Origin of the sequence: Bradyrhizobium sp. 44 (assembly GCF_023073095.1) — a bacterium.
Classification (GTDB): domain Bacteria; phylum Pseudomonadota; class Alphaproteobacteria; order Rhizobiales; family Xanthobacteraceae; genus Bradyrhizobium.
In genome coordinates this window covers 1,071,952-1,129,332 of the sequence record NZ_JADPIY010000014.1, presented here as the reverse complement: position 1 = coordinate 1,129,332, position 57,381 = coordinate 1,071,952, and the positions used below count along the sequence as shown (strand labels likewise).

Below are 57,381 nucleotides of genomic sequence, written 5' to 3'. Positions count from 1 at the left end.
CGGAAACTTGCCCAGCATGCCCGGCATCTTCCCGGACTACCCAGCCCCTATCGTCCGCAATGCTTCGGGTGGACGAGAGATCGTCATGGCTCGCTGGGGCATGCCATCGTCGCAGAAGGCACTCCTGGACGCGACGAAGAAGCGCGCGGAGAAACTGGAAGCCAAGGGCAAGACGGTGGATTTCAAGGAGCTGCTCCGGATGGAGCCGGACAGCGGCACAACCAACATCCGCAATGCCAGTAGCGCACATTGGAAGCGGTGGCTGGGGCCGGACAATCGCTGCCTAGTCCCTCTGACGTCGTTTTCCGAGTACGACACGATTGAGGGCAAAAAGGTGCCGGTGTGGTTCGCCCTCGATGAGTCTCGGCCCCTCGTCGCTTTCGCGGGCATCTGGACGAACTGGACATCTGTGCGGAAGGTCAAGGAAGGCGAAGTCAACGCCGATGTTTTCGGTTTCCTGACCTGTGAGCCGAATGCCGAGGTGAAACGCGTCCACCCAAAAGCAATGCCCGTCATCCTGACGACTACTGAGGAATGCGACGTCTGGCTCCGCGCCCCTTGGGATGAGGCTAAGGCGCTGCAGCGGCCGCTTCCGGACAAAACTCTCAAGATCGTTGCCACCGGAGAGAAGGAAGACCCAGCGCCCGGCACGTAGGTTCTGCACAGGCTGGGAACAGGTGGACAAGGCCTCGCCCTGATGATTCGGAATCCCTGTTACGTGCTAACCGCACGGAATGACGGAGGGACGGAGGGATTCGTCCGGGCATGCTGATCATAAAGGAAAGACGTCCGGCGACGCGGACGCTACGCGGCTGGGCAATCTTGCTTGTACAAGAGGCCGGGCCATCCGTGAGTGCGAGGAGCATAGGTGGATGATGGTCGCTGCTATGCGTCCGCTGTCGCGGTTCGTTCTCATTGCTCTGTTTGCGCTCGTGACGCCAGCCAAGGCGGCAATCGAGCCAATGGCAGACTCCATGCATGTGGGCCGTGCGTCCGGGAACCTTGATCAGTGGCAACGGATCGATTTCCGCTCTTCGGGACTGCCTCGGCGAAACGCGGCCCAGATTAAAGTCGCCATCCGCACCAAGGGCCTTAGCATGCAGGGCCTGATCCGGATTCCGGGTGCACCAGCATCGAACTTCGACACCGGCAACGGCTTGACCGTCGTTGACCTAATTAACGTCGGCAACGCTAGCAGGGGCTACGCTGACATTGTCGCCCTCGAGATATTGTTCACCGAGACAATGCCGGGACAGTTCTACGAGGTGTTTGCCGTCGCTGATGGCGACCAAGCCAAATAGATCTGCTAGAATGCACGCTTGAGGATGCCCACCGATGGCTAACTCACTCGTCATACGCAAGGGAACGAACCTGGAGAAGCGCAGCCGAGCCCTTCGCGCGGCGCAATACCTTCGAATGTCGACCGAACTCCAGCGCTATTCCATTCAGAACCAGGCTGCTGCCATAGCCGCGTATGCCCAGCAACAAAACCTCACGATTGTTCGTACCTACCTCGACGAAGGACGTAGCGGCCTAAGAATCAAAGGCCGGGCGGGTCTTATCGAACTGATTAGGGACGTTGAATCTGGGGACGCGGATTTCGATCACGTCCTCGTTTACGACGTCAGCCGGTGGGGCCGTTTTCAGGATGTCGACGAAAGCGCGCACTACGAGTTTGTCTGTAAGCAGAAAGGTGTCCAGATCGCCTATTGCGCCGAGCAATTTGACAACAACGGGAGCCTACTGTCGAGCATTGTCAAAAACATAAAGCGGGTAATGGCGGCCGAGTACAGCCGGGAGCTATCGGTCAAGGTTCATGCCGGGCTCTGCAGGTTGGCCAGCCTTGGATATCGCGCGGGGGCTCCTGTAACCTACGGTCTTCGGAGAGAGCTGATTGACGAAAGTCATCGATCGAAAGGGCGACTGGGCAAGGGCGAATACAAATCCCTCAAAACGGACCGGGTCCGCGTTCAAGCCGGGTCCGACGAAGAGGCCGAGATTGTACGATTGATCTTTCGCCGGTTTGCGGTCGAAGGAAAGTCGGATGCGGCGATCGCGCGAGACCTCAATCGTGCCCATGTGGGCAACCAGCATGGGCGACCGTGGAGCTACCTGATGGTGCACACCATTCTTAAGAACGAGAATTATATCGGGAAAGTCGTCTATAACCGCACCTCCAATCAGCTCGGGCAGAAGCTCAAGCGAAACCCTCCCGACCAGTGGGTCCGCAGTGCCGCAGCTATAAAGCCCATCGTTGATGAGGAACAGTTTGCGCGTGCCCAGCGCATCATGGCCGATCGCTACATTACAATCTCCGAAGACGAGATGTTGAAACGTTTGCGCACGACACTTGCGCGCAAGGGACGGCTGACCACGCGGATTATCAACTCCGCACCCGGGCTTCCCTGTTCAGACTCTTACGTTGATCACTTCGGCTCGCTGCGCAAGGCCTACGCGCTCATCGGCTATTCCGCGTCCCGCGATTGCGACTGGATCGACTGCCATGATCTCTGGACCGGAGTTCTGGAGCAACACAAGGCCGAGGCGATCGAGGCACTGAGAAGCGACGAGGGAGTATGCATCAGCTCCGATGAGACCGGGGCCGGACTGAAGATAAACGGTCTCAGCCTGTCCTTTCTTGTTGCTCGACAGAGCGCAAAGCCTAAGCCGGAATACGTGGATCACTGGAGAGTCTACACTCGGCCGGTTCCTCTCGGATTGTTGGCGGTGCTGCGGTTGGATAGCGACAATCGAGCCATTCGAGACTATGTGCTGCTTCCTCTCGCTAAAAAGTGCGACGGACATTATCTCAGGGTCTCGGATATGGCTTTAGCTCGCCTTCACGCGCTGCGGTTCGAGAGGTTTGACGAGCTGATCAATGCCGTCAGAAAGAGATTGGCAGCCAGCCGCGCCGCAGCAGCCACGACAATCCGGACGAACAAACGATCGAAACCAGGCCGGCCCAAAACCAAGAACGGCCGCGCGCTGCGCTAATCGAGCGCAGATACAGAAGTGCTCCAAGCAACGTGCCGTAGTTCTTTTTGAAATCGCCGTTGAGTTTGGCAATCTTCGAGAGCTCGGAAGGGGCTTCTCGGTCATCGGCCATAGGCTGGCTCCAATTCTCTTGTTTAGGACCAGCGTCTTATGAACCACTGTTTTGCCCGACGGCGCAAGTTGCATTTATCTATTTCCGAAAATCTTCTCATTGAGGACTGCGCCGGACTTTGCGCTTGTGCGCCGCAGCAGCGCAGCATTTCTCTGCTCAGAGAGGTTGCGTCATCGCAACTCAATGGTAGGTTGCAGTTTTTGAGGGCTCGCGGTGCTCGATCAACTTGGTCATTTCGCCGTCCGCACGCTGCGGGCCAGATATCGGGATCAGAGGGCCGAGCTGCGCGCGCTCCGCCATCACATTCGCTCTGGAGACGTCGTTTGCGACATTGGCGCGAACAAAGGTAGCTATCTTTATTGGCTCGCGAGGTGGTGCGGGGACGGACGGCTCGTCGTTTTCGAACCTCAGCCATCGCTTGCAGGGCGACTTTCTGAACTTTGTGCAACGCTGAGGCTACGAAACGTGGTCGTTGAGCCGAAGGCCGTCTATTCAACCGACGGCGAGCTTGAATTGTTCGTTCCGAACGGCCATCAGCCAGGCGCTTCTCTTCTTTGCCCTACGGGCGATTTTAGCAGGGTGCGCGTGCCGACCGTTAAGCTGGACAACTATTTCGACGAGCAGATCCGCATCTCGGCGCTCAAGATCGATGTGGAAGGCGCAGAATTTGGCGTTCTTAAGGGAGCTGAGCGGATCCTGCGTCAGCATCGGCCACTAATCGTCGTCGAATGCGAGGACCGGCATCAATCACCAGATAGCGACTACCGTGTTTTTTCCTATCTGCGGTCGCTCGGCTATCGGGGAAGTTTCATCAACGGAAACCAAGTTCTGCCGATTGAGAGCTTTGACGTCTCAGTCCACCAGCGCCAGGACGGTGAATGGTTCTGGAAGCAGGCCGGATATTGCAATAACTTCATTTTCGAGCCGGCCGCACAATCAATAACGGTTACCCAGGGTAAATAAGCCATGTCGCTTGGCGACCGAGCGTACCAGAGCGTCCATACGTCCATGGCAGGGACCGTCGGACCGTTTACTCAGTTAGTGGCGCCGGCCACAGGACGTCACAATTTACAGTTGCGCTTGCCCCTAAAATAGTGATCTTTCTGCTGCGATGAGACTTGGAACAGTTTTTCCTTGGATGGTGGCCGCCGCTTGCCTGATCGCGGCCGCAGCTTCGTTTTCCGAAATCCAACGCCTCAAAGGCCGAATCGGCCAGTTGACGCGACACGAATTCCACGATCACAGCGACGTGCGAGAGTTCATAATCACAGCAGCAGTGGCGGACGTCCTCGATCCCATCTTCGTGCTCGGTGATAGCATTACGGAGATGGCCCCGCTCCCGCGGAAGATATGCGGGCGCCAAGTCATAAATGCCGGTATCGGCGGGCAGACAATCCGGGAAGCTGAACGCATCGCAAAGCGAGTGATCGGCGAGCGCGGCGCATATCTTGTAGCGCTCGCGCTGGGTGCAAATGACGTCGGATCATCGTCAGTGCGGAGCGACTTCACTGCATTGATCGATGCGGTCAAGCCGCTTGCGAAACGCCCGCCTGTGGCACTAGCCGTAACCTCAGATCCCGCGACAAGCAGGGAGATTGCCGCCGCAGCAGCAGCCCGCGGCATCGACTTCGTCACGCCGGTACTTCCCCGCGGCTCGCTTATGAGTGACTACATTCACTATCGGGCTGCAGCCTACGAAGTATGGGTTCCTGCGCTGGAGGCCGCGATCACTAAAGAGTGCTCGGAATTCTAGACATGCCAGCACACCGCGAGCGAGACGAGCGCTGCGAACGAACGCGGGGCGGTGGCGCAAGGTAGGTGCGGACCTCAGGCGGGTTTGGGGAGGTTCTATGTGGAGAGGTGTCAGGGGATGTACAGACCTGAATACCGGAGGGCGTGCCGCAATCCGCCCATTGCGCACGGCTCACGGAGAAGGTTCGAACCCAGGTGCTCTCCCTCCGCCATCGAGCCTCCCAAGCTCCTGAAACTCCAGATTAACCTTCAAAATAAGGCTTTCCGCAAAAGTCCGGTGGTACACAGGAGTGGTACACCGTGAGCTTTCGCATGATCCAGCCTTGGGAAAATCCCCGTTCTGAATTCTACTGGTTCAGACGCCGCGTTCCGAAGACGTACCGCACGTTCGGAATGCCCGCCGAGATCAAGTTCAGCCTGGGCACCAAGGACTGGGACGAGGCGGTTCTCCGCTGCCAGGAAGAGAACCTGAGGCTGGAGCGGGAATGGCGGGCCAATCTGGTCGGCACTCCGCCGACGGAGCTTTCCCATCTGCAGATCATCGCGCTCGCAGGCGAATTCTACGCTGAAACCGTGGCAGCGCACCGCGACGAGCCGGGCCGGGCGATCGAGTGGGAAAAGTCGCTGAAGAATCTGAACGATCGCAGACGCGCTCCGATAGGTCCGCTCGGACCGCACCTGTATGTGATGTTTGCTCCCGAAGTGCGGGCGTTCCTGCAGCGGAAGGGACTCCATCTCGTCGGCGAAAGGCTCGATTCCTTCCTCCGCGCCTACGTCGAAGCGAAGGAGCGAGCCTCGCGGGCTTTGATGAGCGCCGCGAAAGGCGACTACGAGCCCACCGACAAGCCCCCACACTATCCGAAATTCGAACCGCCGAATCCGAAACGCAAGTTCGCCGCGCTGTGGGCCGATTTTGCCAAGGAGCGCATGATCTCGGCATCGACCCGGAAAAAATGGGAGCCGTATTTTGCTCAACTGATCCGGAGGGTAGGCAGCGACGATATGAGTCGCGTCACCGAACAGCATTTGCTGGATTGGCGCGACGCGCTGCTCGCGACGAAGATGTCGTCGTTCACGGTCCGCTTCGGATACATCGCAGCCGCGCAAGCGTTCTTCGGATGGGCGAAGAGGACGAAGAAGCTGCCCTATAGCCCCGCGGCGGAGGTCTTCGTTGAGGTCTCCGAAAAGCACAAGACGGACATGCGCGGATTCAATCATCGGGAAGCCGCGACCATCCTCTCGGCCGCGCTCGCACCGCCGAACGAAACGATGACCGAGGAGAACGCCGCAGCGCGCCGCTGGGTGCCTTGGATCTGCGCCTACACGGGCGCGCGCGTGAACGAAATCACGCAGCTTCGCGCGTGCGACGTGATCGAGGTCGACGGAATTCCCTGCATCAAAATCACTCCGGAAGCAGGGACAGTTAAGACGCAAAAGCAGCGGACCGTGCCGCTGCATCCTCATCTCCTCGCCATGAAATTTCCGGAGTTCGCGCGGAAGAAAAAAGGCGAGACGCCGCTGTTCTATTCGATCGCACGGCAGCGCAATCCGAATCGCAAGAACCCGACCTATACGTCCGTCGGCAACAAGCTCGCCCACTGGGTGCGCAAGAAATTGGCCATCGAGGATCCGACTGTCGCCCCGAATCATGGATGGCGCCACAGGCTCAAAACCGAAGGTCGCCGCGCGGGCATGGTGTGGCTGATCCTCGACGCGATCCAAGGTCACGCGCCGCGCACGGAAGGCGAGTCCTACGGCGAGGTGCCGCCCGACGTGATGCTGCCGGAGATCCGGAAATATCCCTGGTACGAGATCGAAGCGCCGGTCGAACAACGGGACAAACGGCGTCGCGGACAGCGCAAAATCGACATGACCACCCCAGCGTAGGACTTGAAGCAGCGCGATATTCCGGATCGTCAGCTTCGTAATTTATTGCTTCGTTTGCACATCGTCGGCGGCCTGCGCCTCGACTTGCTCCGCCGGTGGCGTGCCTAGCCGCTCGGCGAGAGCAAGTCGCCCCGCCCGACGCGTGCCTCGCTCCAGGCAGGCGATCAAGTTCGTCTTGTCCAACAGCCTCCCGGTCCGGGCGCGCAACTCTTCGTCGTCGCCAATGGATTGCAGATACGTCGCGGCCCGTTCGTCGAACTGCTCCGGAAAAAAATCTCCTCGACCCAGATAGAAGAGAGCTTCGAGGTCCGCGGCTTCATGACTGGTGATCGTACCGCTCAGGGCGTCGACGCATTCGCGTCTCTTCTTGATGTTCGCGATCAGATCCGCAGACCTGAACCTGCTCCCGTGGACGACTTCGGGTTCTTGCCCTTCGCGATCGGGATGAAGAATGCGCCACTGCTCGACGACGAGGACCACTTCGTCGTCGAGCAGATAAGGAAGGTCGGTTTCGCCGCCGATGATCCCGTAGAATTCGCGGTTTGTCTTGATCGCATCGATGGCTTTGCTGAATTGCGTGTTGCTGAGTGCGAAGCGCTCCTTCACGGTGTTTTTCGCCACGGTGAAAGCTTCGCTGCTCCATTCGGCGAGCGGAGGCATCATGCCGGCGATTTCGCGGAGGTCCGCGCGCGAGCAACGGGACGTGTGCGTGCCGGCCTTTCGCTCGACGACGAAGTCGATCGTTCGGTGCATCAATCCATCGATGACAGACGACAATTCCTTCAGACTGTCGCGGATGACGACGATGTTGGCCAGGGATTCCCCCTTGAGGCTCGTCTCCCCGTCGCGATTGACGTGGTACCTTAATTCCTGTCCGTCGTCGTCTATCCGATCGAGGCTGACGACAAAGCGTTCCAGCGCCTTCAGATGGTTCCGTATCGCTTCATCGGCGAAATCGGCTGCGACCATATGGTCCCAGTGTCCCTTGATGTCGTGATTGGCAGGATGCCGCTGCGGGATGACCCCGCAATCGAACAGCTGCCCGGTGACGTACTTGAGGACGAGCTCGATAGCATGGCGAGCATTGTAGAGTATTGGAAGGACGAGTGTATCGCGTTTGGCGAGCATGTTCTTGACGATGATAGCGTTTGCGAGCTCGCTCGCGGCCTCCAGATAGCCCTCGATGTAGTGAAGTTCGTCGCCCTGCTGCCCGATGCAGGCGTTCCACGTACTGTCTTCCGAAAGGCCGAAAAACGGATCTTCGCTCATGCGACTCACTCGAAGGCTGCCTCTCGCAGGAACCCGATATATACGACGAGGTGGGAAACAGGCACGAGGGGCAGTCCGCAGCGCTCCGGGCTCTCATGATTCCGGGTCCTTGGTCGCGCATGTTCTTGACGGAACGCCGCAGAAGCGGATCGTCGGGCGCCGCCAGATTGTTGCGACTTCAATTCGACGTAGGACTCGCCGGACGGGCGGTGACGACCCCTAGACCGGCTTATGGTCGATGCACGTTCGGCGGAGTCCGCGTCTAGCGGTGACGACCAAAGCTGGTTGTGGCGAGGGGGTCCAGTGTTTTTCGATGCGACGGCGAATCCTTTGACCTCGGAATCGGCTACGCAGTTATCTGGACCCGAGCTTCACCGCACTGCACGCGATGAGCGAAACCGGGTCCGCGACCCGCGTCTTCCCGAAGACTAGCCTTAGGGCAAGATCGATCGAAGCTCGATTGGGACATCGGCAGGCTTTTCCGTATCATCTAGGGAATGATCACATTGGTGTTATCGACGTCGTAGTTTTTCGGCCACGCGGGGCCGGCGCGACTTGGACCTCAGAATCGGACGACGGAAACATGAGCAAGTCGGGGCATTACAGCGGCGGTAGTACCCTGATTGGACCGCGCAACCGGTCCTGGTTCGGCAAAAAGACCCCGTCCTGGACGAAGAAGAACGCCAACGATCTGCGGACGGAGGAGAAGCTTCGCAAACGGAAGGCTGCGGCCAAGAAGAAGCCCAAGCCGGCCCCGCCGTCGCCCAAGCTTCCCGGCATCAAGCCCGAGAAGGTTCGCGTCGACCGAAGCGTCGTCGAGGTCCGCCAAGATGCCGTGCGCGGGAAGGGTGGCAGGGGGCAGATCGCCGTCGAGTATGGCACAGTCCGCGGTCGCCCCAAGCGTTGAGACTTCGCGCCGGCGCACGCGGTGCGCAGCATCGCAGCCGACGGGGCCTCGTCCGCGCGGCCACGGAGCGGCCACGAAGCGCTGCCTACGGGACGGGTCGGAAGCCTTGAAACGCCTCGAACGGGACTCGGCGCCCGCGAAAATGTGTCGTGATTGCAATGGAGTTCTTCGTTGCGGCTTGCCGGACGGGAGGTCGGCATCGTCGGACGGGCCGTGGGGGCCTCCTTCGCCGTTCTGGTCGCCGAGGAGCTGTTTGCCAGCGGCTGTCGCCTCCTGGTCAGCTTGACGTCGGCTGGGCAGATCGTCCACGCCGGTGAACCGCCGTACTTCATCGTCATCGAGCGGGCGCTGCGCGACGAAGGAACGAGCTACCATTACGCTCCGCCTTCGGAGTACGCCAGCGCGTGTCCTCACGTGCTGGAAGTAGCGAAAGAGGCAATCAAACACGGCGCACCGCGAACTATAGTGGGCGCAAGTTGGACCACGGATGCCCCGTTCCGGGATACCAGCCAGGCCATTCAAGCAGCCGCGGACCGGGGAATACTTGCGGTCGAGATGGAAGCGGCCGCGCTGTACGCCTTCGCCGCCGCCACCGGAAGCAAGGTTCTCTGCGTCGCTCACGTGACGAACACGATGGCTCAAACGGGCGCGAACTTCGAGAAGGGTGAAGACGACGGCGCGGTGGACGCGTTGGCGATACTGGGCCCAATAGTAGCTGCTTTGGCCGAAGAATAGAGGGGTTCGTCTCCTCAATCGGCTATGCTGGGCGGGTTGCACAAAACCCCCTTCCTCACCTCACCCAGCAGGCTCCAGCAAACGCAACTAAATTCCAGGGCTACGTTCTCGAGTTCTTCCTTCGTGACTTCGATGAAGGTGTCGGTGTCGACCTTATAGCCTTTGACGATGTCCTCGTTGGGCACCTCGTCGCCGGTGTCGGCGTCGACCTTGAGGTACTTGATGCGATGGCCGGTCTGCCGGTTCAGTTGGTTGAACGAGATCTTCTCGCTCTCTGAGGTGGCCGGACAGAGCGCGACCGGACAGGTGACGAGCGAGAGGCGAAGGAAACCCTTCCAGTTGGCGCGGGGGGCCATGAACGCGGAACTCCAAATAGGGTACTTGGACTCAAGACGAACGAGGCCGAGCGGTTCCGACATGCGCCGAGCCGGTCAACAGGAAAATCGGCCAGCCGCCCGCAGCGCGCCCGAGCACGTCCGAAAACGTCGTGAATCGCTTGTTTTCCAGGTACCTCGTGGAGCTTTTGGCCGGTATTGTACACCCATGGACGCGCTGACCCAGCCCCTCAGAGACGGGCAAACTCTGGACCCGGCGGACCTGGCCGCAATGGCCGACGCGTTGGCTCAGTCGACCGATTACAGGGTCCTTCGACGCCTGATCCGACGGTCTCCCTACACGCCGGCCGCCGGGCAGGAGGTCCGGACGGGCATTCTTCTCGACACCGAGACCACCGGGCTCGATTGCGCCAAGGACGAGATCATTGAGCTTGGAATGGTCAAGTTCGACTACACGGCGGACGGCCGGATCGTCGGCGTCAGAGACTCGTTCTCCGCCTTCAACGAGCCGAGTGCGCCGATTTCCGTGGAGGTGAGGGCACTTACGGGCATCACTGATGAGATGGTGGCCGGCCATAGATTCGACGATGCGGCCATCTCAGCCTTTGCGGAAAGCGCACCTATCACAATCGCGCATAACAGCGGTTTCGACAGAAAATTCGCTGAACGCTACTGGCCCGTGTTCGAGCACAAGGCCTGGGGCTGCAGCATGAGCGAGATCGACTGGCGCAAACACGGCTTCGCGGGTGCGCAACTCGGCTACTTGCTGAACGGAGCGGGCTTCTTCCACCAGGCGCACCGCGCCGTCGATGACTGCCACGCGCTACTGGAGATCCTAGACTTCGTGCTGCCGACGACCGGCGCGCCGGCGCTCGCACTGCTCTTGGAGACCGCCCGTAAGCCGACCGTGCGTGTATGGGCAGAGCAGTCGCCGTTCGAACTCAAGGATTCGTTGAAGCGCCGAGGCTATCGATGGTCCGACGGGACCGATGGCCGGCCCAAGTCCTGGTTCATAGACGTCGACGAGACCGCTCTCGCCGACGAGATCGCATTCCTGCGGACCCAGATCTACATGCAGGACGTCGAGCCCGGCGTGCAAAGGCTAACCGCATTCACGCGGTTCTCGAACCGTGTATGAACCGCCGGAGAAGAAATCTCTGAATATGGACGCCGCCTGTTGCCGAAAGCAGGAAACGAGCTAGGACTGAGCTTGCGTCCAACCAGCGGCTCGGCAACCATTCGCCTTCCATTCGATGTCAAGCACCGCAGCCGGACGCCGACTGTGCACGGATCTTTGCATCGCCGCTTGCGCACTAAGCGAGGCAGCTTGATTTTTGCTACCTTTCCGCGCTTTACATGGTGCTTTCAACCATGTGGATTTTAGTGCATGTCAGAACCACGCCTTCTTGATTTGATCGTACGCCCGTCGAAAGTTCTAGCTCAAGCTGAGAGGTATTTGATCTCGAAGCATAACTTACTGAAGCAGTTTGATAACGTTGAAGACCTTGCTACCGATGAAGACAAGCTCGATGATAGTGACAGAGCAGGCATCTTCCACAATCTGGTCACGGTGCGCGCGGCCCTCGCGAGAACCTTGTGGAAGGCGGGCATTTTCATCGGTGTTTCGGTCCTAGACGACTTCGTGCTCGTTGCCGCGCAGACGGGCCAGCCCGACATCAGCGGCCGAGTAATTCAAGAGCTGCGACGCGCTGGGGCCGAGCGTCCCGGTTTCGTGCTTTATCCCCTGGTGGAATTCGGAATGGAAATTCCTCCGCTCCTGCGGAAATCCCAACACCTCAGGTCGATGGCCGTTTTTCCGGATGCCAACTTCGCGATAACCGCCCAAAGCAACAGCAGCGATCAGGCATATGGTCGTGTGGTGAAGATGGCCAGAGCGCTCGGCATAAGCTCGAAAATTGACCGCTCAGACATTGAACATCATGCTCGCGCCGGGAACATGAAATGGTTGACGCGGAATCCACTCATGCTAGTGCGCCTTTCCTCGCACACAGGCGACTACTACGAGAACCAGTTCGTCTACACTCTGAAGATACGGATCGCTGCGGCTCAGGTGGTGATGCTGTACGCGTTAAGTGTCGATGCCGGGTTCGACGTCAAAAAGATCCATTCCTCGGCCGACGTCAACAACTGGGAGACTCTGGATATTCGGCATTATCTGATCGGTGAAGCGACAACCGCGAAGGGACCGCTCAACCTTCGTCGAGTCCCGATGAACGTCGCCGCGCTGGACTTGACCAGACTTTCGGACTTGGCGGTAACGCTCAGCACGCGCATGTTGGCGCGGTCAAAAGCTAAGAAATGGCAGCGACAAATCACTTCAATGCTTGACACCGTCGAGCAGGGCTACCTCCAATACGTAAACTTGTCATCGAATGAGAGGGTTCACGTCCGGGTCTATCGTCGACTTCTTACGTCGCTTGACTGGTACAGGCAATCCTTCGGATCCAGAATGAAGGAAGCAGAAGCGATTGTCGGCCTGGCTGTCGCATTCGAAACACTTCTCACGGATTACTATGCACCTGGAACCGCCGCACGAATCGAGCGGCGCGTTGGGATTTGCCTCGCCGAACACTCAAACGTTGAAGGATATAAATCGAGTGTTCTCGCGGTTTATCATGCCCGTAGCGAGATCGTGCATACAGGCAATGTTCAGCGAGACATGCAAATTCATCGCGCACAAGCGGCGTTCGCCTTATGCTTTTGCGAGGTAGCGTCGCGGCTAGACCGCCTCAGTCGAAGAATGGCGGACCCGATTCGCGAATTGCTCGGGGACAGCTTGAGCCAAGAAGAACGAGACGCTAGAACCGCCAACATGGCGGCAGGAACGTAGCAGGACCACAAAGCCAGCCTTTTCGGTACGGGTCACCTTGGCCCGGCGTCGCGCAGGGCTGCTAATGTTGAAGACCGGACCCACCAGCAGCGGGGGAGCGCAGTATGGACGCCGACCGACAGTATGCCGTGGCCTCACTGATTTTCGACTACGTGAAAAGCCCTTCATTGCGGCACCTGCGCGATCCTCATAGCGTGCACAAACTTGCGCAGGACATCGTGAACGCGGTCGATCGGGCTGCCTCGGTCTGGGGCAAGTGGGAGGCCGAACGGGAGGAGGTGGCGAAGGCCGCTGCTCCATGCTGGATCCCGACCGAAGACCTACTCGTCTCACTCAATAATCTGCCGGGTCCGCAGTTGACCAAGACGGACGTGGAGCAGCGTCTGCGCGCTATCTGGGAGGAGCCCTACGCGAGCTATCCCAACGAAGACCTTAGGGTTGGTTGCCTGGCACTGTATCTCGCAGAAAAGGCGCAAGGCACTGAGATGCGTGCAATCATCGGAATGCTTCAGGAGCATCTGGAGCGGGAGGACGAGAGGCTCCGGCGAGAGCAGGAGGAGAGGTATCGCAAGCTGAAAGAAGAGGAGCGGGCAAAGCTCGAACAGCGTTTCCTCTCCGGAGCCGATTGTGGTTGGACCCCGATCCGTGGCTCCTCCGCCTTCTATTGCCGTCGCAATGGCGGGACTTTCCGCATCGTGCAGGGCAAGGATAAGCGCTGGACGCTTTTTCGCATCGAAACGATCGAGGACGAAGGCGACTTGCTGGGCCTCTACCAAGGACGAGGCGACGCGAACAAGGCATTGCAAACGATTGCCTACGCCACCTGGGTCTGATCAACCTCGGCAGAGGGGCGACGCCGCACGTGGGCAGTCGGCGGGTTGTCGAAGGCGGCGAACCGGGACATCCAATGGTCTTGGTAGGGCCCCGCGAGGAGCATGCCCGGATCCGGAGCCACCGAGAATGATGGGCCATGTTCGGTTGGCGAGCGTCTCCGAATGCGGCGCGCGAGGTCAGCTCCGGTCCATCTCGATGGGACGCCGAACAGCATAAAACCTGCAGGACCGTGTCGGAAACGGGCATGCCCGATCGTCTTGAATCCAGGTCCTCGGTCCCTGGAGTTTGCGTATGGCCCCCCCGCGCCAATCGGAAAGGCTTCCTGCGTCTGTCGCTCGTCACCTGTCCGGTGGTGCTTTGCCCGGCGACCTCTGAATCCGAGAAGATCTCGTTCAACCAGCTGAACCGACAGGGAGCCGGTCTCCAAGCTGGACCGTCATAAAACCGAATCCCGAATCGGTCGAGCAGAGGCTGTTGCTTACAACGTTAAGTTGGTCTTGAATGTAGCATTGCCAGTTTCAGCCATTCAAAGAGCAGAACCATGATCCGATGCACGATTTTTCTGATCGCGACGATACTGGGAGCGAGCGCGCTTCTCGCAGCGCCTGCAGGCGCCAAGACCGCGGAGTGGACGGTCATGGTGTTCATGAACGCGAAAAACAATCTCGAACCCGATGCCATCGAGAACTTCAATGAGATCGCGAGCCGCGGAAGCTCGTCCGACGTCAATGTGGTGGTCGAGATGGGCAGGCCGGCCACCCATTTCACCGAAGCGGCCGAGAAGTGGTCGGGCGTCATGAGATTCCTCGTGAAGAAGAATCAGGAGCCGGTTCCTTCGCAAGCCGTCATGGACCTTCGGGGAAAGCCCGAATTGTCCGATTTGGGCTCGCCCGCCGCGCTTCAGGATTTCGTCGACTGGGCAGTTCAGACCTATCCCGCGAAGCGGTACATGCTCGTCGTCTGGAACCATGGACAGGGTTGGCGCTTCCAGCTGGCGAACGACGTCGGCGTGCGTGCGGCTTCCGCGTCGAGGAATCAGACCACTCAAAAGATATCTGCCGTCGATCTGCAGAAGGCGGCGGAAAACACGGCGCCGCTGGGCGGATTCCGGGCGGTCTCCTTCGATCAGGATACGGGCAACTTCCTTTACAACAGCGACATTCAGGCCGTGACGGAAGCGCTTTCCTCGCGGCTCAAGAAGCCGATCGACGTGATCGGCTTCGATGCCTGCCTGATGTCGATGCTGGAGACGGCATACGCATTCAGGAATTCATCGACCATGCTCGTCGGGAGCGAGGAGTTGGAGCCTGGCGCGGGTTGGGACTACGACTACTTCTTAAAAAGACTGCTCGCCAAACCGTCCATGACGGCGCTGGAGCTCTCCCGGACCATCGTGGATGGCTACCGGGCCCGCTACGGCGACTCCCACTCAACCACGTTGTCCATCCTCGACACGCCCAAGGCGACCGACGCGGCTTCGGCGGTATCGAAGTTCGCCGATGTCCTGATCGCCAAATACGATGCGGAAAAGTCCAACATTGCCCAAGCGAGATCGGGGATGAAGACGTACGGGGCCAGCGCCGGCATGAAGACGTCGGTCGATTTGATCGGCTTCGCGCAGCGGTATGCGTCGACGACGAAGGATGGCGAAGCCAAAGCGGCCGCCGAAGCGGTGTCGGCGAAAGCGTCCGGGATCGTTCTCTACAACTACGCCTCGGCGCGAAGCAAGAAGGACACGATCTCCAACGGCATCGCGATATATTTTCCGGCTTCCGATCAGGATTTCAAGTCGGATCCCTACCACGAGGGCTATATCAAGACGAACACGTCCCACGTCGTGGATTTCGTGTCGAAGGAACGCTGGGCGGACTTCTTGGAGCGTAATCTTCGGTGATGGGACCGGGCGCCGCGAGGTCTATGGCGGTCGAGATCGCATGTCTTCTGGTCGTCGCTTACCTATCGACGACCGCGTTCTCTCTCGCTGCCCAGCGGCAACCGATCGAATTCAGGGGAAATCTGGATTCCTTCGCTCAACTCGTGGTCGCACGTTGGGCGCGCCCGCAGGGCTCTCGGTTCGTCCTGGCTCTCGGTTCCGGCCAAGATGTGCGCGGTCCGATCTTCGTGAACCTCGCCAATTCGCGGATCGGAGCCGCCATATACCGGGACAACTGCGTCGCCACGCCGTTCGACAACGTGATCGACTGCGATCTGAAGCTCGTCGACGATCTCATCGACGACTTCAAGCTGATGGAGATATTCGGCAGCGGCGGCAAGCGGCGAGACGTCTACAGGAAGTACATCTTCTTATGGATACTGACCCATGAGTTGGGTCACGTCGCCCTCAAGCACGGAATGAGCGACTTCGGCGAGGGTACGAGCGGCCTGCACGTATTCGATGTCAAGCAGCAGAAGAAGGAACTTGAGGCGGATGCCGCGGCGATCGGCTTCGTGGGCAATCTCGAACAGGCACCGATACCCGCCTACCAGACGATACTCGACGTCACGAATGCTCTTCTTCGCAAATCGATTTGTCCGGACACCTTTCCGAAGCTCTGTCCCAGAATTCCCTTGGGCGGAGTAGGATTGAACTACGACTACACTACCGATGGGCCCATACGCATCCCGTTGTCGGGTACCCACCCCGCGTTCGTCGCCAGATTTCTGCGGATACTCTATCTGTCGGGCGTCGGCACGTCCGCCAACTCCATCAACTACCTCGCGAAGCAGGCCATCGATCGGCTGTCCGTCGAAACGGACAGGGACGAGTGGACGACGCTGAAGAGTGCGCTCCAACACTGACGAGCCGATTCAATCGTCCATGTCCGACAGCCGGAAAGCCCGGTGCTTTTCCGGTTTCGCTTCCGTCTGCGGAGCGTGGGCTACGAGGGCTTGCAGGTCGCCGACATCGTCGTTCGTGATGCAGCGCGAGGTCTGCATCGTGCTTGCCATGATCGAGCTCGCCGAGTTCGAATGTCCGAGACCGATCCAATGTCCGACCTCGTGAAGCATTATCTGCATCAAGTCGACGGCGCGTGGTCCTGAGCCGACGCATCTGAAGGTGTCGGTGCCGAGACAGAAACGGTAATCCCGGCCGTTCAATTCGACGAGGGTCGCCTCTTCCTCGCATGCGATGATGTTCGTGCCCCGTCCGCAGGCGGTTGGTCTGTCGGTGGGCATCAAGAGGGTTATCTCCGTCAGATGTCCGGAGTCCGGCGTCGTCGTATTCATGCATTTCAGAGCGCCCTTGATCCGCAACAAATCCGGCGTCTCGCGTCCGGAATCGGACGCGCAGACCGATAGCCGCTTTTCTTCGGTTATAGGGCCTTCGCCGAAGAGCTCGACGCCCCCGACCGCGGTCGCAACGCGCGCGAGCGTGCGATTTCCCCGCATATGGTCGGGGAAGAAGCCGTTCGTTTGACCTAGCAGTAGTATGGGATTGGCGACGTCGGATCTCAGCCAGTATTGACTTCCGATCCGGATTACGGACATCGCGTCGTAATTGCAGTCGCGGCAGTTCGCGAGCCAAATACCGATAGCCGTCCGCAAGGTCCGCAGAAGGAAGGCCGAGTCTTCTCGGCTCAAGTTCGTCGGTAGGTCGATCGCGAGGCCGGTGGCGATCGCGAAGGCGATGGCAGGTGATGATTTCTGTTGGGAAGGCGAGGAGGCGGCGCCGGGAGTCCAGGCGCGGCACTGATAGCAGTCGCTGGCGATCTTCCAGGCGAATGTCGTCGAGCCTGTCGAGCCGGGGCCCGGAAGTGGCTCCGAGCCGACCTCCCTGAAGGCCGTGGCGGAGATCGAGCTGAACGCTTGCTTGCCGGCCTCGCCGAGAGGTTCGATCTCGATGCGCCAAAGCGGGTGCATGACCCGATCCCAATCCGCTTGGCCGGTGATGTACTCGCGCGCTACGGTCGTCGACAGTTCGACGATCGATTCGCAGACCCCGCGAAAAGCCTGGCCGCTCGGCTCTTTGGCATACATGCGCACGCGCGCCTTGACCGGATGGTCGGCTTTCAGTTTGACGTATAGGTAGCGTCCTGCCGTAGCGAACCAGAGCCAAGGCGTGTCGGATCGGATGTTCTCGTTGCTGGTCGTTCGCGCAGGTTCGAGAGTGCTGCCCTCCCGGATGGAAGTCGTGCTCGCGCCGCAGGCGCGGGAAGGCTCGCTCCCTTCGCCCGAGAACGGCTTGTTGGACGGCAATGGCGTTAGTGCCGTCAATCGCTGGCCGCCGGGCAAGACCGGTGCCTGCATGATGACGTTGATGACGTAGGGAGATTCGCCGGTAGGGCCGCCGCCAGCGCTGTCGAAAACCTTCAATCGCCAAATCGAGACTTCGCCGACTCCGGCGGGGTTGCGTACCTGTACGGGCTTCGTGGTGTCGATCCATCCAGTGCTGCATCGGTCCTGGAATTCGCCGGCCTCGTTCGTCTTTCTGTCGATTTCCAAGCGAACCTGGCCTTTGAAGGTCGCCAAAGTCCGGTCCAGCGTGACGTATAGCGGGCCCGGACTCTGAACCTGAACCTCTTGCGGAAGGTCGGGACGCGCCAACTTGGCGACGAACTCGAGCGACGAGCTCTTGGGTTTGGCACCCCCGGCCTCGCACGGCGCTTCTCCGGTCACCGGAGCCGCTCTGGCGGGCGCCTCCACCACTACCGCTAGAACGGCGACGACCGACAACGACATCGATTGCGATCGGAAGCTTCGCAGCAACATCGCCGCCCCAAGAATGCCCCGGCCCCATGGCCTCGTCGTCGGATGGTAGTCCATATTCTCGCACGGCGAAACCAGGTTGCAGGAAATCACGTATGCTACTTGATCGCTCGTCCCGGTTGTGGAACGGTCGAATGAGGGGGGCGCATGAAATTGGCGGGCAGAGGTATCTCCGCTGCGTTCGGCTGCTGTTTACGCACCTCATCGACCTTGTCGTTCAGTGTCTTGCAAGCGCGCTTTGTATCGAAGGCCGAAGCTTTCCTTCGTACTCCGCCGTCATGTTCATTGCCGCCTGCAACTTTTCGTCCAAGGTGACGAGCAGGGCATCGAATTCCTGCGCTGAAGGGGCAGTGCGGGCCGCTGCGGGCTCGAATGCTGCGATGGCGCGCGCCGGTTCGATCTGATGCAACAAATACCGTTCGACGTTCTTGGCATTCCAAAGCCGCTGTCGCATTTCCCGTCGCGTGCCGCCTCCGAACAGACGTAGTAACGTCCGCCCTTCGGCGGTTTGCCCCTTTCAGGAACAGCATCCGCTCTTCGCATGCGCACCAAGCCAGGCCGCGGATCAGATTGGCGACTTCCGTGCTTGAACAGCGCAGGTCCACCGGTGAGCTCGGTAGCGTCGAGCCTACGTGGCTTTCCACCGCTCGTTTCCGAAAAGTGCAGGGAATAGCTTTCCATGGACTTGTCGGTGGACTATCGTAGTTGCATTGTGCCTTCGCTGCAATTGGATTTGCCAAATGCGATATTGGAGCAGCCGAACAAGGATCGGTGAACTTTTTTCGGCCCTAGTGATCGTGCTCATTTGGGCATCGCCGGGCATCGGCCAGGAGCAGGGCTGGACCTCGGCACAGCAGAAATGGTGGTACACTGTCTCTCAGGGGTCGCGCCTGCTGCCGGCGACTTGGTTTCTCGCGCTCGAACTGCCCGACAGCCGAATGAAGGTGCTCGATGCGCAGAACATCGATGCCCTGAAGTACTTGCCAAACGACAGGTCGACGCTCAATCCTGACGGTCTCCCGGTCGGGTTCGTCCGCGATGCTGGCGACGACAATAATGCGCAGTTGATGTGCAGCACTTTCCCGACGCTTTGTGCGAACGGGGTGATGCGCCAGGATTGGATCGGATTGAATTGTTCGGCCTGTCATACGAACGAGATTTCGTACCGCACGAGACAAGCTCAGGTCAGAAGGATACGGATCGACGGCGGCGCGACGCTGGCCGATTTCCAGACGCTACTGGAACAGATACTTTCGGGCCTTAAGCAGACGCTGTCGGATCCGGAAAAGTTCGACCGGTTTGCCGGCCGTGTGTTGGTTCGGGGGGGCGACGAACCGGCACGGACGAAGCTGAAGGCGGAGCTGGGCGAAGTCGTTGCCTGGGAGCAGGCTTTGGCAGATACCAATTTCGCGCCGCTCCGGTACGGATACGGGCGCCTCGACGCTCAGGGACATATCCTCAACAAGATATCCCTTCTCGTCGGGGCGCCTTCGCAGCTCAAGGATTTCCCGGCCGACGCGCCGGCAAGCTACCCGCACATCTGGAACGCTCCGCAGCATTCGAAAGTTCAATGGAACGGCATCGCGCCGAACAATCACAACATCAACCTGTCCGGCAAGGACATTAATCTGGGCGCACTGGGAAGGAATACCGGCGAAGTCCTGGGAGTGTTCGCGCATCTGGACATCGAACGAACCTCCGTGCTCGGAGGCTTCCAATCGAGCCTGCGGTTGCCGAACATGATCCGGATCGAGCGGCAGCTCTCCACTCTCCGGTCACCGAAGTGGCCGGCCGACCTGCCGATCGACAGGCGTGTTGCGGATGCCGGAAAGGATCTTTTCGACCGCAAGTGCAAAAGTTGCCATTTGCCCATTCTGGGCGCTGAGGACACCAGGACGAAGTTTGCTCCCAAGATGGTATCGATCGCCGAGGCTGAAACTGACGTCTGGCTTGCCTGCAACACGTTTCTGCACCGCGCAAAGTCCGGCAGGCTTGAAGGTACCAGTCAGTTGTTCGGACACAGCTTCGCTGACGTCGACAGCACGAAAGACATGCTCATCCGCCTCTCGGGCGGTGCCATAATTTGGGACTTCGGGCAGATCGTCAGACAGGCTTACGACGATATCTTCACGCCAGATGCCGCAGCTACGCGGCCAGATCGATTTCCTGCATCGACGGGAGCGGTTGAGATACTGCCCGGTATTCCAGCCGGCCTGAAGAAGTCGCGGGCCGAGCAATGCTTGCGGGCCGCGAGCCGGTCGACGTTTGAAGCCGCGGGTCTCGCCTACAAGGGGCGGCCGCTGAACGGAATATGGGCAACCGCGCCGTATTTGCACAACGGATCCGTTCCGACCCTCTACGATCTTCTGTTGCCCGCGAAAGTCAGGAATACGAGGCTATCGACGGACGCGATCGACCAGGAACCGAGTCCTCGGCGTCCGGACAGGTTTTGCGTAGGGAGCCGGGAATTCGACCCAAAGAAGGTCGGGTTCCAAAGCGCCCCTGATGGCGACGGCAAATGTCCCGCAGGGACGTTCGAGTTCAATGTGCAAGGCCCGGACGGCGTGCCGATTCTGGGCAATTACAATTCCGGACACAATTATGGGACCGACTTGAGTGGTGAAAGTCGGTGGGCGCTTGTCGAATATTTGAAGGGTCTCTGATCGGCTATCGGATCGTAAACGTCGTTATAGGAGGGATTCATGAAGCAGCATCTACGTTTCCTGTCACTCGCGCTCGTTGGTCTTTCGCTCGCGGTGGCGTCGCAGGCGCGTTCCTCAAATGCACCTAGTGTTTCCAAATCACCGAAATTGGTCGAATGCTCCCCAGCGCTCCGGGACGTGGCTACCTGTTTCACGCTCGCGCAGCGGGGACCCAATTGCTGCGGTCAGTGCACCACGGGAGGTCAACAAGGGTGCTTGATGGCCAATGCCGGCGACAAGAGGTGGTCTTGCCAACCGTGCTGAGAAGGTCACTCCCGCTTGACGGCAGGTTTTCGCCTCAACTCGAGAGCTAGTTTTAAGGCACCACCGTCCGTTCTCGCGCTTGCGAAATGATCGGCGGTCTGTCCGAGCGCATTGGTGGCGCCCGGATCGGCGCCGCGATCGAGCAGTAGTTCGATCATGTCGACTCCGGATCCCCCCGTTATCGCGCGCATCAATATCGTGTTCGATTCGTCGTCGGCCTCGTTCGGATCCGCGCCGTTGTCGAGAAGCGCCGCAGCGATGGAAAGTGCAGCTGTCCGCGATTCGGATCGGGCTCGCCGACCCAACCCGGAATATTCCTTGTTCGTTACCAGGTCCAAAAGCGCCTGCTTCGAATTGTCGGTCACATAATCCTTGCCGAGAAGCTCGACGCCGCGCCGAATGAGGAATTGCGCGGCTTCGACGGCACGGTAATGCGCCGCCGTAGTCAAGGCATTCATGTTTTCGACGTCGTCGATTGGCTGCTTGAGCATCGTGCGTTGGTCGGCCTCCGAGGAGGCCTCGAGCAGCATTCTTGCCACCTCGGCATGATCGCCTGCAGCGGCATGATGAATCGCGAGGTATCCATTGTCGTCCTTGACCAGCACTCCCGCGTGGTTATCGAGGAGCAGCTTGACCGCGTCCGGCATCTCGAGTTCGATCGCCAGCATCAAGGCGGTGAACCCGGGCCACCCGCCCCATCTGGATACGAGGTTGGCTCTCGCGTTCGGGTCGGCGCCCGAGCGCAACAGCAGCGCGGTAATTTCGGACTGTCCTTCCAGCAATGAGATCTGCAGTACGGTCCGACCCTTGTCTTTGAGATCCTTTCCCGGAAGTCCCGCTTCGCGGGCGTTCCGGTCCGCACCGCGTTTCAGGAGCTTCCCGACGCCGTCGACGTCTCCGCGGACGATCGATCGGATAAGCGTCTCGTCCTTCGGCCGATCGCTGGGCCTATATTTTCCGATCTGAAGGTAGCATTTGATGGCCGTTTGCGATTGCATGATGTTGTCGAAGCTCGGTCCGTCGGCCCGGTCCTTCGGCAGTATCTGGTTCAGTGCGCCGATCGCGAGCACGAGAGGTCCGATCTCGCAGCTGTCCGCCCTCTTCGCTCCGTGTTTGATCAGCGCTTGGATGGAGCGCTTGTCGTCGAGAAGAACCGCAATGGCCAATACCGGCAGTTCCGTCCTTCGGCCTTCGGATCGGATCCATATCACCTGGTTCGCATTGGCTCCTTTCGCCAGAGACCCGTCGACTTCTTCCGGGCGTCCCGACAGGATGCTCCGTACCAGAGCCTCGTTCAGTTCCGTGTTTTCTTGAGGCTTTTTTGGATCGTGCCGATCCGCGGCTCGCGACGACCCCCACTGAATCGCGCCGCATGCCAAGGCGAAGATCAGCAGGCATGCAGGGACGGATTTTCGCGGACTTCGCTGCGGCATTGCTCAGGGCGCTTTGGACAGTCCCTCGATCGCCTTGTGGATCTTTTCCCGATTGTCGACGGAGAACGCCGTTTGCACGGTGTTTGCGAAACCCACCAGCTGGGTGACGTACCGCCAGAACAGATTTGGATTTGTGACGCTGTTGTCGCGAATGGCGCCCAGGTCCTTCGTGATGTTCAGGTAGGTGGTGTAAGCCGTTGCCGTGTCGCCGGCATCGGCCAACCGATCGTAATCGTCCGCAAGTTTCAGCGCCGACGTGACCGTCGGCTCGAGCTTCTGCCACGCGGCCCGCCAGCAGAGGATGAACGCCGCGTTCGGAGGCGAACCGGACACGCGGTCGAATTTTCGGTCGAAGCCCTTGCATTCGTCCAGCTTGCCGAGGTTGATTTGTGTAGCTTTGGCTGCCTCGAGGGCTTCGACGAACGCACCAGAACTGCGCAGCCTCTTAGCGAGCGTGTATCTGTCGATCAGGCGGGCCAGTTCTCGCCCCGATGTCTGCAAGGCGTTCTGATTGTCGGTGTCGGAGAGGAATTTCCTGATCGCTTCTTCACGTTTTGCTTCGTCTACGAGGTTGGAAGCCTCGATGATAACGGGGGTGACGATGCCGACTATGGTGTCTATCAGGACGCCGATCGGACCGAGGAACGACAATGCCGGAAGGGCTGCTTCGGCGCCACCGGCGGATGGCGCGGCGCCAGCGGCAGCCACGCTCAGATCCTCGATTCGGACGCCGTAGTAGGAAGCGTCGAAGTTCGCGATGTCGCTCGAACACCTCTTTTGCTGCCGGTTCTTGAGCGCATCTATCGCGTCCTTCGACGCCAACGATACGTCGGCAGCGCTCAGCGAATAGCTGGACAGCACCGCTTTCAGCGCCGAGGCGAGATCGGTTGCCGCGGCAGGTTTGCTCAGTTCCTGTATTTTGCTGACGACCGCGTTCAGGAAGTTAAACTGGGCTACCGCCTGGATGTGCGAGGTTCTCGGAGCGCAGAGGATCGCATCTTGGGTCAGCACGGGAACGTCCAAACCTTGGCGTGATTTCAGCTGTGTTTGAAAGTTCGCATCGACGGCGTCCGCTATCGTGATCGTGTCGCCATAGTTGTGATTGAGCAGTTGTATCGTGAGCGCGGTGCGCAGAGCCTGAAGTCTCTGGACGGAGCGCTCGAGCTGGATGAGTTCCTGCGAGGATCCCGTGATCGCTCCGGCGCTGACTAGGAGCGACTTGTAGGCTTGAGGCAGAGGCAAATCCTGCTGGGGGGAGTCGCAATGCGCCGACGTGCCGGAAAGGAGCCAAGCGCCGGCGAAAATGCTCGTGTAGCGCATGAAACGTGACATCTCTGCTCGTTGCCCCCGTTCGAACGTGCAATTCCATTCCCATACAAGCATCGATTGACCGGGGAGGGCAAGAGTGATGCAATGGCACATTGTTTTATCGAATGCCGTACCTGCCGGGTCGATGCGGCCGTTGGAGGGCAAATGAGAAATTTGTGGGCGTTTTCCTGGGCGATCCTTTCCATCGTCAGTTCTCAATCGTACGGCGCCAACCGTACCGTTCACCAGCTCACTGTCGCCGCGAATCCCGCACTTCTGTTGAACAACGAAAAGATCGATCAGATCATTTCTGACATGAACAAGATGATCGCGGCGAAGGATTATTCCTGGTCGGTCTTGTGCGAACCCGTGGAGTTCGTGCGGTCGGGAGATCTCATTCAGAACTCGCAGCTCCCGACCGACGGATCTTCGAGGGTGCAGATCCAGGCTCTCAAAACCCTGGCGCCTACGGCGAACGTGCTGATCACCTATTCGATCGACTGCAATGGCGTAGGCGGGGCGGTCGGTTGCGGTCCGGTCGGAAAGGAGCCGATGATCACGGTCCCTTATCCGGATTTCGACGCCCAGCTTTGGCTTCACGAACGCGGCCACAATGTGGGGCTTCAGCACTCCGCCGAAGCTCCCACGAGTGACGACACGTCGCCCGAAAATGTCGGAAGAAGGGTCATGTTCTGGCAGTTGGGGGTCGGTCATACCGGGATGATCGGAAAGGAGTGCGATGCCTTCAAGGATTCCGCCTTGAGGACGGCGTCGAGGATTCCGCAGGCACCGGTGGTGGTGGCCGGAACGGCTGCAATGCCCTCCGCTGCTGCGCCCAAAGGGGGACCGAGCACCGCGCCGCCCGCTTCCGAGGCTAGTGCTGCCGTGGCACCTGCCTTGCCGTCCGTCAGCAAGCAGATCGAGGATCTCGCGGCGAAAGCCGGCCTCACGGTTTCGGCTTTCAAGGTCATCGGCCCGCCGTGGTTGCACGGGATGCCGGTAGATCAGGTCAAGGCCTTGAGTGCCGATGATATCGCGTCTATACGCAAAATGCTCGAAGGGGATCCGAACCAATATTGGCCTCAGGCGATCAGCGCCTTGTCGCTGGTCGGTAACGAATCGGATGTCGAGTTGATCAAGAACGTCCTCAGCATGCCGCTTCCGGCACTTCCGCCGAACGCGACGTTGGTCGCCACGGACCAGATCAGGAATTTGGTTCGGACCAAATTGGCGGTGCCGCAGGCTTTGGGGATCCTGGCGAACCGGACCGGGTCGTCTTCAGCGGTCGACGCGCTGCAGAACACTGCACAGGTCGGCAACGCTCAGGAAAGCGTCGGGCATCTGTCGGCGCAGGACCTGAGCAAGAAGTCCTTGAACGGACTCGCAATAGCCAACACGGATGCCTCCAAGTCGGCGCTTGCGCCAATTATCAATCCGCAGCCCTCGCGCGTGCCTGCCTCGGTGCCTTCCGCGACTGTCGAATACAAGGTAGGAAACGGCAAGACCGCACCGCTGACGATCGGTGAAACGGTGCGCCTTAAGACATTGTCCGCCACCATCAACTCGATCGGACTGGATAAGTTTATTGCGGCAAAGCCGCCGGCAGCGGCGATGGAGCGTTAGACGAGGTCTACGCAGGTCTTGATCGGCCGTCGTCGTTACCCGCCGGCCTGGCCGGAAGTTGCCGCGTCCACGATACTAGGGAGTGCCTACGCCGAAAAGCGGTAGGTACTCGTTCTTGTCGACTGGCACCCAATTCATGTCCATGGCCTTGCGTACGGCATTTCCGCCGCACGTAAAGAGCTTCGGCGGAAGGTAGGCCGCTTCCGAAAATTGCCAGAAGTGGGCTATGTCGTACTTGCTGCCGGCAGGAAAGGTCGCGCCCATAGGAATAGGCGCCATCTTCCATTTCGGACTACCGCCTTCGTCGTCCCACTTCGGATTGTAGCGGGGGCCTTGCGACGTGTACCGCGAGGTCCATACCGGCTGCCGTTTCATGAGATCGGCACCCTTCGCCTTCATCACGGGATTCCACCACGCAGTCGGATTCGTGTAGATGATCACTTGCTGGCCTGTCGCGTACTCGACGATGTCGATCCAAATCTTCGCCGCAACGGCGATATCCTCCGGATGGACCTTGTACCACATGTCGCAGAACGTTTTCCCCTGATCGTTGGTCGTGCGTCGATCCGTTGGGCAGGCGTCGAACTCGGGTGTACCAGGAGTGATACGTTTGTTCGACCATTCGATATCCAATACGGGGGGCAACTGGGCGGGTTTCCTTCCGCCCACTGCTCCGACCGCATTCAGAAATGTCCTTGCCTGGGTTGCCGCATCGACGGAGGGTCGAAGAAAATGAAACGCGCCCCGGAACAGGACCTTCGAATCATGCTTGGCCTTGAGCTCGGACCAGACTCTCCGGAACGAGAGGTCCGTGTTTGCCGCGTCGCTTGCCTTGCTGTACGCAAAGAGGATCTGATTGTCTGCGACGGCCTGCCAATCGATCGTGCATGAGCACGCCGGGCTTTCGTACCCTTGTTGCGTCTTGCAGACGGGATCGTCGTTGTCGATATCGAAGCTGTAGTGGGACAGATCGATTCCGAACGTGCCATTGAATTTCGCACGTTCCTCGGCACTCAGGATGTAGGGGGCCGTAGCGGCGGCCGTACCCGGCTCCTGACCCAGCCAGTAGGGACGCAAGGCTGCGGGATCGATTTCGTCCTGCTCCTGCGCCAATGACTGACCGCAACCGAGCGCCGAAAACATAATAAGTAAACGGAAAAATTTGTTGACTGGCATGTTATCCGTCTGCTGAAAATGGCTTGCCTGCCACCCGTCAATGGCGGCCGGCCGCTTGAATATGATTCAACTAATAGCTGAGCCGAATCAATTTGGCAACGGAATTGGCCAGTGGTAGAGGCGCGGCGTGCCGAGGCAGCGACTCGTTCTGGACTGCCTGGTTCTTCCTGTACCGGCATTGTCTCGACGCTTCCCCCCGGTTGCCTTGCCGGACATGGCCAGGCCTAGGACAACCGCAGATAGAGCGCGGGCGCGACGAACCGGTGCGCACGTTCCGCGGCGAGGATCTTTCGAAAGAGGAGCTGGATCGATGATGCGTGCCCTTCCTGTTGCTGCCGGCACCCCCGTCCTGGCGACGCTGACACTGCTGTTGCTGGTCGCGCCCGCACCGGCGGCCGAGCCCACCATCTACCGCGGCATGTGCGATGCGTCAGCGGCGGTGGCGCTGGGGCCGGATCATTTCGTGGTCGGCGACGACGAACACAATGTGCTGCAGATCTACCGGCGCGGCCAGCCGGATCCGGCCGGCCACGTACCGCTGCAAAGCTTTCTCGGCACCAAGAAGGACAAGGAGTCCGACATCGAAGGCGCCGCCACGATCGGATCGCGCATCTACTGGATTACCTCGCACGGCACCAACAGCGACGGCGAGGTTCAGGACCGGCGCCGGCGTCTGTTCGCCACCGACATCGTCGACGGCGCGACGCCCACGGTGAAGACGGCCGGGAAGCGCTACGATCTCCTGGTCGACGATCTCGCCGGGCTGCCGACCTATAAGCTGGGTGATGCCGCCCTCATTGCACCGAAGAAGCCGAACGGCCTGAGCATCGAAGGCCTGGCCGAGGGGCCGGGCGGAACGCTGTACGTCGGATTCCGCAATCCGATCCCCGGCAAGCAGGCCCTAATCGTGCCGATCAGGAATCCCGCGGCGCTGATCGATCGAGAGAACGACGACGTCCGGGCCGAACTCGGCGAGCCGATCGAACTCGATCTCGACGGCCTCGGCATCCGCAGCCTGGAGCGCGACGGCGATGGCTACCTGATCGTCGCCGGGCCAATCGACGAAAACGGCACCTCCGTGCTGCGCCGCTGGTCCGGCGCCAAAGGCGCCAAACCCACGCCGGTGGCCGGTGCCGATTTCACCGGGCTGAACCCGGAGGCGCTGTTCCTGATTCCGAACAGCACAAAACTGCAGATCCTGAGCGACGACGGCAAGGTCGGCGGCAAGAAGTGCCCGACCGACCAGTTCAGAAGTGTGATCATCGAACGCTAAAAGACCGCGAGGACCCCAACAAGCGGGCGACAGGGCTATCTGCCTCGCTGCGGGATTGGCGCCGGCTACGTCACGATCCCCCGAACTGAACCTTGAGGTCGGCCCCCGGATACGCGAGGAATTCGAGAACGACCCGGCGGGCACGTCCTGACGTGCCACGGGATGGGCGGGTTCTACGGGGCACTGCTGGACACCATAGTCACGAAGTGGCCTGAAGAAACGGCCGAGTGACGTTCCGCTCCGCGCATCCTCAAACGCCTTGAGATCGGCTGAGGTTGACGACCGAACCGACCGATCCGGTGGTACACAGCGGTGGTCGCAAACCTACGCCAGCTTTTTCGGGAATGCCTTATTCTTCGGTGTTTTTGGAGGATCCGCGGTCAATGGTCGGGAGTCCCACTCTCTCCGCCATCAGCCCCGCTCCGGCCATCTATACCTCCCGTCCCTCGCGCCCGTCCGCGACACCCTTCCATCGGTGGTCGCTGCCGTCATGGCGATGCGGCTGCAGGCAGATGCTCTAGTTTGTCGCTGTCCAAATAGCCGCGTCAAAAGCTAGTCGCGATGCGGGAATCTCAGCGCTAGTTCGCTACGTCATTCAATCAACATGTGGGTCATGGGAAGACCCAAAGGTGCATGAGCGTCTCTCCCGCGCCGTCGGCCGCGACAACGCGTCGCGACAGCGCGGCATGCAGAAACGCGCCTGTACACGGTCATGGAACCTCCATAACTTCCGCAGCGCAATTTGAGGGGATGCGACGTGGCGAAGAAGACGGTGACCAGGAAGAAAACTGCTGCGAAGAAAGCAGCGCAGACCTCCGGCAAGAAAAACGCCGTTCGCAAGGGCAAGGTCGCGAAGGCTGCAACCAAGCCGGTCAAGAAGGCCGCCGCGCGAAAATCGTCCGCACCGCGCCGTCCCAAGGGCCCGGCCTGGCAATGGTCGGCGGTCGAGACCGCAGCCGCAATCCGCTCCGGCGCCATCTCCGCAGTCGAGACCGTGGAGGCGCATCTCGACCGGATGCGTGCGGTCAACCCGAGGCTGAACGCCGTTGTCGTCGATCTCTCGGAAGAGGCGCTGGCTGCGGCCCATGCGGCCGACAAGCGGCGCGCGAAGGGCGGCGAACTCGGCCTTCTGCATGGCGTACCGATCACGATCAAAGAGAATGTCGACTACGAAGGCCGTCCGAATTTCAATGGCGTTCCCGCCAACAAGGACCTCGTCGCGCCGTCGGACTCGCCCGTGGTGCGCAACCTGAAGAAGGCCGGCGCGATCGTCCTCGGCCTCACCAACACGCCGGAATTCTCCTTCCGCGGCTTCACCGACAACCCCTTGCACGGGCTGACGCTCAATCCCTGGGATCCGGATATCACCTGCGGTGGCTCCTCGGGCGGTGCGGGGTCGGCCGTCGCCGCCGGCATCGGCACCATCGCGCACGGCAACGACATCGGCGGCTCGCTCCGCTGGCCGGCGCATTGCAACGGCGTTGCGACCATCAAGCCGACGCAGGGGCGTATTCCCGCTTTCAACGCGAGCTCAACGGCCGAGCGGCCGATGCTGGCGCATCTGATGTCGGCGCAGGGGCCGCTCGCCCGCCACGTCGCCGACGTCAGGCTCGCGCTGGAGGTGATGAGCCAGCGCGATCCGCGCGATCCCTGGTGGGTGCCGGCGCCGCTGGTGGGGCCGAAGCCGAAGGGGCCGATCAAGGTCGCGCTGGCCAGGATTCCCGAAGACATGGACGTCGATCCGCACGTCGCGGCGGCGCTGCGCCAGGCCGCCGATCATCTGGAGCGTTCCGGCTATCGGGTCAGCGAAGTCGATGTGCCCGACATCGACGGCGTCTGGCAGACTTGGTGCGACATCATCACCAACGAGACGATGGTGATGCAGGAGGCCGGCATGCTGAAGGTGACGTCCGAAGACTTCCACAAGGCTTGGGGCGGCATGAAAGCCAAGGCCAATTTGCTCGACCTCAAGGCCTGGATGCAGGCGACCGCCGCGCGCAACGGCCATATCCGTGCCTGGCAAGTGTTCTGCGAAGAGTATCCCGTGGTGCTGGCGCCGACCACGGTGAAGCCGATTCCGGGCCCGCGCGAGGACACTGTCAGCGCCGAGCGCGTGCGCGAGATCTTCTGGGGCGAGATCCGCTTCATCTCCGCGATCAACGTGCTGGGCCTGCCCGGCGCCGTGGTGCCGGTGGCGCTGCACGATGGCAAGCCGATCGGCGTGCAACTCATCGCCGGGCGCTATCGCGAGGACCTCGCGCTCGATGCGGCGGCCGCGATCGAGAAGCGCGCCGGCGTGCTCGCCCATCGGCTATGGGAACAGATGGACTGATAGGGCAGCGAAGGTTTCACCTTCTCCCCTGCACAAGGGGAGAAGGAAGCCACTCAGCCGGCGGCGAAAAATTTCGTTAATCGAATTTGACTCGAATTTTAGCCAATTCCCCAACAACCGTTAGGGTTACTTCCTCGATCTCTAGACGAATTATTGTCCGCTTTACCACCCGCCTCTAACAGAGGGACGGCGGACAACGCACATGCCTCATACAGGCCAATAAGTGCGGCCCGCTCCACGCGGAGGTGGCACGATGCGCAACGAGACGATCGCTATTCACGCCGGCTACGAGCCCGAAGCCACCACGCACGCGGTTGCCGTACCGATCTACCAGACCGCGGCCTACGCCTTCGACAGCGCCGATCACGGCGCGGCGCTCTTCAATCTCGAGACCGAAGGCTATCGCTACAGCCGCATCGCCAATCCGACCAGCGCGGTGCTGGAAAAGCGTATCGCCGAGCTCGAGGGCGGCGTCGGCGCGCTTGCGGTCGCGACCGGGCAGGCTGCGCTGCATTTCGCTTTCGTCAACGTCGCCGATCACGGCGGCAACATCGTTTCCGTGCCGCAGCTCTACGGCACCACGCATACGCTGCTCTCGCACATCCTGCCGCGGCAGGGTATCACCGGCCGCTTCGCCGAGAGCGACAAGCCCGAGGCGATCGAAAAGCTGATCGACGAGAACACCCGCGCCGTGTTCGCCGAAACCATCGGCAATCCCGCCGGCAATGTCTGCGACATCGAGGCACTGGCGAAGGTCGCCCACGCGCATGGCGTGCCGCTGATCGTCGACAATACCGTTGCAACCCCAATCCTGCTCAAGCCGTTCGATTACGGCGCCGACATCGCCGTGCATTCGCTGACCAAGTTTCTGGGCGGCCACGGCACCACGCTCGGCGGCGCCATCGTCGACTCCGGAAATTTCCCCTGGGCCAAGCACGCCGATCGCTTCCCGGGCTACAACAAGCCGGATGCCTCCTATCACGGCCTCGTCTACGCCGAGCGCTTCGGCAAGACGGCCTATATCGAGCGCGCGCGCAGCATCTATCAGCGCACCATGGGTTCGGTGCTGTCGCCGTTCAACGCCTTCCTGCTGCTCCAGGGCATCGAAACCGTCGCGCTGCGCATGGAGCGCCACTGCGAGAACGCCCGCAAGGTCGCCGAATACCTGCGCAAGGATCCGCGCGTGGCCTGGGTCAATTACACCGGTTTCCCGGATAGCCCCTATTACCCGCTGGTGCAGAAATATCTCGACGGCAACGCCTCGTCGCTGTTCACCTTCGGCATCAAGGGCGGGATGGAAGCCGGCAAGTCGTTCTACGATGCGCTGAAGCTGATCACGCGCCTCGTCAATATCGGCGATGCCAAGTCGCTGGCCTGCCATCCGGCCTCGACCACGCACCGGCAGATGTCGGCGGAGCAGCAGCGGGTCGCCGGCGTGCTGCCGGAAACGATCCGCTTGTCGATCGGTATCGAGCATTGCCAGGACATCATCGAGGACCTCGACCAGGCATTGGAAAAGGCCTGCCCGTCCGCGCGCCTCCAGGCCGCGGAGTAGGCGGCCGCACCGATGACGATCCTGATCGATAGGGATCAAGCCATATCGAGCCCGGCGCTGGTGCCGGGAGCGGGCGATCTGGCGCGCGAGCCCGGCGGCACCGAGCTCACCATCGGGTTGATCAACAACATGCCGGATCCGGCGCTGAAAGCGACCGAGCGGCAGTTCATGAAGCTGCTGCAAGCCGCGGCAGGTCCGCGCCGCATCCGCTTTCACTGCTTCTCGCTGCCCTCGGTCAATCGCTCGCCTGAAGCGAGATGGCATGTCGAGAGCGAATATTCGGACGTCACCGAGCTCAGGCGCCACAAGTTCGACGGCTTGATCGTGACCGGCGCCGAACCGGTTGCGCCCGAGCTCGACCAGGAACCGTACTGGCGCGATCTCACCGAGTTGATCGATTGGGCCAAGGTCAACACGCGCTCGACGATCTGGTCGTGCCTCGCTGCGCATGCCGCGGTGCTGCATCTCGACCGCATCGAACGGCGGCCGCTCGCGGTCAAATGTCATGGTATTTTCGACTGCGAGGCCGTGACCAGCGATCCGCTGACGCGGGCCGCGCCGGCGCCGCTCAAGGTCTCGCATTCGCGCCTCAACGAAATCGCCGAGAGCGATCTCGCGCAGGCCGGCTACCAGGTGCTGACGCGTTCGGCAAAGGCCGGCGTCGACATTTTCGTCCGGCAATATGCCAGCCGCTTCTTGTTCTTCCAGGGCCATCCGGAATACGACGCGCTGTCGCTTCAGCGTGAATATCTGCGCGACATCGGTCGTTATCTTGCGCGTGAGCGCGACAATTATCCGAATTTGCCGGTGAGCTATTTTGACGCTGCGACGGAAGAGAAGCTGGTCCGCTTCGAGAAACAGGCAAGGCATCAGCGCCACCCCGCGCTCAGCAACGAACTGCCGCCGCTGACTTTGCGTGCCGATATCGCCGCCGGCAGCGCGGCGGCGGCATTGTTCCGGAACTGGCTGCAATATCTCGGCGCGGGGACCGACGCTTCGGTGCTTGCACGTTACGTCGGGGAAGACGGGGTCGACGTTAGGACTAACGAAGTGTGAAGCTTGCCTCGAGCCGCGCACGAATGCTTCAGTGAGGGGCGGGGCAGACAGGAAATGCGAGTCGTGTGGTCGGCACTCCAGGGACGCGTGAGCAATCGGCTGGCCCGGCATTTCCGCGCCGCGCCGCACCGGCTGCCCGCGCATGCGCCCATGGTAAGCTTCACCTTCGACGATGCCCCCGATAGCGCCGCAGGCGAGGGCGCCGGACTTCTGGAGCAGCATGGCGGCCGCGGTACCTTCTATCTCGCGGGCAGCCTGGTCGATCGTCCCTCGGACCACTGGCACGGTCTGTCGAACGACGCGATCGTGCGGCTTCACCGGGCCGGACACGAGATTGCCTGCCATACTTTCTCGCACCTGAGTGCGGTCGGTCTCGACGAGGCCGCCATGGCCCGCGAGATCGAGCGAAACCGCAGCCATTTTCGCAGCATCGATTCCTCGATCATGCTGGAAAATTTTGCTTACCCCTATGGCATCGCGTCGGTGTGGCGCAAGCCGCAGCTCGCCAAGACCTTCCGCTCGGCGCGCGGCATCCTTCCCGGCGTCAATCGCGACGTCATCGACCTCCAGTTCCTGCGCGCCTCGCCCCTGGTCGATTGCGAGATCAACACGACGGGTGTCGATCGCTATTTCGACGAGGCGGTCGAGAGCGGCGGATGGCTGATCTTCTATGGCCATGACGTCGCCAACGCACCGAGCCCGTATGGCTGTACGCCGTACCTGATGCGCCATGCGCTGCAGGCAGCCGGGAAGCGCGACATGCCGATCGTGACGGTCGCGGAAGCGCTGCGAAGGATCGGGGCGTAAGAAAATTGTCTTCCCACAAAGGGAGGGGGAAGGCTGCGTTCTGCCGCGCAAACGGCCTTGCCACGCCTCCGCGGTCATGCGACTGGCCTTGTGACGAATCTCACGGCTCACCCCGACATGCCCATGTCCTCTCCTTCCACCGCTCCGCTGCCTGCGCCGGCCCAGGGCCGCGATGCGCTGTCGGTGCTGCGTTCGGTGTTCGGCCTGCCCGGGTTCCGCGGCGCGCAGGGCGAGATCATCCGGCACGTCACAGACGGCGGCAATTGCCTGGTGTTGATGCCGACCGGCGGCGGCAAGTCGCTGTGCTATCAACTGCCGGCGCTGCTGCGCGAAGGCTGCGGTGTCGTGGTGTCGCCCTTGATTGCGCTGATGCGTGATCAGGTCGCCGCCATGCTCGAAGCCGGGGTCAACGCCGCCGCGCTGAACTCGTCGCTGACCCCGCAGGAAGCCTCCGACATCGAGCGGCGCCTGATCGCGGGTGATCTCGACCTGCTCTATGTCGCGCCGGAACGGCTGGTGACGCCGCGCTGCCTGGCGCTGCTGGCGCGGGCGAAGGTGGCGCTGTTCGCGATCGACGAGGCGCATTGCGTCTCGCAATGGGGCCATGATTTCCGCCCCGAGTATGTCGGCCTGTCGATCATCGCCGAGCGCTTTCCCGACGTGCCGCGCATCGCGCTGACCGCGACCGCCGACGAATTGACCCGCAAGGAGATCGTCGAGCGGCTTCAGCTTGCCGACAGTCCGCACTTCGTCTCCAGCTTCGACCGTCCCAACATCCGTTACGAGATCGTCGACAAGCGCAACGCGGTGTCGCAGCTCAAGGATTTCATCCGGGAGCGTCACGCGGGCGATGCGGGCGTCGTCTATTGCCTGTCCCGCAAACGGGTCGAGGAGGTCGCCGCCGCGCTCGACGACGCCGGCATTGCCGCGCTGCCCTATCACGCCGGGCTCGACAGCAGCGTGCGCTCGCGCAACCAGGACCGCTTCCTCAACGAGGACGGCATCGTCATCGTCGCGACCATTGCCTTCGGCATGGGCATCGACAAGCCGGACGTGCGCTTTGTCGCGCATCTCGATCTGCCCAAGAGCATCGAGGCCTATTACCAGGAGACGGGACGCGCCGGCCGTGACGGCAAGCCGTCGGCGGCCTGGATGGCCTACGGTCTCTCGGACATCGTGCAGCAGCGCCGCATGATCGACGAGTCGAGCGGCTCCGACGAATTCAAGCGGGTCTCTATCGGCAAGCTCGATGCGCTCGTTGGCCTGGCCGAAACGCCGCACTGCCGGCGCCGGCGGCTGCTCGCTTATTTCGGCGAGATCGTGATGGGCGAGGGCTGCGGCAATTGCGACAATTGCCTGACGCCGCCGAAAATGCGCGACGGCAAGGTGCTGGCGCAAAAGCTTCTGTCCTGCGTCTATCGCACCGGGCAGCGTTTCGGCGCGATGCACCTCATCGACGTGCTGATCGGACGCCTCACCGAGAAGGTGACGCAGTTCGGCCACGACAAGCTCACGGTGTTCGGCATCGGACGCGAGCTCAACGAGAAGCAGTGGCGCACGGTGCTGCGGCAGCTCGTGGCGATGGGGCACTTGATGAGTGACAGCGAAGCTTTCGGCGCGCTGAAGCTGACGGATTCGTCGCGCGGCGTGCTGCGGGGCGAAACCGAGGTGTGGCTGCGCGAAGAAGCGCCCGGCACCCGGATCCGTTCGAGCCGCGCCAAGTCCCGCCGCGGTGATCTGGCGCCCGCGGCCGGTGCGCCGCAGGGCGATGTCGATCCTGAATTGCGCACGCGGCTCCGAGCGTGGCGCGCGGACATTGCCCGCGAACGCGGCGTGCCGGCCTACGTCGTGCTGCACGACGCCACCATCGACGGCATCGTTCGCGCATGGCCGACCACGATGGACGAGCTGCGCAATGTGCCCGGCATCGGCGACAAGAAGCTCGAGCACTACGGCGACGAGCTGCTGCAGATTGTCAGGACGCGGTAGAGGCTCGGTTCGTACCCCGGATTGCGCTGCGCTCCATCCGGGCTACCGACCTCAGCCGTTCCGGAATGCATACCCGTAGCCGTTCAGCGCCGGCGCGCCGCCGAGATGGGCGTAGAGGATCTTCGCGCCCTTCTCGAAATAGCCCTTCTGCGTGAGATCGATCAGGCCCTGCATCGACTTGCCCTCGTAGACGGGATCGGTGATCATGGCTTCGAGACGCGCGGTGAGGCGGATCGCCTCCTTGGTCTCTTCCGACGGCACGCCATAGGCGGGATAAGCATAATCCTCGATCAGCACGACGTCGTCGACGACGAGATCCTGGCCGAGCTCGACGAGCTTGGCCGTGTTCTGCGCGATCGAGAGTACCTGCGCCTTGGTCTGCGCCGGAGTGAAGGACGCGTCGATGCCGATCACCTTTCGCGCGCGGCCATCGGCGGCGAAGCCGACCAGCATGCCGGCATGGGTGGAGCCGGTGACGGTGCAGACCACGATGTAGTCGAACTTGAAGCCGAGCTCGGTTTCCTGCTTGCGCACTTCCTCGGCGAAGCCGACATAGCCGAGCCCGCCGAATTTATGCACGGAGGCGCCGGCGGGAATCGCATAGGGCTTGCCGCCCGCCGCCTTCACCTCCTCGATGGCCTCCTCCCAGCTCTTGCGGATGCCGATGTCGAAGCCATCGTCGACCAGGCGCACGTCGGCGCCCATGATGCGCGACAGCATGATGTTGCCGACGCGGTCATAGACGGCGTCCTCGTGCGGCACCCAGGCCTCCTGCACCAGACGGCACTTCATGCCGATCTTGGCCGCGACCGCCGCGATCATGCGGGTGTGGTTGGACTGCACGCCGCCGATCGAGACCAGCGTGTCGGCGTTCGAGGCGATCGCGTCGGGGATGATGTATTCGAGCTTGCGCAGCTTGTTGCCGCCATAAGCGAGCCCGGAATTGCAGTCCTCGCGCTTGGCGTAGACCTCGACGTTGCCGCCGAGATGCTTTGACAGCCGCTCCAGCTTCTCGATGGGTGTCGGACCAAAGGTCAGCGGATAGCGCGCGAATTTTTCGAGCATCGTCAGGTCATCCCGATTGGCGTTAATGTCTGCAAAGATGGTAGAATCGCTCTTCCAAAAGGTGCTTTCATATATTGCGCCTCTATTGCGGGTTGTCTTGCGACGATTGACAAAATGTGTGGTATTCCTTTCGAAATCGGCCCTAAGTACGGAAGATCCTTCCATGTCTGCTCGCCTTGATCGTATCGACCTTAAGATGTTGAGATTGCTGCAAAATAACGGCCGGCTGAGCAACGCCGAGCTGGCCGAAACCGTCGCCATCAGTCCCGCCACCTGCCATCGCCGCACCCAGCGCCTGTTCGAGCACGGCTTCATCGCCGCCGTCCGCGCCATGGTCGCGCCGAAGAAGGTGGCAAAGGGCACGCTGGTGATGGTCGGGGTCGTGCTCGACCGTTCGACGCCGGAGAGCTTTGCGATCTTCGAGCAGGCGATCACCAGGCTGAAATTCGTGCTCGACTGTCACCTCGTCGCCGGCGACTTCGACTATTTCCTCAAGATCCGCGTCGGCGACATGGAGGACTTCAACCGCATCCACGGCGAGCAGCTGATCGCGCTGCCCGGCGTGCGCCAGACCCGCACCTTCTTCGTGATGAAGGAAGTCGTCGACAACGCGCCGCTGGAGTTTTGAGCCGAAGCTATTGATGCGCGATCGGCATCATGAGAGATTCAGGTGATGCAGCCATTCCCCTTCCGCCACCTCAATCCGGCCGGACCGGCCTATCGGCGCGGTTGGGTCGACGAGGCGGTCGCCGCGATCGAGGCCGACCAGTGCCGCACGGCCGACACGCATCTGATCCGGCTGATCGTGCCGGCGCTCGCTGGCATCGACATCTATCTGAAAGATGAGTCGACGCATCCGACCGGTAGCCTGAAGCACCGGCTCGCGCGCTCGCTCTTCCTTTACGCGCTCTGCAACGGCCACATCCGCGAAGGCACGCCTGTCGTCGAGGCCTCGTCGGGATCGACCGCGGTGTCGGAAGCCTATTTCGCGCAGATGATCGGCGTGTCCTTCTATGCCGTGATGCCGCGCACGACCTCGGCGGAGAAGATCGCCGCGATCGAGCATTACGGCGGTAACTGCCATCTGATCGACGACGGCCGCGCGCTGTATGCGGAGGCCGGCGCGCTGGCCGCACGGCTGGGCGGCCACTACATGGACCAGTTCACCTTCGCCGAGCGCGCCACCGACTGGCGCGGCAACAACAACATCGCCGAATCGATCTTCACGCAATTGCAGGGCGAGCCGCGCCCGCTGCCGGACTGGATCGTGATGGGCGCGGGCACCGGCGGCACCTCGGCCACCATCGGGCGGTATCTGCGTTATCGCCAATATCCGACGCGGCTCTGCGTCGCCGATGTCGAGCATTCCGCCTTTTTCGACTGCTTCAGCTCGCAGGACCGCTCCCATGTCTGCGACCGCCCCTCGCTGATCGAAGGTGTCGGGCGGCCGCGCTGCGAGCCCTCCTTCGTGCCGGGCGTGGTCGACCGGATGATGAAGATCCCGGATGCGGCGACGATCGCGGCGATGAACGTGCTATTGCGCCGGCTGCGCCGCTCGGTGGGGGGCTCGACCGGCACCAATTTCCTGGCGCTGTGCCGGCTCGCCTCGGACATGCGAAAGGCGAATCAGACGGGATCGCTGGTGACGCTGATCTGCGATTCCGGCGAGCGCTACCGGCAGACCTATTATGAGCCCGCCTGGCTGAAAGCGCGCGGACTCGATCCAGCACCGTTCGAGGCGGCCTTGTCGTCGTTCCTCGATACAGCGCAGCCACTGGCGCTTGAGTTCGAAGACGTAACGAATCCGCAGAACTTGCGAAATCCTGAGGCCTGATAGCTGGCGCCTCCCTGCCATTGCAAGATTGCACGGCCGTCACGGCAACTTCACTTGCCTTGCGCGCGCCTGCGGGCGAGTTTCGCGGCTTCTCAACGAGGAGACCTGCCGTGCGCCTTCCCATTCTCGACCCGAAAGACCTGAGTGCCGAACAGAAGCCGCTCTATGACGACATGCGAGCGGGCATCAAGGATCACTTCAAGGGCTTTGTGAACATGCGCGACGATGGCGCGCTGCTCGGGCCCTGGAATCCCTGGATCCGTGAGCCGCGCTTCGGCAAGCCGGTGTGGGAGCTGGTCAAGGCGATCGCGGCGAACCCGCTGCTGCCGGCGCCGGTGCGTGAGGTCGCGATCCTCGTCACCGGGTCGCATTTCCGCTCCGGCTACGAACTCTATGCGCATGTGCTGGTCGCCGAGCAGCGCGGCCTCTCCGACGAGAAGCTCGCGACCATCGTCGCCGGACAGCGGCCGGTCGATCTCACCAAGCAGGAGGCCGTCGCCTACGACGTGGCGTCCGCATTGGTCAGCGGCGGCGTGCTGCCGGAACTGACTTATCGGGCCGCGGTCAAGGAATTCGGCGAGCACGGCGCGGCCGAACTGTCCTATCTCGTCGGCGTTTACTGCATGGTGTCGGTCACGCTGAACACGTTCGACGTGCCGGTGCCGGACTAGATCTGCGGTGCGATCACTCCGCCGCCTTGTTCATGGACGGCGGAGGCGACCAGGCAATACAGCGATTGCGACCTTCGGCCTTCGCCTGGTAGAGCGCGTGATCAGCCGCGCTCATCAAGGCGTCGATGCCGGACATGCTGACACTTGCTTCCGCAATGCCGATGCTCACGGTGACGCCGAACTGAATTTGGTCGGCGGCGATCTGTGCGCTCATCACGCGTTTGCGGATTCTCTCGGCGACGATTCTTGCACGCGACAGGCTGGTTTCGGGCAGCAGAATCGCGAACTCCTCGCCGCCGAAGCGGCCGACGACGTCCGATTTGCGCTTGCCATCGAGGCATGCGGCCGCCACGGCCTTGATCGCTTCGTCTCCGACCGCGTGACCATAGCGGTCGTTGACCGACTTGAAATGGTCGATGTCCAGCATCAGGACCGAAACGGAGCGGTAGTAGCGCTGGAAGCGGCTCCATTCTGCGTCGAGCGAGCCCAGCAAATGGCGGCGATTATAGAGGCCCGTGAGCGGGTCGGTGGTGGCCAGGCGCTCCAGCATGTTGGCCTTGTTGGTGAGATCGGTAATATCGACATAGGTCAGCATGCGGCCGCCGTTCGACATCGTGGTGCAGTGGGCCCTGATCCGCCGCGCATCCGGCGTCTGGAGGTCGCGCACATGATCGCCCGCCTTGACTTCGGCGACGCGCTTGACGGGAAATTTCGCCAGTTCGTTCGCCGGCAGATCGGGCGCGCTCGCACGGTGCACCCGGCTCACCAACGATGCATAGGTCGGGCGGGCGGCGGCTTCCTGTTCGCTCACCTCCCAGAACCGCCGCATGCGCCGGTTCATGAAGCTGGCGTTGAGATCGCGGTCGAGCAGCAGCACGCCGTCCTCGACGTTCTCGAGGGCGTCGCGCAGCAATTTCAGCTCGTCGGAGTAGCGCACGATGTCGGTGACCGGCGTATAGGTCAGCATCCGCCCGCCGTTGGGCAGAGGCGTGCATTGCATCCGAACGACGTCGCCGCTGGTACGGCGCAGGTCGCGCGGCGACGCATCGCCTACCTGTATTTGACGGACGCGCTCGGCGACATAAGCCTCCAGCTCGGCCGGCGGAATCTCGTAGGCGAGCGTATCGCGGCCATGATGCATCAGCATCACAAATGACGGGTTGCTGTTGGCGACTTCATCCGGCAACAGCCACATCTGCCGGAACGCCCGATTGATCAATTGCGCGCGGAGATTGGCATCCAGCAGCACGATGCCCAGTGGGACGAAATCGAGTGCCGCGCGAAGCGCCAGCATCTGTCCGCGCATCAGCGAATCGGTCGGCCGCTCCTGCTCGTCCACGGCCTTCGGATCGACATGATCTTCCGCTCCGAGCGCAACCCCGACCTGACGGTCCGACCGCCAGAGCACACGGCAGGAGAGGATCTCCTGGCCTGCGAGCCGGAGCTGGAACCGATCGGGCACGCCGAGGCTGCTCTGCATCTCCAGCGTCGCGCCGTCTTCGGACATCCGGCGCACGACGCAATCGATCGTCGACTGACCGAAGTTGAAGAAGATCTGGCCGGCGAGGAACGTTCGTTCCGATACCAAGCGGGGCATTCCCAACCTCCCAAGCGGAATTGGCTCAGTTTGCCGCAAGCTTATTTGCCGAAAGGTAAGGCGGTGCGCGATTGCGCGAGAGGGCTAACAATTGGTTCACGCATCCGGCGTCGTTTACGTCAGCGGAGAACGCGAAAAGCCCTTCATCATCAACGATGAGCGGGAGCGGCCTTGCTCCGATATGCGTGAAAATGCGGACGCTCCGCTTTACGGAAAATCCACCACGGTCCGCAGTCAGCCGCGCACCGCGTAGAGCGGCGTCCGCAACGTCACGCGTTTGCCCTGATGGCGGAACTGCCTGTTGGATGGAATGTGATCGCCCGCGTGGTCAAGCGGTGTCCGCAATCGGTGGACGGTGCGAATGCACGCAGGTACGTTGCCGTGACCGCACGGACACAATCCGCGCCAGAGTGCAGGCCGGACAATGGAGAACGATAGCCATGGACACGTCACGCCGCATCCTGCTCGCCGGACTGGCGGGATTCGCCGTTGCGCCGACCGCCGCTGGAGCCGCGCCCTCGATCGCGGCCGATGACGTGACGGTCGCCGAAGAGCGCTTTGCGCGCATGATCGCAGCTGCGCATGCGCCCGACGTCACCTGCGTGCGACAGGCCGAGCGTTATGCGGACGCGCATTGGCCAAATTACGTCGCGGCGGCGCGTTCCGTCATCGCGGCGAGAGCGTGAGGCATTCTCTTTCCTCTCCCGTTGCGGGAGACGGCAACACGAGGTGTTTCACGTCCCCACCGCTCGCCTGACCTGCTCACCGATCTGCGACAGCACGAGCTGCGCCTGCGGCAGGATGGCGCCCATGGCGTGGAAATTGTGAACCATGCCCTCGTGGCAGACGTGCTCGACCGTGACGCCCGCGGCGAGCAGCTTGCGCGCATAGGCATTGCCCTCGTCGCGCATCGGGTCGTACTCGGCGGTGTGGATGATGGCGGTCGGCAGGTCCGCAAGCCGTGTCGCGCGCAAGGGCGAGATGCGCGGATCGGCGGCATCCAAGTCCTCGGGCAGATAATCGGCGAGATCGGCTTCGATCGTGACGCGGTCGATCAGGTGGCCCTCGGCGAATGCCTCGCGCGAAGGCGAGGCCTCCTCGAAATCCAGCACCGGGCAGATCAGGCATTGCGCGACGATGGAAAGGCCCGCGGCCTGCGCGGCCTCCTGGCACACGATCGCAGCGAGCGTTGCACCGGCGGAATCGCCGCCGAGCACCAGACGCCCGGCGTCGATGCCGAGCGATGCGGCCTCGCGCGCCACCCATTCGGTGGCGGCGATCGCATCGTCCACGGCGGCGGGGAATTTGTGCTCGGGTGCCAGCCGGTAATCGACCGAGACGAGACGGCAGCCGGTCGCATGTGCCAGCGCCGCCGCGATGCGGTCATGCGTGGCGATGCTGCCGGCAACGAGCCCGCCGCCGTGAAAGAACACGAAGCCGGGCGCGCGATCATCGGCGCCTGCGGGTGAATAGAGGCGATAGGGCAGCGCGCCGCCGGGACCAGGCAGCATGCCGTCGGACGTCGTCACGTCAGGGGCATCGGCGCGCGCAAACTGCATCAGCTTTGCCAATGATTGCCGCCGTGCCTCCACGCTGGGCCGGCTCCGCGCCTGCGGCGCAGCCGCAGCCATCATGGTCAACAAACGCTTTGCTAGCGGATCGAGCGGCATGGTGCTTCCTTTCCCCTTCCGGGAGGGTAACTCACCATTTTCCCGCAGGGAATCATTTAGAAATTGCGCCCAATAGTGGCGCTATAATGCGGCGCCACGCCAATGGAGAGGCCGGTCATGGCCGAGATCAAAAAGCCCATCGCTTATTCGCCGAGCTGGACCTTCTTTGAGGGCAAATGGCATGACGGCAATGTGCCGATCATGGGTCCGCGCACGCATGCGGCCTGGCTCGGCTCCGTCGTGTTCGACGGTGCGCGGGCGTTCGAAGGCGTCGCGCCCGATCTCGACCGTCACGTCGCCCGCGCCAATCAATCCGCGATCAGCTTTGGCCTGAAGCCGCTGGTCGATACCGGGACCTGGCTGACACTCGCAAACGAGGGCATCGCGCGCTTCGCGCCGAATGCCGAGCTCTACGTCCGTCCGATGTACTGGGCGCGGAACGGCTCGGGCGGCGGCGTGCTGTTCGATCCCGAGACCACCGATTGGTGCCTGTGCATCTACGAGGCGCCGATGCCAAAGCCGGTCGGCAACGCGATCACGCTGTCGCCGTTCCGCAGGCCCACCGCCGAGTGCGCCCCGGTCGAGGCCAAGGCCGCCTGTCTCTATCCGAACAATTCGCGCGCGCTTGCCGAGGCCGCCTCGCGCGGCTTCCAGAACGCGCTGATGCTCGACATGCTCGGCAACGTCGCGGAGTTCGGCAATTCCAACGTGTTCATGGCCAAGGACGGCGTGGTCTACACGCCGGTACCGAACGGCACCTTCCTCAACGGCATCACCCGCCAGCGGGTCATCAGCCTGCTTCGCGCCGACGGCGTCACCGTGGTCGAGAAGACGCTGCGCTATGCCGACTTCCTCGCCGCCGACGAGATCTTTTCGACGGGCAATTTTGCGAAGGTCGCGCCTGTGATTCGTATTGACCAGCGCGAGCTGAAGCCGGGCCCGTTCTACACGCGCGCGCGCAAGCTCTATTGGGACTTTGCCCACGTGGTGAAGCTGGCGGCGTAGCTTCCGCAGTTTCCCCGTCATTGCGAGCAAAGCGAAGCAATCCAGGCTGCCTCCGCGGAGGGATTCTGGATTGCTTCGCTGCGCTCGCAATGACGAGGTGGGGGACTGCTGAGGAAATCAGCGGGCCGCGGCGCTCGCGACGCGAGCGCGACGAGAGGACCTATTCGTCCTTCTTCGACATCCGCTCGAGGCGTTCCTGCATGTCCTTCATCTGCTGGCGCAGATCGTCGATATTGCTGTCCTTCGGGGCTTCTGCGGTCGGCTCGGGCGCCGGCTCCGCGGAGCCGGCGGGGCGGCCTGCGCCGGGCGCGAAAGGCTTGAACATCGAGAAGGTCTGCTGGAACAGCTCCATGTTGCGGCGAACCTGTTCCTCCAGCGGCGCAAACGGGGTCCCGGACAGCGAGGTGGCGATCTGCTTGCGGAACTTCTCCTGCTCCTGCGTCAGCGACGCGATGGCCTGCTCCAGATATTTCGGCACCACCATCTGCATGCTGTCGCCGTAGAAGCGGATGAGCTGGCGCAGGAAAGTGGTCGGGAGCAGGTTCTGGCCGGCCTTGTTCTCCTGCTCGAAGATGATCTGGGCAAGTACGGAGCGGGTGATGTCGTCGCCGGTCTTGGCGTCGTAGACCAGGAAATCTTCGCCGTCCTTGACCATGGAGGCGAGGTCTTCCAGCGTCACGTAAGTGCTCGTCCCGGTGTTATAGAGCCGGCGGTTCGCGTATTTCTTGATGGTGGTGGGTTGGTCTGATTTCGCCATGGGCTCTCACTTGCAAGCGCGGAGAACGGGAACCTGACGGGCTATGCCGCAGGGCGGGAAGAGTACGCAACGCAACAAAATAAGCATTTTCAAAGGGGTCACGCTACCGTTTTGTGCGCCACGGTTAATCGGGCAGCAAAAACGTGCTTGCGAAAGCGCCAAGAACGCTATTTTGAATGCGCTGCGGGATGAATTCGGCCGCCGGCCGATTGACATGCCTCAACGACGTTAACAGGATGCCGTCCGAGACTGGCGAGCCGTTTCCCCAGCCCCGTCTGCCCCCATTCAACCCAGGAGATGCCCATGTCAGACGATGTCGTCATCGTCAGCGCCGCCCGCACCCCGGTCGGAAGCTTCAACGGAGCGTTCGCAACCCTTCCCGCCCATGATCTCGGCGCCATCGCCATCAAGGCCGCGCTGGAGCGCGGCGGCATCGAGCCCGGCCGGGTCTCCGAAGTCATCATGGGCCAGATCCTGACCGCCGCCCAGGGTCAGAACCCGGCCCGCCAGGCCTCGATCAATGCCGGCATTCCGGTCGAGAGCCCGGCCTGGGGCGTCAACCAGCTCTGCGGCTCGGGCCTGCGCACCGTTGCGCTCGGCTATCAGGCACTGCTCAACGGCGATTCCGAGATCGTGGTCGCCGGCGGCCAGGAATCCATGAGCATGGCTCCGCACGCCCAGTACCTGCGTGGCGGCGTCAAGATGGGTGCAGTCGAATTCATCGACACCATGATCAAGGACGGTCTGTGGGACGCCTTCAACGGCTATCACATGGGCAACACCGCCGAGAACGTCGCGCGGCAGTGGCAGATCACCCGCGCCCAGCAGGACGAGTTCGCGGTCGCCTCGCAGCAGAAGGCCGAAGCCGCGCAGAAGGCCGGTAGATTCAACGACGAAATCGTTCCCGTCACCATCAAGGGACGCAAGGGCGATGTCGTCGTCAGCGCCGACGAATATCCGCGCCATGGCGCAACGGTCGACGCGATGGCGAAGCTCCGTCCGGCCTTCGAGAAGGACGGCACGGTCACCGCGGGCTCTGCGTCGGGTATCAATGACGGCGCTGCGGTCGTGGTGCTGATGACCGCCAAGCAGGCTGCCAAGGAAGGCAAGAAGCCGCTCGCGCGCATCGTGTCCTGGGCGCAGGCCGGCGTCGATCCGAAGATCATGGGCTCGGGCCCGATCCCGGCCTCGCGTGCCGCGCTGAAGAAGGCCGGCTGGAATGTCGGCGATCTCGACCTGATCGAGGCCAACGAAGCCTTCGCGGCGCAGGCCTGTGCCGTCAACAAGGATCTCGGCTGGGATACCTCCAAGGTCAACGTCAACGGCGGCGCGATCGCGATCGGCCATCCGGTCGGTGCCTCCGGCGCGCGCGTTCTGGTGACGCTGCTCCACGAAATGCAGAAGCGGGATTCAAAGAAGGGTCTCGCCACGCTGTGCATCGGCGGCGGCATGGGTATCGCGATGTGTGTGGCGCGCGACTGAAGATATTTGCCGCGTCATTTGCGCGTGCGCTGCACACGTGACTGAGTGCGTTGCACGCGATTAAAAAGGCGGCGGTTGCAAATCAAATATTCTTCGCAACCGTACAAGCCTCGACTAAAGAGAAACGCCCGGCTCGACGCCGGGCGTTTTGTTCTTGATGTCCGTCAAACGTGCCCCATAATCCGCGCTTAAAAACGATCGCTCAGAAACGTCCGAAGAGTCCAAGGGAAGGAAATACGATATGGCACGTGTTGCATTGGTGACGGGTGGTACGCGGGGCATCGGAGCTGCGATCAGCAAGGCGCTGAAGGCGGCCGGCTACAAGGTGGCGGCGAGCTATGCCGGCAACGACACCGCGGCGGAGAAGTTCAAGGCCGAGACCGGCATCGCCGTCTACAAATGGGACGTCAGCAGTTTCGATGCTTGCGCCGAGGGCGTGAAGAAGGTCGAGGCCGAGATCGGCCCGATCGACGTGCTCGTCAACAATGCCGGCATTACCCGCGACACCGCCTTTCACAAGATGACGCTCGAGCAGTGGAACGCCGTCATCAATACCAACCTCGGTTCGCTGTTCAACATGACGCGTCCAGTCATTGAAGGCATGCGTGCGCGCAAGTTCGGTCGCATCATCTCGATCTCGTCGATCAACGGCCAAAAGGGACAGTTCGGCCAGGTCAACTATTCCGCGGCAAAGGCCGGTGACATCGGCTTCACCAAGGCACTCGCGCTCGAGAACGCCAAGGGCGGCATCACCGTCAACGCGATCTGCCCCGGCTACATCAACACCGAAATGGTGCAGGCCGTGCCGAAGGAGGTCCTGGAAAAGAACGTGATCCCGCAGATCCCGGTCAATCGGCTCGGCGAACCGGAAGAGATCGCGCGCGCGGTCGTGTTCCTGGCGGCGGACGAGGCCGGCTTCATCACCGGCTCGACGCTGACCATCAATGGCGGCCAATATCAGGCCTGATGGCGCCAATTCTCTCCGCTGAACGTCGCTGAGCCAAATGCCTGTAGCTTCAGGCGCGACAAGGCGATAGTGAAGACGAAAATGCCCGGCCTCGTGCCGGGCATAAACGTCCTCAGAGCCTTTGATCGATGACTCCCCGCACGGCAACGCTGATCGGATTGACCGCGATCCTGATGTGGTCGCTGCTGTCGGTGATGACGGTGGCGACCGGAAAGATCCCGGCGTTCCAGCTGGCCGCGATGACGTTCGCAATCGGCGGTCTCGTCGGCCTGCTCACCTGGATCGGCCGCGGCGAGGCGGCCAAAAGCCTGCGTCAGCCGCTGGCCGTGTGGACCGTCGGTGTCGGTGGATTGTTCGGCTATCACGCGCTGTATTTCCTCGCGCTGCGCTTTGCGCCGCCGGCTGAAGCCGGCCTGCTGAATTATCTGTGGCCGCTCCTGATCGTGCTGTTCTCGTCGTTGCTGCCGGGCGAGCGGCTTGCCGTGCATCACGTCGTGGGCGCCGTGCTCGGCCTCGTCGGCACCGTGCTGCTGTTCGCCGGGAACACCTCCGGCTTCACGCAGGGTCAATTGCCGGGATTGGCCGCGGCCTTCATCGCAGCGTTCGTGTGGGCGACCTATTCGGTGCTGTCGCGCCGATTGAAGGCGGTGCCGACCGATGCGGTCGCGGGATTTTGCCTCGCCACCGCGGTGCTCGCCGCGCTGATGCATGGACTGCTCGAAACCACGGTGTGGCCGGACACGACCTTGCAATGGCTCTCCGTGATCGCGCTCGGCATCGGTCCGGTCGGTGCTGCGTTCTACGCCTGGGACATCGGCATGAAGCGCGGCGACATCCGCGTGCTCGGCGCCGCGTCCTACGCGACGCCGCTACTCTCGACCGGCTTCCTCATCGCCGCCGGATTCGCCAATGCCAGCGCCAATATCACCATCGCGGCGATCCTGATCGCCGGCGGCGGCCTGATAGCCGCGAAGGACATGGTGCTGCGAAAGCGGTAGCGTCATTGCCGGCGCAAGCCGAAGCGACGGGGCCTTAGGGCTCCCAGCCCTTGGGCGCGAGCTCGAACTTCGCGAACTCGAAGGCCGGCGCCACAGTGCAGCCGACCAGGGTCCACTCGCCGGTGGTCTCCGCCGTCTGCCAGGCATCCGCCGGCACGATCGCCTGTGGCCGCTCGCCGTTCAACAGGTCCGCGCCGAGCCGCACCTCGTGCTGAGAGCAGCCGTCATGGGCGATGCGCAGCGTCAGCGGGCTGCCGGCGTAATAGTGCCAGCTCTCGACCGCATCGATGCGGTGCCAGTGCGAACGCTCGCCGCGCGCCAGCAGGAAGTAGATCAGCGTCGAGCGCGCGCGGCCGTTGGTGTCGGTGGTCTGATCGCGAAACGTCTCGCGATAGTGCCCGCCTTCGGGATGCGGTCGGAGTTCAAGGCGCGCGATGATCTCGGCTGCGGTCGGCATCGATTCCCGTCAGGATTTGATCTTCAGGACTTGTTCCTCAAGATTTGTTCTTGCGCTCGCGCAGCTCGCCGAACACCGCGGTGGCATCCGCGCCCTTCATGTGCAGCCTGGCTGCGATCGAGGGTTCATCAGCGCGCAGGAACACGTTTGTCCGCTTTTCATCACCAAGCAGCGAGGGAATGGTCGGCTTGTTCTCGGCCCGCAGCCTCGCCACCTCGGCCGCGCGCGCCTGCAGCGCCGCATTGTCGGGGTCGACGGCCAGCGCGAACTTGACGTTGGACGCCGTGTATTCATGGCCGCAATAGAGCTTGAAGTCGTCGGGCAGGGCACGCAGCTTCAGAAGCGAATCCCACATCATCGGATAGGTGCCCTCGAACACGCGGCCGCAGCCGATCGAGAATAGCGTGTCGGCGGCGAACAGCGCTTTCTCGGTGTCGAACACGTAGGAGATGTGGTCGAGCGTGTGGCCGGGCGTCTCCAGAACGCGCCCCAACAAGCTGCCGACCTTGACGATTTCGGCGTTGGCGACGCGCAGGTCGACGTCTGCGATCTCAGTGGTCTTGTCATGCGGCGCGACGACGCGGCAATTGTATTTCTGCTTGAGTTCGGCGACCCCGCCGACATGATCGCCATGATGATGGGTGATCAGGATGTCGGTGAGCTGCCAGCCCTCGCGCTCGAGCGCCTTCAGGATGGGGCCGGCCTCCGGCGCGTCGATCGACGCCGTCGCCTTGGTTTCCACATCGTGGATCAGGTAACCGAAATTGTCGTTTAAACAGGTGAAAGTACGAATTTCGGCGGCCATGTCATCTCCGATCGCGCTCAGCTCCGTCAGACAAATATGGCGTTAACGTTGCGCAGGCAATGCAATATTCCGCGCGCGGGGGCCGCCTCGTGCATGTTACATTGCGATCATGACCATTGATGTCGTCGACCTCCGCGAGTTCTACTCCCGTCGCCTCGGGATTGTGGCGCGGCAAATGATCAATCGCGGCATTCGGGAGCGCTGGCCGCGCGTCGATGGCCAGCGGGTGCTCGGCTTCGGCTATCCCACGCCCTATCTCGGGTTGTTCCGCGAGGACGCGGAGCGCTGCATCGCCTTCATGCCGTCGGCCCAGGGCGTCCTGAAATGGCCGACGGGACGGCCGGCGCTCGCCTCGCTGGTGGACGAGTTCTCGCTGCCGCTTCCCGACGCCGCGGTGGATCGCATCCTGCTGGTCCACGCACTGGAAATGTCGGACGATCCGGCCGCGCTGCTGCGCGAGGCGTGGCGCGTGCTGTCCCCGTCCGGTCGCGTGATTGCGGTGATCCCGAACCGGCGCGGGGTGTGGACCCGCACCGACAGCACGCCGTTCGGTCACGGCCGGCCCTATTCGCGCTCGCAGATCACCGATCTGTTGCGCCAGACTTGGTTCACCCCGACCGCCTGGGGCGAGGCGCTGTTCATGCCGCCCTATGCTGGCGGCTGGGTGCTGAAATCCGCGCAGATGTGGGAGCGCGCCGGCGCGGCGCTGTCGCTGCCCTTTGCCGGCGTGCACATCGTTGAGGCGACCAAGCAGGTCTACCGCGCGATCCCCGCCAAGCGCGAGCGGGCGCGGCTGATTCCCTCACTGGCGAAGCCGGTGCTGGTGCCGTCATCGACGACGGCGACGCGCGGCTAAAAACAAATCGTCCCGGACATGCCGGGACGATTCAGGTCAGGGTATCTGGCGCAGGATGTCCGGCGAAAGGTTTACTCGCCGGGGGCCACTTCGTCGCTCGAGGCGGCCGGAGCGGCTTCGCGCTCGGGGCGCGGGCCATTCGGGCGGCGGCGCCGCCGCGGAAAGCGCTCGCCACCACCAGCACCTTCGAAGCCGGCCTGGCCGGGCGCGCCACTGTTCACCTGCGGCTGCGGACCGGTGATGAAGGACGGCAGACGATCGACGCTGACCGCGTCGGCGACGACGGGCTGGGGCTGGTTCAGCGGCAGCGGTTGCGGCTGGGGCTGATATTGCGGCTGCGGACGATGGTCGCGTTCGCGATGCTCGCGCGGCTGCTGATTGTCGCGCTGATAGTGGTTGTCGCGGGGCTGATGATCACGCGGCTGATGATCGCGCGGGCCGTCGCGGTCGCGCGTGAAGGGCGGCGGTGGCGGCTGTGGGACAAACCCCGGCTCCTGGCCGAAATTCGAGAAATTCTCGCCGTCGTCCTCGCCGTCGTCGCCGCTGCTGTTGATGGGCTCATCGCCGCGCGGCTGCTGGTTCTGCCGGAACTGCTCCTGAGCCGTCGCGATCAGGCGAAAATAATGCTCGGCATGCTGGTAGTAGTTCTCGGCCGCAACGGGGTCTCCGGAGGAGCGCGCGTCGCGCGCGAGCTGGAGATATTTTTCAGCAATATGCGAAGCCGTGCCGCGGATCTTGATGTCGGGTCCGTTGGACTCGTAGACCCGGGTCATCGGGTTCTGGCCGCGCCGGTTATTATTGTTGTTATTGTTATTATTATTATTGTTGCGGTTGCGCATCCGCTGCTTGTTCTGACCGTTTCTCATGTCCTGCCTTTAATTCCAGCCCTAAAGGTTGCACGCATTACTGATTGCCGAGAGTGACCTGATGACAGCGGTTCACATCGCTTGCGCGCAACCGCACGCAAGAGCGGCTTGATCCCTGCCGATGTTCGTCGACCGTCGCGTTCAACAAAAGACGCGTTCCCCACCGCCAGCATCCATCGCCAGCGAACCCATTCATATCGCCTGCCGAAACAAGCCCTGCTTTGTTGCGTAAGTCTTCAAGCGCAATATCAGGCTTTCGTTCACGTTGCGGTCGGTAAGCAGCGCAGCTCAAATGGCCATCGCGCTCAACAGGACCTGCGGCTTGGAACCTTTATCAGTAAGCTCTCGCCCGAGAGCCCGGCTTTCGCCCGTAAGTCTACGGGGCCGGCACCGATGTGTTGATCGGAAGGTAGTCGTTCCCAAGGGATATTCCAAGAGGTTTTTTGCAGCCCAATCCGGCTTTTATGGGGGCATTTTCCGGGCCGAAACCCCCCGCGGGATGCCCGCCAGATCGGCCTTGGGCGGCCTGTCCACGACCAACGCGGCAGCCGTCAGCAAGGTTTCAATATTTCGGGCCTGGCCCTGTCCGGCCTCGACGATCAGTGCTCCGCCGGGGGCGAGACGTTCAGCCGCCTGCGGGATCAGGGCGCGATAGGCGTCGTAACCGTCATTGCCGCCGTCGAGCGCCAGATGCGGATCATGCTCGCGCACCTCGATGCTCAGTTTCGGAATTTCAGCCGACGGGATGTAGGGCGGATTCGACACGACGAGATCGAACGGGCCGCGGAGCGCCGTTGCGTAGGAACAGGCGACGAAGCTGGCGCGGTCGGCGAGGCCGAGAGCCGCGGCGTTGTCTCTCGCGGTCTTGAGCGCGGTCAGACTGAGATCGGTGCCGACCCCGAACGCGCCGGGAATCTCGTGCAGCAGCGCGAGCAGGATGGCGCCGGATCCGGTGCCGATATCAGCGATGCGCGGGCGCTGTCCCGATATCGTGAGCCCACGAAAGATCTCGAGCGCGAGCTCGACCACCGTCTCGGTATCGGGACGCGGCACCAGGGTCGCCTCGGACAGCTGGAACGGCAGGCCCCAGAATTCCCGAGCGCCGAGAATGCGGGCGACCGGCTCATGCGCGAGCCGGCGCTTTGCGTACGCTTCCAGCCGCGCAGCCTCTTCGGGTGCGAGTTGCCGGGCCGCCTGCGTCACCATGCCGGTCAGATCAAGCCTCAGCGCAGCCCCTACGAGCAGGCGCGCATCGAGAGCGGGCTGCTCGATGCCGGCCGATTGCAGCCGAGCCGCAAGCGCGCGCCGCGCACTCTCGATGCTGTGTCCGGGATCGAAATCTGTCGCCAATGGAACTATCCTGCCTGGCATCGTGGATAGGCCGGCTGGCTTGCTTGCGTCAACGGAAAGGAGCGCGTCAGATCGCGCCTCGCAACGAAGGAGGGTCCATGACGCCCTACGACGATCAGAACGTCTTCGCAAAAATCCTGCGCGGCGAGATCCCCTGCTTCGAGGTTTTCAGGGACGACCGTAGCCTCGCCTTCCTCGATATCATGCCGCGCTCGCCCGGGCACACGCTGGTCGTTCCCCGGGCGCGGGCACGCGGCATCCTCGACATCGCGGATGACGACCTCGCCGCGGTCGCCCGAACCGCCAAGCGGATCGCGATTGCCGCGATGAAGGCGTTCGACGCCGAGGGCATCATCCTTCAGCAGTTCAGCGAGCCGGCCAGCGGCCAGGTGGTCTTTCACCTGCACATGCACGTCATGCCGGTCAGGGCCGGGACCGAGCTGCTGCCGGCGCAGACGCGCAAGGAGGACATGACGGTGCTCGCCGCTCACGCCAGGCGAATGATCGCCGCTCTCTAGACGCCGAGATAGCGCTGGAGCAGCTCCGGCTGGGCCTTGAGCTCCCGCGCCGGCCCCTCGTGCACGATGTGCCCGTTGTTGATGATGTAGATCCGGCTCGCCAGCGCCAGCGTCGCCGCCAAATTCTGCTCGACCAGCACGATGGTCTGGCCGGCGGCGGCGAGCTCGCGGCAGGCCTTGACGAGATCGTGAACGATGACGGGCGCGAGCCCCTCGAACGGCTCGTCCAGCAGCACGATCTTGGGGTCGCGCACCAACGCCCGTGCGATCGCGAGCATCTGCTGCTCGCCGCCGGAGAGCTCGGTGCCGCGGTTGTTGCGCCGCTCCTTCAGCCGCGGAAACATTTCGTAGATCCGATCGAGCGGCCAGCGTTTCGGCGCAGTGATGCCGGCGAGGACGATGTTTTCCTCCACCGACAGGCTGCCGAAGATGCGGCGTTCCTCGTGCACGAGCTGCATGCCGGCCTGGGCGATTCTGTGGCTCTTGCGCCCGGCGATATCGATGCCGTCGAACTTCACGCTGCCGCTACGCGGCGTCACGACCCCCATCAGGCTCTTCAGCGTGGTGCTCTTGCCGGCGCCGTTGCGACCGAGCAGCGCCACCACTTCGTGACGCGCGACGTGCATGGCGACGTCGAACAGGATGTGGGAGTCACCGTAATAGCTGTTCAGGCCGTTGACCTCGATCAGGCTCATGCGGCGATCTCCCCGTGAACTCCGCCGAGATAGGCTTCCTGCACGGCGGCGTTGGCCTTGATTTCCTCCGGCGTGCCGTCGAGCAGAACCTTGCCTTCCTGGAGCACCGTTACGCGTTCGACCAGCTCGAACAGCGAATCCATGTCGTGGTCGATGATGATCATGGTGCGCCCTCGCGCGATCGATTTGAGCAGCTTGACGGTCTCGACGCGCTCGCGTGGGCTCATGCCCGCAAGCGGTTCGTCGAGCAGCAGCAGGCGCGGCGAGGTGGCGAGCGCGAGGCCGATTTCGAGCCTGCGCTTCTCGCCATAGGCGAGCTCGGATACCGGCGTATCGGCCCGGCGGCTCAAATTGACGAGGGCAAGCGTGTGCTCCACCTGCTCGGTCAGGCCCTTGACGCTGGAGAGCTTGCGGAACAGGTCGAGCCGAAATTTTCCACGGAGCTCGGCCAGCGCTGCGATCGTCAGGTTCTGCCGCACCGTCAACCCGGTGAAGAGCTGGTTGACCTGATAGCTCTTGGTGAGGCCGAGCTGGCAGACCTCGGTCACCTTCAATCCCGTGATGTCTCGCCCCTCGAATACGATCTGGCCGGAGCTCGGCGCGATCTCGCAGGTCAGCATCTTGAAGAAGGTCGATTTTCCGGCGCCGTTGGGGCCGATGATCCCGCGCAGCTCGCCCTGATTGACGCTGAAATCGATGTCGCTGTTGGCGGCGAGACCGCCATAGCGTTTGGTCAGGCCGGTGGCTTTCAGGATCGGCCCGGAATATGCGGGATGCGCGACCTCCTTGGCCTGCATCGGCGCCGGTGGGGGTTGCAGTGTGGCCTCGGCGTCAGCGGCCTCCTGCTCCATCTCCGCATCCGTTCGCTTTCGCTTGCCCGAGACGAGGCGGTAGAGATCGGCAAGACCGCCGATGATGCCGCCGCGCAGGAAGCAGACCAGCAGCACGAAGACGACACCCAGCACCAGCTTCCAGGCTGCGCCGAGGCCCAGCGCGGACTGGAGGAAGTCCTGAAGGAAGAGCCAAACGGTTGCGCCGACCAGCGGTCCGAACAGCGTGCCCCTGCCGCCGATGGCCGTCTGCATCACGAGCTGGCCCGAGGTGTCGAAGGTGAAGGCGTCGGGCGGCATGAAGGCCTGGAGCACGCCGAGCAGTCCGCCGGCGAAGCCCGCGTAAGCGGCTGCGATCACGAAGGCGGTCAGCTTGTAGCCATGGATGTTGTGTCCGACGGCCGTGGCGCGCAGCGGATTGTCGCGGATCGCACTCAGAATCGCGCCGACCGGCGAGCGCACGATCCTGAGGGCGATGACGACGCCGACGAAGTAGCACAGCGCGATGAACTGATAGAGCGACCAGCCATTGGTGAAGTGGATGGAGGTGAAGCCGAGATCGAAGCTCGGCGTCGGTACCCCCGGCAGGCCGTTCTCGCCGCCGGTGAAATCGGAAAGTGGATTGAACTCGACGAAGAAGAACACCTCCGCGATCGCCACGGTGATCATCGCGAAATAGATGCCGGTGCGGCGCAATGCGATCAGGCCGATCAGGTAGCCGGTCGCGGCCGCCGCGATCATGCCGATGATCAGCGCGCCCAGCACGTTGCCGAAGCCCGCGCGGGTCAGCAGGTAGGCGGCGACGAAGCCGCCGGTGCCGTAGAAGGCGGATTGGCCGAACGAGAGCAGGCCGGTGAAGCCGAACAGGATGTCGAAGCCGAGGCCGAACAGGCCCCAGACCAGGATCCTGTTCACGGTGTTCGGCGCGAAGCCGAGATGAGGCAGCACGAAGGGGGCTGCGATCAAGCCGATCGCGGTCAGGGCTTCGATCAGGAAGGGGCGTTGCTTGAGCATCAGGAGATCGCTTACTCGCGGCCTTGGACGCCGAGCAGGCCATGCGGTCGTACCACGAGCACGAGCGTCATCGCCGCAAACAGCATCACATAGGCGTAGCCGGGGTTGAACATGGAGGTGACGCTGATGATCTCGCCGGCGATCAGGCCGCCCAGAATTGCGCCGGGGAACGAGCCGACGCCGCCGATCACCACCACCACGAAGGTCTGGACCAGGATGTCGTCACCGATGCCCGGTGTCAGCGACACCACCGGCGCGTTGACGATGCCGGCAAAGCCGGCGGCCATTGCGCCGATGCCGAACACCACCATGAAGACGCGATAGACATTGATGCCGAGCGAATCGACCATCACCGAATCCTCGATGCCGGCGCGCACAATCATGCCCAGCCGGGTCCGGTAAAGGACGATAAAAAGTGCGCCGAGGGCGACCGCGACGATGCCGACGACGGCGAGGCGGTAGGTCGGATAGAACATGAAGCCGAGATTGGTGATGCCCCGGAACAGGGCCGGCGGCGGCACCAGCTGCGACTGGCTCGAGAAGATCAGGCGCACGAGCTCGACGAAACAGATGCCTAGCCCGAAGGTCACGAGCAGCTGATCCTCGTGCGGGCGGTGATAGAAATGGCGGATGATGACGCGTTCCATGAGAACGCCGAGCAGCATCACGAACAGCGAACCCGCGATCACGGCGAGGATGAACGACTCCGTGTACTGGTAGGCGACGAAGCCGGCATAGCCGCCGATCATGAACATCGCGCCGTGCGCGAGGTTGAGCACGCCGAGCGTGCCGTAGATGATGGTCAGGCCGGAGCTGATCAGCGCGAGCAGGGCGCCGAGCGCGAGCCCGTTGAAAAGCTGCGAAACGAGGTTGGGCCAACTTATCATGCGACAATCGCTGTTGTGGCGCGCGATGGTGCGCGTCCAAAAAAGGGTGACGCCGCAGGACCGGAGTGCAGTCCGCGGCGTCACAGGGGTTAGCGAGGTCTCAGCTGTAGTCGCCGAGATGGCAGCCGAAGGCGTCCGGCTTCTGCATCAGGCTCTCCCCCGGGACGATCTCGACGACGTCGTACCAGTCTTCCTTGTTCTTCATGTCCTTTTGCTGCTTGCCCTTGACGATGATCACCGGCCGGACGCACTGATGGTCCTCGGGACGGTAATGCACTTCGCCCACCAGGGAGGGGATCGTCTCGCCCTTCTCGTAGGCCTTGATCACGTCGGGCGGGCTGAAGCTGCCGGCCTGCTCGCACATGTGCGCCCAATGCGCGAAGCTGACATAGGCGTTCTCCGCGCCCCATTCGGGCTTGTAGCCGTACTTCTTCTCGAATGCTTCGTTGAACATCTTGGCGAGCGGGAATTTGTCTTCGATGGTCCACCAATAATCGGTGGCGGCGTAGACGCCCTGCATCAGGCCGCCGGTCTCGCGCGCGATGAAAGGCACCTGGTAGGGGACGACCAGCTTCATCTTGTCGAGCACGCCGAACTGCTTGGCCTGTTGTGTCGACAGCACGGCGTCGTGTCCCCAATTGACGTTGATGAGCACATCGGCGCCTGAATTCGCGACGTTCAGCAGATAGGAGGAATAGTCGGGTGCGCCGAGGGGCGCCACCTGGTTGGTGGTCGTCGTCCAGCCCGCTGTTGCGAGGAAATCCTGCATGGATTTGGTGACGGTGTGGCCGTAGGTGTAATCAGGCGTGAGATACGCGGCCTTCTTGCCCTTACCGAACTCACGTACCATCACCGGGCCGATCGCTGCAGCCGCAGTCTGGCCGTAGAAGTTCTGGCGAAAGCCGTAGCGGACGCAATCCTTGCCAGTGGTATCGTTCGAGCCGGAAATGCCACACACGAAAATGACGTGTTCGCGCTGGGCGAGTTTGTTCAGCGCCACTGCAACGGCGCTCGACGTGCCGCCGGTGATCATGATCGCCTTGTTCTCGCTGATGAAGCGCTGCTGCGCCTGCACCGCCTCGTTTGGCTTGGCCGCGGAATCGGCGACGCCGAACTTCAGCTCCTTACCGAGCACGCCCTTGCTGGTCTTCGGCGA

Annotated in this window: 48 protein-coding genes and 3 pseudogenes (2 of these 51 cut by a window edge); 32 read left to right on the top strand and 19 right to left on the bottom strand. The window is 62.1% G+C overall.

The window, feature by feature from the left end; translation table 11 throughout:
• From IVB41_RS16165 to IVB41_RS35795, 6 genes are all read left to right on the top strand, one after another.
• Window positions 1-655, top strand: the 3' portion of a protein-coding gene (locus tag IVB41_RS16165; protein ID WP_247432647.1) for an SOS response-associated peptidase family protein. 74 nt of this gene lie to the left of the window's left edge; 655 of the gene's 729 nt are visible here — the last part of the coding sequence; its start codon lies off the left edge, out of view; it ends in the stop codon at window positions 653-655.
• 217 nt (window positions 656-872) lie between these two features.
• Entirely contained in the window at window positions 873-1,301 is a 429-nt protein-coding gene (locus tag IVB41_RS16160; protein ID WP_247432904.1) for a hypothetical protein, read from the top strand.
• 34 nt (window positions 1,302-1,335) lie between these two features.
• On the top strand, window positions 1,336-2,994 hold the full coding sequence (locus IVB41_RS16155) for a recombinase family protein (RefSeq protein ID WP_247432643.1): 1,659 nt from the start codon (window positions 1,336-1,338) through the stop codon (window positions 2,992-2,994).
• Window positions 2,995-3,319: 325 nt separating this feature from the next.
• Window positions 3,320-4,069, top strand: a complete 750-nt coding sequence (locus IVB41_RS16150) for an FkbM family methyltransferase (protein WP_247432640.1) — start codon at window positions 3,320-3,322, stop codon at window positions 4,067-4,069.
• A gap of 175 nt (window positions 4,070-4,244) precedes the next feature.
• On the top strand, window positions 4,245-4,859 hold the full coding sequence (locus tag IVB41_RS16145; protein WP_247432636.1) for an SGNH/GDSL hydrolase family protein: 615 nt from the start codon (window positions 4,245-4,247) through the stop codon (window positions 4,857-4,859).
• Between the two features lie 299 nt (window positions 4,860-5,158).
• Window positions 5,159-6,745, top strand: a complete 1,587-nt coding sequence (locus IVB41_RS35795) for a DUF6538 domain-containing protein (RefSeq protein WP_247432632.1) — start codon at window positions 5,159-5,161, stop codon at window positions 6,743-6,745.
• A 42-nt stretch (window positions 6,746-6,787) separates the two neighbouring features.
• Here IVB41_RS35795 and IVB41_RS16135 read toward each other — a convergent pair whose 3' ends face one another.
• Window positions 6,788-8,014: a DUF3775 domain-containing protein gene (locus IVB41_RS16135; RefSeq protein WP_247432629.1), complete on the bottom strand. Its 1,227-nt coding sequence runs from the start codon at window positions 8,012-8,014 to the stop codon at window positions 6,788-6,790.
• A gap of 583 nt (window positions 8,015-8,597) precedes the next feature.
• On the opposite strand from IVB41_RS16135, the gene IVB41_RS16130 reads away from it, so the two are divergent.
• A complete protein-coding gene (locus IVB41_RS16130; protein WP_247432626.1) occupies window positions 8,598-8,921 on the top strand; it encodes a hypothetical protein in 324 nt (107 codons plus the stop codon).
• 177 nt (window positions 8,922-9,098) lie between these two features.
• A pseudogene (locus IVB41_RS16125) lies at window positions 9,099-9,656 on the top strand (uridine phosphorylase); the annotation flags it as partial.
• Window positions 9,657-9,748: 92 nt separating this feature from the next.
• Here IVB41_RS16125 and IVB41_RS16120 read toward each other — a convergent pair.
• Window positions 9,749-10,012: pseudogene (locus IVB41_RS16120) on the bottom strand (Ku protein); the annotation flags it as partial.
• Window positions 10,013-10,199: 187 nt separating this feature from the next.
• Between IVB41_RS16120 and IVB41_RS16115 the strand changes: the two are divergent.
• The 6 genes and pseudogenes from IVB41_RS16115 (at window position 10,200) to IVB41_RS16090 (ending at window position 16,475) form a co-directional block, all read left to right on the top strand.
• Entirely contained in the window at window positions 10,200-11,129 is a 930-nt protein-coding gene (locus tag IVB41_RS16115; RefSeq protein ID WP_256464234.1) for a 3'-5' exonuclease, read from the top strand.
• 249 nt (window positions 11,130-11,378) lie between these two features.
• The gene (locus IVB41_RS16110; protein WP_247432623.1) at window positions 11,379-12,842 is read left to right on the top strand and encodes a HEPN domain-containing protein; all 1,464 of its coding nucleotides are present in this window, start codon (window positions 11,379-11,381) and stop codon (window positions 12,840-12,842) included.
• 104 nt (window positions 12,843-12,946) lie between these two features.
• A complete protein-coding gene (locus IVB41_RS16105; RefSeq protein WP_247432620.1) occupies window positions 12,947-13,675 on the top strand; it encodes a hypothetical protein in 729 nt (242 codons plus the stop codon).
• Window positions 13,676-13,920: 245 nt separating this feature from the next.
• Window positions 13,921-14,088, top strand: a pseudogene (locus IVB41_RS16100) (Ku protein); the annotation flags it as partial.
• Between the two features lie 225 nt (window positions 14,089-14,313).
• Complete coding sequence (locus IVB41_RS16095; RefSeq protein WP_247432617.1) at window positions 14,314-15,570, top strand: clostripain-related cysteine peptidase; 1,257 nt, start codon at window positions 14,314-14,316, stop codon at window positions 15,568-15,570.
• Between the two features lie 23 nt (window positions 15,571-15,593).
• Window positions 15,594-16,475 carry a hypothetical protein gene (locus tag IVB41_RS16090; protein WP_247432613.1) on the top strand — a complete coding sequence of 294 codons (882 nt, stop codon included), beginning with the start codon at window positions 15,594-15,596 and terminating at the stop codon, window positions 16,473-16,475.
• Between the two features lie 9 nt (window positions 16,476-16,484).
• On the opposite strand, the gene IVB41_RS16085 is transcribed toward IVB41_RS16090, so the two are convergent.
• Window positions 16,485-18,356 carry a matrixin family metalloprotease gene (locus IVB41_RS16085; RefSeq protein WP_247432610.1) on the bottom strand — a complete coding sequence of 624 codons (1,872 nt, stop codon included), beginning with the start codon at window positions 18,354-18,356 and terminating at the stop codon, window positions 16,485-16,487.
• Between the two features lie 244 nt (window positions 18,357-18,600).
• Window positions 18,601-18,837, bottom strand: coding sequence for a hypothetical protein (locus IVB41_RS16080; RefSeq protein ID WP_247432607.1), 237 nt, complete (start codon window positions 18,835-18,837; stop codon window positions 18,601-18,603).
• Between the two features lie 286 nt (window positions 18,838-19,123).
• Between IVB41_RS16080 and IVB41_RS16075 the strand changes: the two genes are divergently transcribed.
• A complete protein-coding gene (locus IVB41_RS16075) occupies window positions 19,124-21,046 on the top strand; it encodes a di-heme-cytochrome C peroxidase (protein WP_247432604.1) in 1,923 nt (640 codons plus the stop codon).
• A gap of 308 nt (window positions 21,047-21,354) precedes the next feature.
• Here IVB41_RS16075 and IVB41_RS16070 read toward each other — a convergent pair whose 3' ends face one another.
• Together IVB41_RS16070 and IVB41_RS16065 are read right to left on the bottom strand one after the other, a co-directional pair.
• Entirely contained in the window at window positions 21,355-22,782 is a 1,428-nt protein-coding gene (locus IVB41_RS16070; RefSeq protein ID WP_247432601.1) for an ankyrin repeat domain-containing protein, read from the bottom strand.
• Between the two features lie 3 nt (window positions 22,783-22,785).
• Window positions 22,786-24,114 carry a hypothetical protein gene (locus IVB41_RS16065; RefSeq protein WP_247432598.1) on the bottom strand — a complete coding sequence of 443 codons (1,329 nt, stop codon included), beginning with the start codon at window positions 24,112-24,114 and terminating at the stop codon, window positions 22,786-22,788.
• 141 nt (window positions 24,115-24,255) lie between these two features.
• On the opposite strand from IVB41_RS16065, the gene IVB41_RS16060 reads away from it, so the two are divergent.
• Window positions 24,256-25,713 carry a hypothetical protein gene (locus IVB41_RS16060; protein ID WP_247432595.1) on the top strand — a complete coding sequence of 486 codons (1,458 nt, stop codon included), beginning with the start codon at window positions 24,256-24,258 and terminating at the stop codon, window positions 25,711-25,713.
• Between the two features lie 75 nt (window positions 25,714-25,788).
• Here the strand turns inward: IVB41_RS16060 and IVB41_RS16055 are convergent, their stop codons facing one another.
• Window positions 25,789-26,889, bottom strand: a complete 1,101-nt coding sequence (locus tag IVB41_RS16055; RefSeq protein ID WP_247432592.1) for a glycoside hydrolase family 25 protein — start codon at window positions 26,887-26,889, stop codon at window positions 25,789-25,791.
• A 310-nt stretch (window positions 26,890-27,199) separates the two neighbouring features.
• Between IVB41_RS16055 and IVB41_RS16050 the strand changes: the two genes are divergently transcribed.
• The 6 genes from IVB41_RS16050 to recQ all read left to right on the top strand — a co-directional run bounded on the left by IVB41_RS16050 (window position 27,200) and on the right by recQ (window position 35,901).
• On the top strand, window positions 27,200-28,162 hold the full coding sequence (locus tag IVB41_RS16050; protein WP_247432589.1) for a DUF3616 domain-containing protein: 963 nt from the start codon (window positions 27,200-27,202) through the stop codon (window positions 28,160-28,162).
• A 757-nt stretch (window positions 28,163-28,919) separates the two neighbouring features.
• Window positions 28,920-30,494 (top strand): amidase family protein, encoded by a 1,575-nt coding sequence (locus IVB41_RS16045; protein ID WP_247432586.1) that lies wholly within the window; start codon window positions 28,920-28,922, stop codon window positions 30,492-30,494.
• 253 nt (window positions 30,495-30,747) lie between these two features.
• Window positions 30,748-32,049 (top strand): O-acetylhomoserine aminocarboxypropyltransferase/cysteine synthase family protein, encoded by a 1,302-nt coding sequence (locus tag IVB41_RS16040; RefSeq protein WP_247432584.1) that lies wholly within the window; start codon window positions 30,748-30,750, stop codon window positions 32,047-32,049.
• 12 nt (window positions 32,050-32,061) lie between these two features.
• Entirely contained in the window at window positions 32,062-33,105 is a 1,044-nt protein-coding gene (locus tag IVB41_RS16035; protein ID WP_247432581.1) for a homoserine O-succinyltransferase, read from the top strand.
• 63 nt (window positions 33,106-33,168) lie between these two features.
• Window positions 33,169-33,912, top strand: coding sequence for a polysaccharide deacetylase family protein (locus IVB41_RS16030; RefSeq protein ID WP_346770832.1), 744 nt, complete (start codon window positions 33,169-33,171; stop codon window positions 33,910-33,912).
• Window positions 33,913-34,035: 123 nt separating this feature from the next.
• Entirely contained in the window at window positions 34,036-35,901 is a 1,866-nt protein-coding gene (gene recQ, locus IVB41_RS16025) for a DNA helicase RecQ (RefSeq protein ID WP_247432573.1), read from the top strand.
• Window positions 35,902-35,952: 51 nt separating this feature from the next.
• Here recQ and IVB41_RS16020 read toward each other — a convergent pair whose 3' ends face one another.
• On the bottom strand, window positions 35,953-36,966 hold the full coding sequence (locus tag IVB41_RS16020) for a 1-aminocyclopropane-1-carboxylate deaminase (protein ID WP_247432570.1): 1,014 nt from the start codon (window positions 36,964-36,966) through the stop codon (window positions 35,953-35,955).
• A 163-nt stretch (window positions 36,967-37,129) separates the two neighbouring features.
• Between IVB41_RS16020 and IVB41_RS16015 the strand changes: the two genes are divergently transcribed.
• The 3 genes from IVB41_RS16015 (at window position 37,130) to IVB41_RS16005 (ending at window position 39,471) form a co-directional block, all read left to right on the top strand.
• Window positions 37,130-37,594, top strand: a complete 465-nt coding sequence (locus tag IVB41_RS16015; RefSeq protein WP_007599137.1) for an Lrp/AsnC family transcriptional regulator — start codon at window positions 37,130-37,132, stop codon at window positions 37,592-37,594.
• Between the two features lie 45 nt (window positions 37,595-37,639).
• On the top strand, window positions 37,640-38,800 hold the full coding sequence (locus IVB41_RS16010; protein WP_247432891.1) for a PLP-dependent cysteine synthase family protein: 1,161 nt from the start codon (window positions 37,640-37,642) through the stop codon (window positions 38,798-38,800).
• A gap of 110 nt (window positions 38,801-38,910) precedes the next feature.
• Window positions 38,911-39,471 carry a carboxymuconolactone decarboxylase family protein gene (locus IVB41_RS16005; RefSeq protein ID WP_027568030.1) on the top strand — a complete coding sequence of 187 codons (561 nt, stop codon included), beginning with the start codon at window positions 38,911-38,913 and terminating at the stop codon, window positions 39,469-39,471.
• Window positions 39,472-39,484: 13 nt separating this feature from the next.
• Here IVB41_RS16005 and IVB41_RS16000 read toward each other — a convergent pair whose 3' ends face one another.
• Complete coding sequence (locus tag IVB41_RS16000; RefSeq protein WP_247432567.1) at window positions 39,485-41,068, bottom strand: diguanylate cyclase; 1,584 nt, start codon at window positions 41,066-41,068, stop codon at window positions 39,485-39,487.
• 440 nt (window positions 41,069-41,508) lie between these two features.
• Here IVB41_RS16000 and IVB41_RS15995 point away from each other — a divergent pair, with 440 nt between their 5' ends.
• Entirely contained in the window at window positions 41,509-41,754 is a 246-nt protein-coding gene (locus IVB41_RS15995; RefSeq protein ID WP_027568028.1) for a hypothetical protein, read from the top strand.
• A gap of 48 nt (window positions 41,755-41,802) precedes the next feature.
• Here IVB41_RS15995 and IVB41_RS15990 read toward each other — a convergent pair whose 3' ends face one another.
• Complete coding sequence (locus IVB41_RS15990; protein WP_247282942.1) at window positions 41,803-42,738, bottom strand: alpha/beta hydrolase; 936 nt, start codon at window positions 42,736-42,738, stop codon at window positions 41,803-41,805.
• A gap of 117 nt (window positions 42,739-42,855) precedes the next feature.
• On the opposite strand from IVB41_RS15990, the gene IVB41_RS15985 reads away from it, so the two are divergent.
• Window positions 42,856-43,743, top strand: a complete 888-nt coding sequence (locus IVB41_RS15985; RefSeq protein WP_247432564.1) for a branched-chain amino acid aminotransferase — start codon at window positions 42,856-42,858, stop codon at window positions 43,741-43,743.
• Between the two features lie 160 nt (window positions 43,744-43,903).
• Here IVB41_RS15985 and phaR read toward each other — a convergent pair whose 3' ends face one another.
• Window positions 43,904-44,500, bottom strand: a complete 597-nt coding sequence (gene phaR, locus IVB41_RS15980) for a polyhydroxyalkanoate synthesis repressor PhaR (RefSeq protein ID WP_027568025.1) — start codon at window positions 44,498-44,500, stop codon at window positions 43,904-43,906.
• A 303-nt stretch (window positions 44,501-44,803) separates the two neighbouring features.
• Here phaR and IVB41_RS15975 point away from each other — a divergent pair, with 303 nt between their 5' ends.
• From IVB41_RS15975 to IVB41_RS15965, 3 genes are all read left to right on the top strand, one after another.
• A complete protein-coding gene (locus IVB41_RS15975) occupies window positions 44,804-45,982 on the top strand; it encodes an acetyl-CoA C-acetyltransferase (RefSeq protein WP_027515119.1) in 1,179 nt (392 codons plus the stop codon).
• A 241-nt stretch (window positions 45,983-46,223) separates the two neighbouring features.
• Window positions 46,224-46,949 carry an acetoacetyl-CoA reductase gene (gene phbB, locus IVB41_RS15970; RefSeq protein ID WP_247432561.1) on the top strand — a complete coding sequence of 242 codons (726 nt, stop codon included), beginning with the start codon at window positions 46,224-46,226 and terminating at the stop codon, window positions 46,947-46,949.
• A 128-nt stretch (window positions 46,950-47,077) separates the two neighbouring features.
• Window positions 47,078-47,947, top strand: coding sequence for a DMT family transporter (locus IVB41_RS15965; RefSeq protein ID WP_247432558.1), 870 nt, complete (start codon window positions 47,078-47,080; stop codon window positions 47,945-47,947).
• 34 nt (window positions 47,948-47,981) lie between these two features.
• Here the strand turns inward: IVB41_RS15965 and IVB41_RS15960 are convergent, their stop codons facing one another.
• Both IVB41_RS15960 and gloB read right to left on the bottom strand, forming a co-directional pair.
• Entirely contained in the window at window positions 47,982-48,404 is a 423-nt protein-coding gene (locus IVB41_RS15960; protein WP_247282948.1) for a cupin domain-containing protein, read from the bottom strand.
• A 37-nt stretch (window positions 48,405-48,441) separates the two neighbouring features.
• Window positions 48,442-49,209 (bottom strand): hydroxyacylglutathione hydrolase, encoded by a 768-nt coding sequence (gene gloB, locus IVB41_RS15955; RefSeq protein ID WP_027568021.1) that lies wholly within the window; start codon window positions 49,207-49,209, stop codon window positions 48,442-48,444.
• 109 nt (window positions 49,210-49,318) lie between these two features.
• On the opposite strand from gloB, the gene IVB41_RS15950 reads away from it, so the two are divergent.
• A complete protein-coding gene (locus IVB41_RS15950; protein WP_007599158.1) occupies window positions 49,319-50,065 on the top strand; it encodes a class I SAM-dependent methyltransferase in 747 nt (248 codons plus the stop codon).
• Window positions 50,066-50,136: 71 nt separating this feature from the next.
• Here the strand turns inward: IVB41_RS15950 and IVB41_RS15945 are convergent, their stop codons facing one another.
• Together IVB41_RS15945 and prmC are read right to left on the bottom strand one after the other, a co-directional pair.
• On the bottom strand, window positions 50,137-50,931 hold the full coding sequence (locus IVB41_RS15945) for a DUF4167 domain-containing protein (RefSeq protein WP_247432555.1): 795 nt from the start codon (window positions 50,929-50,931) through the stop codon (window positions 50,137-50,139).
• A 462-nt stretch (window positions 50,932-51,393) separates the two neighbouring features.
• Window positions 51,394-52,302, bottom strand: coding sequence for a peptide chain release factor N(5)-glutamine methyltransferase (gene prmC / locus IVB41_RS15940; RefSeq protein ID WP_247432552.1), 909 nt, complete (start codon window positions 52,300-52,302; stop codon window positions 51,394-51,396).
• 77 nt (window positions 52,303-52,379) lie between these two features.
• Here prmC and IVB41_RS15935 point away from each other — a divergent pair, with 77 nt between their 5' ends.
• The gene (locus IVB41_RS15935) at window positions 52,380-52,799 is read left to right on the top strand and encodes an HIT family protein (RefSeq protein ID WP_247432549.1); all 420 of its coding nucleotides are present in this window, start codon (window positions 52,380-52,382) and stop codon (window positions 52,797-52,799) included.
• Here the strand turns inward: IVB41_RS15935 and IVB41_RS15930 are convergent.
• The 4 genes from IVB41_RS15930 to IVB41_RS15915 all read right to left on the bottom strand — a co-directional run.
• Entirely contained in the window at window positions 52,796-53,494 is a 699-nt protein-coding gene (locus IVB41_RS15930; protein ID WP_027568017.1) for an ABC transporter ATP-binding protein, read from the bottom strand. The genes IVB41_RS15935 and IVB41_RS15930 overlap by 4 nt on opposite strands.
• Window positions 53,491-55,338: an ABC transporter permease subunit gene (locus IVB41_RS15925; protein ID WP_247432546.1), complete on the bottom strand. Its 1,848-nt coding sequence runs from the start codon at window positions 55,336-55,338 to the stop codon at window positions 53,491-53,493. Before IVB41_RS15925 ends, IVB41_RS15930 begins: the two co-directional genes overlap by 4 nt.
• Window positions 55,339-55,349: 11 nt before the next feature.
• Window positions 55,350-56,225, bottom strand: coding sequence for a branched-chain amino acid ABC transporter permease (locus IVB41_RS15920; RefSeq protein ID WP_247282961.1), 876 nt, complete (start codon window positions 56,223-56,225; stop codon window positions 55,350-55,352).
• A gap of 100 nt (window positions 56,226-56,325) precedes the next feature.
• A protein-coding gene (locus tag IVB41_RS15915) for a substrate-binding protein (protein ID WP_027568014.1) crosses the window boundary here: on the bottom strand, window positions 56,326-57,381 show its 3' portion. 279 nt of this gene lie beyond the right edge of the window; only the last 1,056 of its 1,335 coding nucleotides appear in the window; its start codon lies beyond the right edge, outside the window; it ends in the stop codon at window positions 56,326-56,328.

Bases quoted from the DNA above. Each gene is read 5' to 3' on its own strand.
- IVB41_RS16160 (WP_247432904.1), top strand. From the start codon at position 873: ATGATGGTCGCTGCTATGCGTCCGCTGTCGCGGTTCGTTCTCATTGCT.
- IVB41_RS16155 (WP_247432643.1), top strand. From the start codon at position 1,336: ATGGCTAACTCACTCGTCATACGCAAGGGAACGAACCTGGAGAAGCGC.
- IVB41_RS16145 (WP_247432636.1), top strand. From the start codon at position 4,245: ATGGTGGCCGCCGCTTGCCTGATCGCGGCCGCAGCTTCGTTTTCCGAA.
- IVB41_RS16135 (WP_247432629.1), bottom strand. From the start codon at position 8,014: ATGAGCGAAGATCCGTTTTTCGGCCTTTCGGAAGACAGTACGTGGAAC.
- IVB41_RS16130 (WP_247432626.1), top strand. From the start codon at position 8,598: ATGAGCAAGTCGGGGCATTACAGCGGCGGTAGTACCCTGATTGGACCG.
- IVB41_RS16115 (WP_256464234.1), top strand. From the start codon at position 10,200: ATGGACGCGCTGACCCAGCCCCTCAGAGACGGGCAAACTCTGGACCCG.
- IVB41_RS16110 (WP_247432623.1), top strand. From the start codon at position 11,379: ATGTCAGAACCACGCCTTCTTGATTTGATCGTACGCCCGTCGAAAGTT.
- IVB41_RS16105 (WP_247432620.1), top strand. From the start codon at position 12,947: ATGGACGCCGACCGACAGTATGCCGTGGCCTCACTGATTTTCGACTAC.
- IVB41_RS16095 (WP_247432617.1), top strand. From the start codon at position 14,314: ATGGTGTTCATGAACGCGAAAAACAATCTCGAACCCGATGCCATCGAG.
- IVB41_RS16090 (WP_247432613.1), top strand. From the start codon at position 15,594: ATGGCGGTCGAGATCGCATGTCTTCTGGTCGTCGCTTACCTATCGACG.
- IVB41_RS16085 (WP_247432610.1), bottom strand. From the start codon at position 18,356: ATGTCGTTGTCGGTCGTCGCCGTTCTAGCGGTAGTGGTGGAGGCGCCC.
- IVB41_RS16080 (WP_247432607.1), bottom strand. From the start codon at position 18,837: ATGCGACAGCGGCTTTGGAATGCCAAGAACGTCGAACGGTATTTGTTG.
- IVB41_RS16075 (WP_247432604.1), top strand. From the start codon at position 19,124: ATGCGATATTGGAGCAGCCGAACAAGGATCGGTGAACTTTTTTCGGCC.
- IVB41_RS16070 (WP_247432601.1), bottom strand. From the start codon at position 22,782: ATGCCGCAGCGAAGTCCGCGAAAATCCGTCCCTGCATGCCTGCTGATC.
- IVB41_RS16065 (WP_247432598.1), bottom strand. From the start codon at position 24,114: ATGTCACGTTTCATGCGCTACACGAGCATTTTCGCCGGCGCTTGGCTC.
- IVB41_RS16060 (WP_247432595.1), top strand. From the start codon at position 24,256: ATGAGAAATTTGTGGGCGTTTTCCTGGGCGATCCTTTCCATCGTCAGT.
- IVB41_RS16055 (WP_247432592.1), bottom strand. From the start codon at position 26,889: ATGCCAGTCAACAAATTTTTCCGTTTACTTATTATGTTTTCGGCGCTC.
- IVB41_RS16050 (WP_247432589.1), top strand. From the start codon at position 27,200: ATGATGCGTGCCCTTCCTGTTGCTGCCGGCACCCCCGTCCTGGCGACG.
- IVB41_RS16040 (WP_247432584.1), top strand. From the start codon at position 30,748: ATGCGCAACGAGACGATCGCTATTCACGCCGGCTACGAGCCCGAAGCC.
- IVB41_RS16035 (WP_247432581.1), top strand. From the start codon at position 32,062: ATGACGATCCTGATCGATAGGGATCAAGCCATATCGAGCCCGGCGCTG.
- recQ (WP_247432573.1), top strand. From the start codon at position 34,036: ATGTCCTCTCCTTCCACCGCTCCGCTGCCTGCGCCGGCCCAGGGCCGC.
- IVB41_RS16020 (WP_247432570.1), bottom strand. From the start codon at position 36,966: ATGCTCGAAAAATTCGCGCGCTATCCGCTGACCTTTGGTCCGACACCC.
- IVB41_RS16015 (WP_007599137.1), top strand. From the start codon at position 37,130: ATGTCTGCTCGCCTTGATCGTATCGACCTTAAGATGTTGAGATTGCTG.
- IVB41_RS16010 (WP_247432891.1), top strand. From the start codon at position 37,640: ATGCAGCCATTCCCCTTCCGCCACCTCAATCCGGCCGGACCGGCCTAT.
- IVB41_RS16000 (WP_247432567.1), bottom strand. From the start codon at position 41,068: ATGCCCCGCTTGGTATCGGAACGAACGTTCCTCGCCGGCCAGATCTTC.
- IVB41_RS15995 (WP_027568028.1), top strand. From the start codon at position 41,509: ATGGACACGTCACGCCGCATCCTGCTCGCCGGACTGGCGGGATTCGCC.
- IVB41_RS15990 (WP_247282942.1), bottom strand. From the start codon at position 42,738: ATGCCGCTCGATCCGCTAGCAAAGCGTTTGTTGACCATGATGGCTGCG.
- IVB41_RS15985 (WP_247432564.1), top strand. From the start codon at position 42,856: ATGGCCGAGATCAAAAAGCCCATCGCTTATTCGCCGAGCTGGACCTTC.
- phaR (WP_027568025.1), bottom strand. From the start codon at position 44,500: ATGGCGAAATCAGACCAACCCACCACCATCAAGAAATACGCGAACCGC.
- IVB41_RS15975 (WP_027515119.1), top strand. From the start codon at position 44,804: ATGTCAGACGATGTCGTCATCGTCAGCGCCGCCCGCACCCCGGTCGGA.
- phbB (WP_247432561.1), top strand. From the start codon at position 46,224: ATGGCACGTGTTGCATTGGTGACGGGTGGTACGCGGGGCATCGGAGCT.
- IVB41_RS15965 (WP_247432558.1), top strand. From the start codon at position 47,078: ATGACTCCCCGCACGGCAACGCTGATCGGATTGACCGCGATCCTGATG.
- IVB41_RS15960 (WP_247282948.1), bottom strand. From the start codon at position 48,404: ATGCCGACCGCAGCCGAGATCATCGCGCGCCTTGAACTCCGACCGCAT.
- gloB (WP_027568021.1), bottom strand. From the start codon at position 49,209: ATGGCCGCCGAAATTCGTACTTTCACCTGTTTAAACGACAATTTCGGT.
- IVB41_RS15950 (WP_007599158.1), top strand. From the start codon at position 49,319: ATGACCATTGATGTCGTCGACCTCCGCGAGTTCTACTCCCGTCGCCTC.
- IVB41_RS15945 (WP_247432555.1), bottom strand. From the start codon at position 50,931: ATGAGAAACGGTCAGAACAAGCAGCGGATGCGCAACCGCAACAATAAT.
- prmC (WP_247432552.1), bottom strand. From the start codon at position 52,302: ATGCCAGGCAGGATAGTTCCATTGGCGACAGATTTCGATCCCGGACAC.
- IVB41_RS15935 (WP_247432549.1), top strand. From the start codon at position 52,380: ATGACGCCCTACGACGATCAGAACGTCTTCGCAAAAATCCTGCGCGGC.
- IVB41_RS15930 (WP_027568017.1), bottom strand. From the start codon at position 53,494: ATGAGCCTGATCGAGGTCAACGGCCTGAACAGCTATTACGGTGACTCC.
- IVB41_RS15925 (WP_247432546.1), bottom strand. From the start codon at position 55,338: ATGCTCAAGCAACGCCCCTTCCTGATCGAAGCCCTGACCGCGATCGGC.
- IVB41_RS15920 (WP_247282961.1), bottom strand. From the start codon at position 56,225: ATGATAAGTTGGCCCAACCTCGTTTCGCAGCTTTTCAACGGGCTCGCG.